Source organism: Corynebacterium sp. AOP12-C2-36, assembly GCF_052379185.1.
Classification (GTDB): domain Bacteria; phylum Actinomycetota; class Actinomycetes; order Mycobacteriales; family Mycobacteriaceae; genus Corynebacterium.
This window is the reverse complement of the sequence record NZ_JBQSYJ010000001.1, coordinates 229,323-286,017: the sequence shown is the minus strand read 5'-3', so window position 1 is coordinate 286,017 and position 56,695 is coordinate 229,323. Positions and strand designations below refer to the sequence as shown.

General features: G+C 68.6%; 52 protein-coding genes (2 of these 52 only partly in view). 22 read left to right on the top strand and 30 right to left on the bottom strand.

Annotation, left to right across the window (positions count from 1 at the left end; genetic code table 11):
• Together ACT3UN_RS01250 and galE are read left to right on the top strand one after the other, a co-directional pair.
• Positions 1-540, top strand: partial view of a metal-dependent transcriptional regulator gene (locus ACT3UN_RS01250; protein ID WP_301442375.1) — the 3' portion only. It extends 150 nt beyond the left edge of the window; the window shows 540 of its 690 coding nt (coding positions 151-690); its start codon lies beyond the left edge, outside the window; it ends in the stop codon at positions 538-540.
• 6 nt (positions 541-546) lie between these two features.
• Positions 547-1,545 (top strand): UDP-glucose 4-epimerase GalE, encoded by a 999-nt coding sequence (gene galE, locus ACT3UN_RS01245; RefSeq protein ID WP_301442374.1) that lies wholly within the window; start codon positions 547-549, stop codon positions 1,543-1,545.
• On the opposite strand, the gene ACT3UN_RS01240 is transcribed toward galE, so the two are convergent.
• Positions 1,502-2,827 (bottom strand): DUF4192 domain-containing protein, encoded by a 1,326-nt coding sequence (locus tag ACT3UN_RS01240; protein ID WP_444655828.1) that lies wholly within the window; start codon positions 2,825-2,827, stop codon positions 1,502-1,504. The genes galE and ACT3UN_RS01240 overlap by 44 nt on opposite strands.
• 162 nt (positions 2,828-2,989) lie before the next feature.
• On the opposite strand from ACT3UN_RS01240, the gene ACT3UN_RS01235 reads away from it, so the two are divergent.
• Both ACT3UN_RS01235 and ACT3UN_RS01230 read left to right on the top strand, forming a co-directional pair.
• Complete coding sequence (locus ACT3UN_RS01235) at positions 2,990-4,036, top strand: PAC2 family protein (RefSeq protein WP_444655826.1); 1,047 nt, start codon at positions 2,990-2,992, stop codon at positions 4,034-4,036.
• An 8-nt stretch (positions 4,037-4,044) separates the two neighbouring features.
• Complete coding sequence (locus tag ACT3UN_RS01230; RefSeq protein ID WP_444655825.1) at positions 4,045-6,600, top strand: DEAD/DEAH box helicase; 2,556 nt, start codon at positions 4,045-4,047, stop codon at positions 6,598-6,600.
• Here ACT3UN_RS01230 and ACT3UN_RS01225 read toward each other — a convergent pair.
• A complete protein-coding gene (locus tag ACT3UN_RS01225) occupies positions 6,597-7,571 on the bottom strand; it encodes a hydrogen peroxide-inducible genes activator (protein WP_301442370.1) in 975 nt (324 codons plus the stop codon). The genes ACT3UN_RS01230 and ACT3UN_RS01225 overlap by 4 nt on opposite strands.
• A 183-nt stretch (positions 7,572-7,754) precedes the next feature.
• Here ACT3UN_RS01225 and ACT3UN_RS01220 point away from each other — a divergent pair, with 183 nt between their 5' ends.
• From ACT3UN_RS01220 to hrpA, 3 genes are all read left to right on the top strand, one after another.
• Complete coding sequence (locus ACT3UN_RS01220; RefSeq protein ID WP_301442369.1) at positions 7,755-8,351, top strand: peroxiredoxin; 597 nt, start codon at positions 7,755-7,757, stop codon at positions 8,349-8,351.
• Between the two features lies 1 nt (position 8,352).
• The gene (locus ACT3UN_RS01215; protein WP_301442368.1) at positions 8,353-8,877 is read left to right on the top strand and encodes a carboxymuconolactone decarboxylase family protein; all 525 of its coding nucleotides are present in this window, start codon (positions 8,353-8,355) and stop codon (positions 8,875-8,877) included.
• A 98-nt stretch (positions 8,878-8,975) separates the two neighbouring features.
• Positions 8,976-13,091: an ATP-dependent RNA helicase HrpA gene (hrpA, locus tag ACT3UN_RS01210; RefSeq protein WP_301442367.1), complete on the top strand. Its 4,116-nt coding sequence runs from the start codon at positions 8,976-8,978 to the stop codon at positions 13,089-13,091.
• Between the two features lie 13 nt (positions 13,092-13,104).
• Here hrpA and nrdR read toward each other — a convergent pair whose 3' ends face one another.
• Both nrdR and ACT3UN_RS01200 read right to left on the bottom strand, forming a co-directional pair.
• Entirely contained in the window at positions 13,105-13,566 is a 462-nt protein-coding gene (gene nrdR / locus ACT3UN_RS01205) for a transcriptional regulator NrdR (RefSeq protein ID WP_301442366.1), read from the bottom strand.
• Between the two features lie 93 nt (positions 13,567-13,659).
• Entirely contained in the window at positions 13,660-13,941 is a 282-nt protein-coding gene (locus ACT3UN_RS01200) for a hypothetical protein (protein WP_301442365.1), read from the bottom strand.
• A 512-nt stretch (positions 13,942-14,453) separates the two neighbouring features.
• Here ACT3UN_RS01200 and lexA point away from each other — a divergent pair.
• Positions 14,454-15,203 carry a transcriptional repressor LexA gene (lexA, locus tag ACT3UN_RS01195; RefSeq protein ID WP_301442364.1) on the top strand — a complete coding sequence of 250 codons (750 nt, stop codon included), beginning with the start codon at positions 14,454-14,456 and terminating at the stop codon, positions 15,201-15,203.
• An 88-nt stretch (positions 15,204-15,291) separates the two neighbouring features.
• On the opposite strand, the gene ptsP is transcribed toward lexA, so the two are convergent.
• Positions 15,292-17,010, bottom strand: coding sequence for a phosphoenolpyruvate--protein phosphotransferase (gene ptsP / locus ACT3UN_RS01190; protein ID WP_301442363.1), 1,719 nt, complete (start codon positions 17,008-17,010; stop codon positions 15,292-15,294).
• A gap of 240 nt (positions 17,011-17,250) precedes the next feature.
• Here ptsP and ACT3UN_RS01185 point away from each other — a divergent pair, with 240 nt between their 5' ends.
• Both ACT3UN_RS01185 and ACT3UN_RS01180 read left to right on the top strand, forming a co-directional pair.
• Positions 17,251-18,039, top strand: coding sequence for a DeoR/GlpR family DNA-binding transcription regulator (locus ACT3UN_RS01185; RefSeq protein WP_441579561.1), 789 nt, complete (start codon positions 17,251-17,253; stop codon positions 18,037-18,039).
• Positions 18,040-18,173: 134 nt separating this feature from the next.
• Positions 18,174-18,443 carry an HPr family phosphocarrier protein gene (locus ACT3UN_RS01180; RefSeq protein WP_441579562.1) on the top strand — a complete coding sequence of 90 codons (270 nt, stop codon included), beginning with the start codon at positions 18,174-18,176 and terminating at the stop codon, positions 18,441-18,443.
• A 94-nt stretch (positions 18,444-18,537) separates the two neighbouring features.
• Here ACT3UN_RS01180 and ACT3UN_RS01175 read toward each other — a convergent pair whose 3' ends face one another.
• Positions 18,538-19,881 carry a uracil-xanthine permease family protein gene (locus tag ACT3UN_RS01175; protein ID WP_301443578.1) on the bottom strand — a complete coding sequence of 448 codons (1,344 nt, stop codon included), beginning with the start codon at positions 19,879-19,881 and terminating at the stop codon, positions 18,538-18,540.
• 19 nt (positions 19,882-19,900) lie between these two features.
• A complete protein-coding gene (gene hflX / locus ACT3UN_RS01170; RefSeq protein ID WP_444655823.1) occupies positions 19,901-21,355 on the bottom strand; it encodes a GTPase HflX in 1,455 nt (484 codons plus the stop codon).
• Between the two features lie 48 nt (positions 21,356-21,403).
• Between hflX and ACT3UN_RS01165 the strand changes: the two genes are divergently transcribed.
• Positions 21,404-22,180 carry a hypothetical protein gene (locus ACT3UN_RS01165; protein WP_301443574.1) on the top strand — a complete coding sequence of 259 codons (777 nt, stop codon included), beginning with the start codon at positions 21,404-21,406 and terminating at the stop codon, positions 22,178-22,180.
• Positions 22,173-22,676, top strand: a complete 504-nt coding sequence (locus tag ACT3UN_RS01160; RefSeq protein WP_301443575.1) for a hypothetical protein — start codon at positions 22,173-22,175, stop codon at positions 22,674-22,676. The genes ACT3UN_RS01165 and ACT3UN_RS01160 overlap by 8 nt, the downstream gene beginning before the upstream one ends.
• 20 nt (positions 22,677-22,696) lie before the next feature.
• Here the strand turns inward: ACT3UN_RS01160 and dapF are convergent, their stop codons facing one another.
• Together dapF and miaA are read right to left on the bottom strand one after the other, a co-directional pair.
• Positions 22,697-23,617, bottom strand: a complete 921-nt coding sequence (dapF, locus tag ACT3UN_RS01155) for a diaminopimelate epimerase (RefSeq protein ID WP_444655849.1) — start codon at positions 23,615-23,617, stop codon at positions 22,697-22,699.
• 67 nt (positions 23,618-23,684) lie between these two features.
• Positions 23,685-24,608 (bottom strand): tRNA (adenosine(37)-N6)-dimethylallyltransferase MiaA, encoded by a 924-nt coding sequence (gene miaA, locus ACT3UN_RS01150; protein ID WP_444655821.1) that lies wholly within the window; start codon positions 24,606-24,608, stop codon positions 23,685-23,687.
• 68 nt (positions 24,609-24,676) lie between these two features.
• Between miaA and ACT3UN_RS01145 the strand changes: the two genes are divergently transcribed.
• Complete coding sequence (locus tag ACT3UN_RS01145) at positions 24,677-25,984, top strand: DUF349 domain-containing protein (protein ID WP_441582080.1); 1,308 nt, start codon at positions 24,677-24,679, stop codon at positions 25,982-25,984.
• Positions 25,985-26,085: 101 nt separating this feature from the next.
• Here the strand turns inward: ACT3UN_RS01145 and ACT3UN_RS01140 are convergent, their stop codons facing one another.
• Together ACT3UN_RS01140 and miaB are read right to left on the bottom strand one after the other, a co-directional pair.
• Complete coding sequence (locus ACT3UN_RS01140) at positions 26,086-26,850, bottom strand: Rv2732c family membrane protein (RefSeq protein ID WP_441582081.1); 765 nt, start codon at positions 26,848-26,850, stop codon at positions 26,086-26,088.
• Positions 26,843-28,390, bottom strand: a complete 1,548-nt coding sequence (gene miaB / locus ACT3UN_RS01135) for a tRNA (N6-isopentenyl adenosine(37)-C2)-methylthiotransferase MiaB (protein ID WP_301443263.1) — start codon at positions 28,388-28,390, stop codon at positions 26,843-26,845. Before miaB ends, ACT3UN_RS01140 begins: the two co-directional genes overlap by 8 nt.
• Before the next feature lie 209 nt (positions 28,391-28,599).
• Between miaB and gluA the strand changes: the two genes are divergently transcribed.
• From gluA to ACT3UN_RS01115, 4 genes are read left to right on the top strand one after another with little or no spacing between them, the layout of a single operon-like run.
• Positions 28,600-29,328, top strand: a complete 729-nt coding sequence (gluA, locus tag ACT3UN_RS01130) for a glutamate ABC transporter ATP-binding protein GluA (protein WP_301443268.1) — start codon at positions 28,600-28,602, stop codon at positions 29,326-29,328.
• A gap of 13 nt (positions 29,329-29,341) precedes the next feature.
• On the top strand, positions 29,342-30,268 hold the full coding sequence (locus ACT3UN_RS01125) for a glutamate ABC transporter substrate-binding protein (protein WP_441588167.1): 927 nt from the start codon (positions 29,342-29,344) through the stop codon (positions 30,266-30,268).
• A gap of 31 nt (positions 30,269-30,299) precedes the next feature.
• Positions 30,300-30,989, top strand: a complete 690-nt coding sequence (locus tag ACT3UN_RS01120; protein ID WP_301443265.1) for an amino acid ABC transporter permease — start codon at positions 30,300-30,302, stop codon at positions 30,987-30,989.
• On the top strand, positions 30,989-31,927 hold the full coding sequence (locus ACT3UN_RS01115) for an amino acid ABC transporter permease (protein WP_301443266.1): 939 nt from the start codon (positions 30,989-30,991) through the stop codon (positions 31,925-31,927). The genes ACT3UN_RS01120 and ACT3UN_RS01115 overlap by 1 nt, the downstream gene beginning before the upstream one ends.
• On the opposite strand, the gene ACT3UN_RS01110 is transcribed toward ACT3UN_RS01115, so the two are convergent.
• The 3 genes from ACT3UN_RS01110 to ACT3UN_RS01100 form a co-directional block, all read right to left on the bottom strand.
• Complete coding sequence (locus tag ACT3UN_RS01110; RefSeq protein ID WP_444655819.1) at positions 31,924-32,556, bottom strand: regulatory protein RecX; 633 nt, start codon at positions 32,554-32,556, stop codon at positions 31,924-31,926. The two genes, ACT3UN_RS01115 and ACT3UN_RS01110, sit on opposite strands and share 4 nt — an antisense overlap.
• Positions 32,557-32,570: 14 nt before the next feature.
• Positions 32,571-33,728: a recombinase RecA gene (recA, locus tag ACT3UN_RS01105; RefSeq protein ID WP_441578751.1), complete on the bottom strand. Its 1,158-nt coding sequence runs from the start codon at positions 33,726-33,728 to the stop codon at positions 32,571-32,573.
• 265 nt (positions 33,729-33,993) lie between these two features.
• Entirely contained in the window at positions 33,994-34,200 is a 207-nt protein-coding gene (locus ACT3UN_RS01100; RefSeq protein WP_444617203.1) for a DUF3046 domain-containing protein, read from the bottom strand.
• Positions 34,201-34,381: 181 nt separating this feature from the next.
• Between ACT3UN_RS01100 and ACT3UN_RS01095 the strand changes: the two genes are divergently transcribed.
• The 3 genes from ACT3UN_RS01095 to ACT3UN_RS01085 are packed head-to-tail and all read left to right on the top strand — an operon-like array spanning position 34,382 to position 36,251.
• A complete protein-coding gene (locus tag ACT3UN_RS01095) occupies positions 34,382-34,936 on the top strand; it encodes a biotin transporter BioY (RefSeq protein ID WP_301443441.1) in 555 nt (184 codons plus the stop codon).
• A complete protein-coding gene (locus tag ACT3UN_RS01090; RefSeq protein WP_301443435.1) occupies positions 34,933-35,625 on the top strand; it encodes an energy-coupling factor ABC transporter ATP-binding protein in 693 nt (230 codons plus the stop codon). The genes ACT3UN_RS01095 and ACT3UN_RS01090 overlap by 4 nt, the downstream gene beginning before the upstream one ends.
• Positions 35,622-36,251: an energy-coupling factor transporter transmembrane component T family protein gene (locus ACT3UN_RS01085; RefSeq protein WP_441578750.1), complete on the top strand. Its 630-nt coding sequence runs from the start codon at positions 35,622-35,624 to the stop codon at positions 36,249-36,251. Before ACT3UN_RS01090 ends, ACT3UN_RS01085 begins: the two co-directional genes overlap by 4 nt.
• Before the next feature lie 12 nt (positions 36,252-36,263).
• Here the strand turns inward: ACT3UN_RS01085 and ACT3UN_RS01080 are convergent, their stop codons facing one another.
• The 16 genes from ACT3UN_RS01080 to ACT3UN_RS01005 form a co-directional block, all read right to left on the bottom strand.
• Positions 36,264-36,998 carry a DUF1707 SHOCT-like domain-containing protein gene (locus ACT3UN_RS01080; RefSeq protein ID WP_444655817.1) on the bottom strand — a complete coding sequence of 245 codons (735 nt, stop codon included), beginning with the start codon at positions 36,996-36,998 and terminating at the stop codon, positions 36,264-36,266.
• 10 nt (positions 36,999-37,008) lie between these two features.
• Positions 37,009-37,854 carry a PspA/IM30 family protein gene (locus ACT3UN_RS01075; protein ID WP_441578748.1) on the bottom strand — a complete coding sequence of 282 codons (846 nt, stop codon included), beginning with the start codon at positions 37,852-37,854 and terminating at the stop codon, positions 37,009-37,011.
• Between the two features lie 81 nt (positions 37,855-37,935).
• Positions 37,936-38,313, bottom strand: a complete 378-nt coding sequence (locus tag ACT3UN_RS01070) for a helix-turn-helix domain-containing protein (RefSeq protein ID WP_301443439.1) — start codon at positions 38,311-38,313, stop codon at positions 37,936-37,938.
• A 103-nt stretch (positions 38,314-38,416) separates the two neighbouring features.
• Positions 38,417-38,992 carry a CinA family protein gene (locus ACT3UN_RS01065; RefSeq protein WP_441578747.1) on the bottom strand — a complete coding sequence of 192 codons (576 nt, stop codon included), beginning with the start codon at positions 38,990-38,992 and terminating at the stop codon, positions 38,417-38,419.
• On the bottom strand, positions 38,985-39,611 hold the full coding sequence (gene pgsA / locus ACT3UN_RS01060) for a CDP-diacylglycerol--glycerol-3-phosphate 3-phosphatidyltransferase (RefSeq protein WP_301443442.1): 627 nt from the start codon (positions 39,609-39,611) through the stop codon (positions 38,985-38,987). Before pgsA ends, ACT3UN_RS01065 begins: the two co-directional genes overlap by 8 nt.
• 111 nt (positions 39,612-39,722) lie before the next feature.
• On the bottom strand, positions 39,723-40,799 hold the full coding sequence (locus ACT3UN_RS01055) for a TerC family protein (RefSeq protein ID WP_441582084.1): 1,077 nt from the start codon (positions 40,797-40,799) through the stop codon (positions 39,723-39,725).
• Positions 40,800-41,009: 210 nt separating this feature from the next.
• A complete protein-coding gene (locus ACT3UN_RS01050) occupies positions 41,010-44,507 on the bottom strand; it encodes a DNA translocase FtsK 4TM domain-containing protein (RefSeq protein WP_444655815.1) in 3,498 nt (1,165 codons plus the stop codon).
• Between the two features lie 90 nt (positions 44,508-44,597).
• Positions 44,598-45,212: a TIGR03085 family metal-binding protein gene (locus ACT3UN_RS01045; protein ID WP_441578744.1), complete on the bottom strand. Its 615-nt coding sequence runs from the start codon at positions 45,210-45,212 to the stop codon at positions 44,598-44,600.
• A 77-nt stretch (positions 45,213-45,289) separates the two neighbouring features.
• Entirely contained in the window at positions 45,290-47,536 is a 2,247-nt protein-coding gene (locus tag ACT3UN_RS01040) for a ribonuclease J (protein WP_444655813.1), read from the bottom strand.
• A gap of 7 nt (positions 47,537-47,543) precedes the next feature.
• Entirely contained in the window at positions 47,544-48,446 is a 903-nt protein-coding gene (gene dapA / locus ACT3UN_RS01035; RefSeq protein ID WP_301444238.1) for a 4-hydroxy-tetrahydrodipicolinate synthase, read from the bottom strand.
• Positions 48,447-48,512: 66 nt separating this feature from the next.
• Positions 48,513-49,271 carry an FAD-dependent thymidylate synthase gene (gene thyX / locus ACT3UN_RS01030; protein ID WP_301444239.1) on the bottom strand — a complete coding sequence of 253 codons (759 nt, stop codon included), beginning with the start codon at positions 49,269-49,271 and terminating at the stop codon, positions 48,513-48,515.
• Positions 49,272-49,292: 21 nt separating this feature from the next.
• Positions 49,293-50,060, bottom strand: coding sequence for a 4-hydroxy-tetrahydrodipicolinate reductase (gene dapB, locus ACT3UN_RS01025; protein ID WP_444655811.1), 768 nt, complete (start codon positions 50,058-50,060; stop codon positions 49,293-49,295).
• A gap of 65 nt (positions 50,061-50,125) precedes the next feature.
• Positions 50,126-52,360 (bottom strand): polyribonucleotide nucleotidyltransferase, encoded by a 2,235-nt coding sequence (locus tag ACT3UN_RS01020; RefSeq protein WP_444655847.1) that lies wholly within the window; start codon positions 52,358-52,360, stop codon positions 50,126-50,128.
• 319 nt (positions 52,361-52,679) lie between these two features.
• A complete protein-coding gene (locus tag ACT3UN_RS01015; protein ID WP_444655809.1) occupies positions 52,680-53,426 on the bottom strand; it encodes a type IV toxin-antitoxin system AbiEi family antitoxin domain-containing protein in 747 nt (248 codons plus the stop codon).
• 232 nt (positions 53,427-53,658) lie between these two features.
• Positions 53,659-53,928, bottom strand: coding sequence for a 30S ribosomal protein S15 (gene rpsO, locus ACT3UN_RS01010; RefSeq protein ID WP_441578739.1), 270 nt, complete (start codon positions 53,926-53,928; stop codon positions 53,659-53,661).
• A 99-nt stretch (positions 53,929-54,027) separates the two neighbouring features.
• Positions 54,028-55,059: a bifunctional riboflavin kinase/FAD synthetase gene (locus ACT3UN_RS01005; RefSeq protein ID WP_441578738.1), complete on the bottom strand. Its 1,032-nt coding sequence runs from the start codon at positions 55,057-55,059 to the stop codon at positions 54,028-54,030.
• A 46-nt stretch (positions 55,060-55,105) separates the two neighbouring features.
• Here ACT3UN_RS01005 and truB point away from each other — a divergent pair, with 46 nt between their 5' ends.
• Together truB and ACT3UN_RS00995 are read left to right on the top strand one after the other, a co-directional pair.
• Positions 55,106-56,056: a tRNA pseudouridine(55) synthase TruB gene (truB, locus tag ACT3UN_RS01000; RefSeq protein WP_441578737.1), complete on the top strand. Its 951-nt coding sequence runs from the start codon at positions 55,106-55,108 to the stop codon at positions 56,054-56,056.
• A gap of 145 nt (positions 56,057-56,201) precedes the next feature.
• Positions 56,202-56,695: the 5' portion of an L-threonylcarbamoyladenylate synthase gene (locus ACT3UN_RS00995; protein WP_301444024.1), read on the top strand. Its footprint extends 298 nt past the window's final position; only the first 494 of its 792 coding nucleotides appear in the window; it begins with the start codon at positions 56,202-56,204; its stop codon lies beyond the right edge, outside the window.

Below are 56,695 nucleotides of genomic sequence, written 5' to 3'. Positions count from 1 at the left end.
GACAACCTCCTGTGGATCGCGGACGACCGCTCCCTGAAGCTCACCGAGGAAGGCCGCGACCACGCGACCGCCGTGATGCGCAAGCACCGTCTCGCCGAGCGACTGCTGGTCGACGTCATCGGACTGCCCTGGGAGTCCGTCCACGACGAGGCCTGCCGCTGGGAGCACGTGATGGGTGACGAGGTCGAGAAGCGGCTGCTGGCCGTCCTCGACGACCACAGCACCTCCCCGTTCGGCAACCCGGTCCCCGGCCTGGAGAAGCTGGGCGAGGCGTCCATCGCCGACCCCGCCGACTCCCATCGCGCCTCGGACATCGACCTGAGCTCGCCGCGCAAGGCGACGATCGTCAGCTTCAACGAGATCGTCCAGGTCGAGCACAAGGTGATCGGCAAGCTGGGCCAGTACGACATCCGCCCGGGGACCTCGGTCACCATCCAGGACACCCCGGACGGTCTCACCCTGGAGAACCCGGAAGGTGCCAGCGTGGTCGTCCCCGAGGAGCTCGGGCACGCCATCCGTATCGTCCTCGAAGGGAACTAGTCGCTGATGGGACTCATTGACGGCGGGCACGTGCTCGTCACCGGCGGCGCCGGCTACGTCGGAAGCGTCTGCGCCACCGTGCTGGTCGAGCAGGGCTACCGGGTGACCGTCATCGACGATCTGTCAACCGGCAACCGTGAGGCCGTCCCCGCCGGGGCGACCTTCCTGGAGGGCGACGTCCTGGACCGCGCCCCGGAGGTCCTGGCCGACGACTGCGCGGCGGTCTTCCACTTCGCGGCGAAGTCCCTGGTGGGCGAGTCCGTGCAGGCCCCCGATATCTACTGGCACGGCAACGTGGTCACCTCGTTGAAGCTGCTGGACCTGATGCGGGACAACGGTGTCGACAACCTGGTCTTCTCCTCCACCGCCGCCTGCTACGGCGAACCCGCCTCGGTGCCGATCACCGAGGACATGCCCACCGCACCGACGAACCCCTACGGGGCGTCGAAGCTGTCGATCGACCAGATCATCACCTCCTACGCCGACGCCTACGGGCTGGGCGCGACGAGCCTGCGCTACTTCAACGTCGCCGGCGCGTACGGCTCCACCGGTGAGAACCGTGCCGTGGAGACCCACCTGATCCCCCTGGTCCTGCAGGTCGCCCTGGAGGCCCGGGAGCAGATCATGATCTTCGGCGACGACTGGCCCACCCCGGACGGCACCTGTGTCCGCGACTACATCCACATCAGGGACCTCGCGGACGCCCACCTGTTGGCCGCCCGGTCGAACACCTCCGGTGAGCACCGCATCTTCAACCTGGGTTCCGGCGACGGCTACAGCGTGCAGCAGGTCATCGACACCTGCCGCGAGGTCACCGGCCACCCGATCCCCGCGGTGACCGCACCTCGTCGTGCCGGTGATCCCGCGACCCTGATCGCCTCGTCCGCCCGCGCGGTGGACGCGTTGGGGTGGACCCCGACGCGCAGCGACCTGGGCACGATCGTCCGGGACGCCTGGGACTTCACCTCCCAGCTCGGCGATCGAGCGCACTTCGCACGGCGCTGACCGCCCTGCGGTCCACCAGCGACGCCAGCGTGCCCGCCCGGTCGGTGTCCTTCCCACCGGAGCGGGCGATCTGCGCGTCGATGTGTTCCATTCCCTGACCGACCACGCCGCCCACGAGTCTGGCGGCGGTCCCGTCTGCCACGCCCTCCCACAGCACCCCTGCCAGTGAGAGGGTCAGCAGGTCGTTGCGCAGCGCGCCCGCGTCGGTCGTCGGCTCCGGCGCCGGAGACGCCCCACCGTCGCTCCACATCTCCTCCGTGCAGCGCCGCGCCGCCCGGTGCCCCAGGGCGCCGTGGTTGCCGCACCACCCCAGGAAGGCGATGAGCAGCAACGCCCGGCCCCGGAGCGAACCCCGACCCAGGGTCGCGGCCTCCAACAGGATTCCGAGCACCACCCCCGACTGCCCTGCGGCGCCGAGGGCGACCAGCGTCGGGAACAACGACGCACTGGTGCAGAACTCGAACAACCGCTCAGCCGTTCCAGGGCGCTCCGCCAGCATCCGGCGCACCTCCCGGCGGGTGAGGGTGACCCGCTGGCGGCCCACCGGCATCCACCGGTCCACCGTCACGGCGATCTGCGCGACCGTCTCGCACACGTCCGCGGAGTTCCAGGGTCCCCCGTCCGACTTCGCGGCCGCTCCCGTCGTCCAGCTCGCCGGCAGGAGTGCCGCGAGGTCCTCGTCGTCCTCGGGATCGAGCTCCCGGTCCATCGACTCCGAGGTGCGCTGGGGGTCTCGCACCGTGGAGCACCCCGACGCCACGACGGGGCCCTCGGCGGGATCGTCCACGGTGCCCTCATGGACCACCGTCCACCCGCAGGCGGCGCCGGACGGTTCGACCTGACGCCACCGGGCGCCGGCGGTGATGCCGTCGGTGACGAACATGGCGTTGATCTTCACCGCGGCGTCGCCGAGGGTCAGCGCGGCACCGGCCAGCACATCCACCACGGCGCTGCGCAGTGGCCACGACCGTCGAGTGGTCACCACGACCATGGCGGAGGCCCCGGGAATGTCGTAGAGCGAGCGCGCCAGCGCCTCGGCGCCGGTCCGGGCCGCCCCCTCGACGAGGTCGGTGCGCACGACCGGGCCGAGGGACTCGAGCTGCTCACCGTGACTGCTCAGACCGACGAGCACGATGCTTTCGGTAGGCGTGAAGCCCAGCAGGGCGGGGACGGCGCCGATGAGTCCGCCGGGACCGCCGTCGATCACGACGGGGCCGTCCGTGGCGCCCGGGCGTGCGGGAATGTCGCGGGTTCTCGGGGTGTTGTGGTGTGTGGAAGTCATGGAGACATCCTCCACCGGAGGGCCGGTCACGACCCCTCCGTGCGACTGGTCCGACCAGGAGCGTGTGGATAAACCGGACCCTGTGGATATCCGCCGGGTCGACAGGCGCGACTGGTAGAGTAGATCCACTGCGTCGCACGTCAGTGAAGGGAGTACGCGCACATGTCCGACAGCAACCGTATGTACGAACTCGAGTACCCGGGCCCCTCGGCCCACTCCGTCGACGGTGAGGACGGACTCTCGATGGTCGTCGCGCTCCAGGGCTACGCCGATGCCGGTCGGGGCGTGCAACAGGCCAGCCAGCACCTGCTGCAGGCACTCGACCACGCCACCGTGGCAACCTTCAACGTCGACGAACTCATCGACTACCGCTCCCGGCGTCCCGGCGTCACCCTCGACAACGGGCGCGTCGTGGGCCGCGAGAGCCTGGCACTGACCCTGCACCGCATGGAGGACTCCGACGGTCGGCCGTTCATGCTCCTCTCCGGCCCCGAGCCGGACCTCCGCTGGGAGGCCTTCAGCCGGGCGGTGGCAGAACTCGCCGCACGTTCCGGTGTGGACCGGGTGGTGTCGATGTACGCCGCGCCGATGACGGTGCCGCACACCCGGCCGCTGATCGTCTCGGCGCACTCCTCCGACCCCTCGCTGACCGAAGGGCTGCACACCTGGGACTCGCGGATGATGGTCCCCGGGGCGGCGATGCTCGACGTGGAGCTGCTGCTGTCGCGCAAGGGACTGACCACCGTGGGGCTCACCGCGCACGTGCCCCACTACATCGCGGCCTCCGACTACCCGGAGGCGGCGTACGGTCTGCTGCACGCGCTGGAGTCCGTCAGCGACCTCAACCTCCCGCTGCGTGCCCTGGAAGCCGACATGGACACGGTCCGCCAGCAGCTCGCCGACCAGGTCGACGACTCCACGGAGATCGCGTCCGTGGTCGGGGCCCTGGAGCGCCAGTACGACGAGGAGCAGTCGCGCCTGCGTCAACGCGACGACCGCCGCCGTGGCCTCGACAACGCCGGTGACGACGGCGACGCAGGTCAGAACGCCCTGCTGGCACCCGGTCAGGAGGTGCCGTCCGGCGAAGAGATCAGCGCCGAGGTCGAGCGCTTCCTCGCCGGCACCACCGACGATTTCGACGGCGACGACACCGGCGACGGCGAAGACCCCGACGACTCCGACGACCCCGACTCCGACTCCGACAGGTAACTACCCAGGTGACGACCCCCGTATCCGACCCCACGCTCTCCGGACTCCTCCCCGATCTCGCCGAGGTTCCGGAGAGTCTCGTCGACGACGCCGTCCTCGAGTCCTTCCTCGCCTGGGCTCGCGACCGGGGGTTGAGCCCCTACCCCGCCCAGGAGGAGGCGGCGATGGCGCTGGCCTCCGGCGACAACGTCATCCTGGCGACACCGACCGGCTCGGGCAAGTCCCTCGTGGCGACCGCGGCACACTTCATCGCCCTGGCCCACGGGAAGCGCACCTTCTACACCGCGCCGATCAAGGCCCTGGTCAGTGAGAAGTTCTTCTCCCTGTGCGAGATCTTCGGCCCCGCCAACGTCGGCATGATGACCGGTGACGCCACCGTCAACGGCAAGGCACCGGTCATCTGCGCCACCGCCGAGGTCGTGGCGAACATCGCCCTGCGTGACGGTGCTGCGGCCGAGATCGACCAGGTGGTGATGGACGAGTTCCACTACTACTCCGAACCGGACCGCGGCTGGGCCTGGCAGGTCCCGCTGCTGAGCCTGCCCAAGGCACAGTTCCTGCTGATGAGCGCCACCCTGGGCGACACCGCCTGGCTGGAGAAGGACCTCACCCGCCGTACCGGACGGCCCACCACCCCGGTGACCGGCACCGTGCGCCCGGTGCCGCTGGACTTCGACTTCGTCTACACACCCGTCCACGAGACCCTCGAGGAGCTCGTCGACAAGGGCCGGGCGCCCGTCTACATCGTGCACTTCTCACAGCGTGAGGCCGTGGAACGCGCCCAGGCGCTGACGAGCATGAACTTCGTCGACAAGGAGCGCAAGGCCGCGATCGCCGAGGCGATCGGCGGCTTCCGGTTCACCTCCGCCTTCGGCAAGACGCTGTCCGGTCTGCTGCGCAAGGGCATCGGCATCCACCACGCCGGCATGCTGCCGAAGTACCGACGGCTCGTCGAGAAACTCGCCCAGCAGGGGCTGCTCACCGTGATCTCCGGGACCGACACACTGGGTGTGGGCATCAACGTGCCGATCCGCACGGTCCTGATGACCGGGCTGGCGAAGTACGACGGGATCAAGCACCGCATCCTGAAGTCCCGGGAGTTCCACCAGATCGCCGGACGAGCCGGACGCGCCGGCTACGACACCGAGGGCACGGTCATCGTCGAGGCCCCGGAACACGAGATCGAGAACTTCCGCCTCCGCGAGCGCGCCGGCTCGGACCCGAAGAAGCTGAAGAAGCTCCGCAAGAAGTCCGCCCCCGAGGGTCGGGCCACGTGGTCGAAGTCGACGTTCGAGCGTCTGACCACCGCCGAGCCGGAAGAACTCGTCAGCCAGTTCCAGATGTCGCACTCCATGCTGATCAACGTGATCGCCCGCGACCAGTGGACGTATGACGCGCTGAAGGGCCTGCTGCGCGACAACCACGACACGCGAGCGAAGCAGAACCGCGACATCCTGACCACCATCGACCTCTACCGGGGCCTGCTGCGCACCGACATCGTCGAGGAGTACGACGCCGACACCCCGTCCGGCAAGGACGCCAGGCTCACCCGCGAGTTGCAGCGTGACTTCGCGCTGAACCAGCCGCTGTCCCCTTTCGCCCTGGCGGCGTTCGACCTGCTGGACCCGGAGTCGGACAGCTACACCCTCGACGTGATCAGCACGGTCGAGGCGATCCTGGACAACCCGAACCAGATCCTGTCCGCCCAGCAGCGCGAAGCCCGCGGCCAGGAGATCGCGGCGCTGAAGGCCGAGGGCGTCGACTACACCGAACGCATGGCCCTCGTCGAGGACATCACCTGGCCGAAGCCGCTGGAGGAGGAACTCGAGCAGGCCTACGACATCTTCTGCGAGTCCAACCCGTGGGCGTCCGAGTTCGACCTCTCCCCGAAGTCGGTGGTCCGCGAGATGATCGAGAAGGCGATGACCTTCTCCGACCTCGTGGCGACCTACAACCTGGCGCGGTCGGAGGGAGTCGTGCTGCGGTACCTCACGGACGCCTGGCACACGCTGTCGCACACCGTACCCCCGGAGCACCGCAGCGAGGAGCTCGAGGACATCGTGGTGTGGTTGGGCGAGCTCATCCGCCAGGTGGACTCCTCCCTGGTCGACGAGTGGTCGGCGATGGCCGACCCGGACGCCCCGGCGACCGAGGAACAGGTCGCCGAGCACGCCTTCGGCGTCGACGACCCCTCCCTGCTCAGCTCCAACCCCCGCGCGCTGCGGCGCATGGTGCGCAACCACTTCTTCCGCCACGTGGAGCTCTTCGCCTTCGAGAAGGAGGGCCAGCTGGCGGAGATGGACGACTACCTCACCGCCGCCCCCGACTGGCCGGCGGAGCTGGACGCGTACTTCGACGAGTACTCCGACATCGGCGTCGACGCCGCCGCCCGCTCACCCGAACTCATCCTGGTCAAGGAAGAGGGACGGCACTGGACGGTGCGGCAGATCCTGGACGATCCGGAGGGCGACCACGGGTGGGCCTTCGAGGGTGTGGTGGACCTCGACGCCTCCGACGAGGCCGGTGACGTGCGGCTCAGCGAGTTGCGCGTGGTCCGCGGCTAGCTTCTGGGTCCCAGGTTCGACTCCAGCACCTCACGGTTGCGGGCCAGCGCCGACTCGTAGGCCGACGCAACGACCGCCCCGATGGCGTGGAAGGCATCGGCACGGTTGGAGCTGGTGCGGTGGCTCAACGTCACCGTGCGTCCGGCGGTGGCCGCGCCTCCCTCGAAGGTGGCCAAGGTTAATCCGGGCCGGTCGCACTCTGCGGACACCGCGCTCAACGGAACCAGGGTCGATCCCAGGCCACCGATCACGCACTGCACCACCGTGGACAGGCTTGCCGCCCTGGTCACCGAGTGCGCCGGGTCGACCGTCAACGACACCGAGCGGCACAGGTCCAGGACCTGGTCGCGCAGGCAGTGGCCGTCGTCCAGCAGCAGGAAGTCCAGGTCCTGGAGGTCGTCGAGCGAGAGGTCGCGCCGCCCGGCGAGCGGGTGTCCCTCGGGCAGGACAACCACGAACTCCTCGCGGTACAGCTCGATCTGTTCGACTCCCGCACCGGAGACCGGCGACGCCACGACGACGGCGTCCAGTCCCCCGTTCTTCAGCGAGTCGATCAGGTTGGTCGTCTTGTCCTCGACGATCTTCGGTTCCAGATCCGGTGCCGTCGTCGGCAAGGACCGGAGGAACGCCGGCAGGACGAACGGGGCGATCGTGGGGATCATGCCCAGCGACATCGAGCCCGACAGCCCGCCCTGGGCCCCGCGCGCGTGGCCGGTGAAGCTGTCCATGCTGTCCAGCGTGGCTTGGGCGAACGGCAGCAGCTCGCGTCCGATCTCCGTGACGATGACCCGCCGGGTCGAGCGCTCGATGAGCTGGACACCCAGGCCGCTCTCGAGTGCCGCGAGCCCCTGCGACAGCGACGGCTGGGAGATCCCCAACTGTTGGGCGGCGACGCCGAAGTGTCCGTGCTCGGCAACGGTGGCGAAGGTCCTGAGTTGAGCGATCGTCGGCCGGTAATCCTTATTGACCATGCCTATGACTCTACATCACGATCCTTGCAGGACCCTATCTACGAGCGACCATAAGGCCTCCCTATCAAGCTCTCCCAATAAATCAGTTATACCTTTGCATCAGTTCTGATTTCATGGCATAATCGTTGTTGCTCAAGACGAAGCACGAGCGTCATATTTTCACGAAACCAGGAGGCATTCACCGTGTCCATTCTCACCGTCGGCGACCAGTTCCCCGAGTTCAACCTCACCGCCCTCAAGGGCGGGGACCTGCACGAGGCCAACGCCCAGCAGCCGGACGACTACTTCGAGGACGTGAACCTCGGCAAGTACCAGGGCAAGTGGAAGGTCGTCTTCTTCTACCCGAAGGACTTCACCTTCGTCTGCCCCACCGAGATCGCTGCATTCGGCAAGCTCGATGAGGAGTTCCAGGACCGCGACACCCAGATCCTCGGTGGCTCCACGGACAACGAGTTCGCGCACTTCAACTGGCGCGCGACCCACCCGGAGCTCAAGGGTGTCCCCTTCCCGATGTTCGCTGACGTCCGCCACGACCTGATCCGCGCCCTGGGCGTGGAGAACGCCGGCGGCGTGGCCGACCGCGCGACCTACATCGTCGACCCGGACAACGTGATCCAGTTCGTCTCCGTCACCCCGGACGCCGTCGGCCGCAACGTCGACGAGGTCCTGCGTGTGCTCGACGCCCTGCAGTCCGAGGAGGTCTGCGCCTGCAACTGGCAGGCCAACGACCCGACCAAGAACATCAACAAGATGGACGTCGTCCAGGAGGCGCTGAACTAATATGTCGATCGACAACCTGAAGTCGGGTCTCCCCGACTACGCCAAGGACCTGAAGCTCAACCTCAGCTCCCTCGCCCGCTCGACCGAGCTCACCGAGCAGCAGCTCTGGGGCACCTTCGTTGCCGCGGCCGCCGCGTCGCGCAACGACCAGGTTCTCTCCGAGATCTCCGACGAGGCCAAGGCGCACCTCTCCGACGAGGCGTACGACGCCGCGCTGGCCGCCGCCTCGATCATGGCGATGAACAACGTCGCCTACCGCGCCCGTGGCTGGCTCGGTGACGACTACGCCCAGGTCCGGATGGGCCTGCGGATGAACGTCATCAGCAAGCCGGGCATCGAGAAGGTCGACTTCGAGCTCTTCTCCCTCGCCGTGTCCACCATCAACGGATGTGACCACTGCACCATCGCTCACGAGAAGACCGTGCGCGACGAGGGACTGACCAAGGAGCAGGTCTTCGAGGCGGTCAAGGTCGCCGCCGTCGTCCAGGGCGTCGCCCAGGCGATCGAGATCGAGGACGCACGCTAGGACGCATCAGTCCGCCTGCGGATCCTCCGCTCTGCCGCGGCCCCGCCCCCTGGTGACAGGGGGCGGGGCCGCAGTCATGTCAGTGGTAGGATCACCGGGTGGTTTCCGAGGACAAGAACGCAAGTGGCACCCCACGTTCGGGCAGGAAGCGCGGACGCGGTAAGGGACGGGGACGAGGGTCGGGACGAGGTTCCGGCCGTCCCCCGCGCCAGACCCCACGGGCGAACCTGACGCAGAACCTCAACTTCCCGGAGTCCCTGCCCGTCTCCACGCGCCGCGACGAGATCATGGAGGCCGTGCGCGACAACCAGGTCGTGATCGTCGCCGGTGAGACCGGTTCCGGCAAGACGACCCAGCTGCCGAAGATGTGCCTGGAGCTCGGCCGGGGCGAGACCCGTCGAATCGGTCACACCCAGCCGCGACGTATCGCCGCGCGCAGTGTCGCCGACCGTATCGCCGACGAGTTGGGTGAGAAGGTCGGCGAACCCGGTAGCCGTGTGGGCTACAAGATCCGGTTCGACGACCACGTCAACGACTCCACCGCGGTGAAGTTGATGACCGACGGTATCCTGCTCGCCGAGATCCAACGCGACCGGATGCTGCGCGCCTACGACACGATCATCGTGGACGAGGCGCACGAGCGCAGCCTCAACATCGACTTCCTGCTCGGTTACCTGCGCGAGATCCTCCCGAAGCGACCCGACCTCAAGGTCATCATCACCTCGGCGACGATCGACCCGGAGTCCTTCGCCCGCCACTTCGCCGACGCCGACGGCAACCCTGCCCCGGTCATCGAGGTGTCCGGACGCACCTTCCCCGTCGAAGTGCGCTACCGCCCGCTCACCCGTACCGAGGACCGCACCGAGTCCGGCGGTGGGGTGCGTGAGATCGAGACGGACCCGTTGGACGGTCTTCTCGACGCCGCCCGCGAACTCATCGCCGAGGGGCCCGGCGACATCCTCTGCTTCTTCTCCGGGGAGCGGGAGATCCGCGACGCCGCGGACGCGCTGTCGGACCAGCAGTGGCGCGGGGTCGACGTCCTGCCCCTGTACGGACGTCTCTCCTCTGCAGAACAGCACCGGGTCTTCAGTACCGGGTCACGGCGTCGGATCGTCCTCGCCACGAACATCGCCGAGACGTCGCTGACGGTGCCGGGGATCAAGTACGTGATCGACACCGGCTACGCCCGGATCTCGCGTTACTCGCACCGCACGAAGGTGCAGCGCCTGCCCGTCGAGGAGATCAGCCAGGCGTCGGCGAAACAGCGATCGGGCCGTTGCGGACGTACCTCCGACGGCATCGCCGTGCGCCTGTACTCCGAGGAGAACTTCGAGGCACGGCCCGAGTTCACCGACCCGGAGATCCTGCGTACCCACCTCGCCAGCGTGATCCTGTCGATGACCGCCCTGGACCTCGGCGACATCCGGGAGTTCCCCTTCCTCCAGCCTCCGGACTCCAAGTCGGTGCGCGACGGCGTCCAGCTGTTGCGCGAACTCGGCGCACTGGCCAACGAGCCCAAGGAGAAGGACAAAGAGAAGGAGAAGGGCAAGGACGGCGGCCCGACTCTCACCGACATCGGGCGCGACATGGCGCGCATCCCCACCGATCCCCGTCTGGCGCGCATGTTGTCGGCCGCCCACGCCAACGGCGTTCTGGAACAGGTCGCCGTCATCGTGGCGGCACTGAGCATCCAGGACGTCCGCGAACGTCCTGCCGAGCACCAGGCCCGCGCCGACCAGCTCCACGCCCGGTTCGCCGCGAACTCCGACTTCATCTCGGTGCTGAAGCTCTGGAACTACCTCCAGGCCCAGCGCCGGGAGCTCTCCGGCAACAAGTTCCGCCGGCTCTGCCGCGACGAGTTCATCCACTACGTCCGCGTCCTGGAGTGGATGGATCTGGTCCGTCAGCTGCTCACGGTCATCCAGGAGCTGCGGTGGAAGATCCCCAACGTGCGCCACTTCCGTGAGCTGACCTTCGACCTCGGCGACCAGGACGCCGAGACGGCCACGAGTGGTCTCGGGAAGCGCGAGGCGACGTCCGTCGACGAGACCGAGGTCCACAAGTCGCTGCTGACGGGTCTGCTGACCAACGTCGGTATGCGCCAGGGCAACTCCCGCCAGTTCACCGGCACCCGCAACACCACATTCGTGATCCACCCGTCCTCGCATCTGTCGAAGAAACCGCCGCAGTGGGTCATGGCCGCTGAACTGGTGGAGACCTCCCAGGTGTTCGCCCGCACGGTCGCCCCGGTCGTCCCCGAGTGGCTCGAGGAGGTCGCCCCACACCTGATGCGCTACTCCTACGCGGAGCCGTTCTGGTCCAGCAAGCAGGGTGCGGCTCTGGCCATCGAGAAGGCGTCGATGCTCGGCCTGCCGGTCATCGCCGACCGCCGGGTCAACCTGTCGAAGACCGATCCGGAGGCAGCGCGCGACATGTTCATCCGCCACGCGCTCGTGGAGGGAGACTGGCGCAGCAACCACCGCTTCTTCCGCCACAACAGTGAGCTGCTGGACGAGGTCGGGCAGCTCGAGGACAAGGCACGACGCCGGGACATCGTCGTCGACGACGACACCCTCTACAGCTTCTACGATGCCCGCCTCCCGTCCTCGGTGGTGTCGGCCGCCCACTTCGACTCCTGGTGGAAGAAGGCCCGGCAAAACGACCCACACCTGCTCGACATGACCCCGGAGGCGCTCATCGGCTCCGACGGTGCCGCGGCAGAGGCCCGGGAGTTCCCGGACACGTGGCGCCAGGGGGCGATGCAGTTCGACCTCACGTACGTCTTCAGTCCCGGCGATCCAGCCGACGGCATCACGATGCGCATCCCGTTACCGTTGCTCGCCGGTGTCACCGACACCGACACCCGGTGGCTGGTGTCAGGCATGCGCGAGGAACTGTGCATCGCACTGATCCGCACGCTCCCCAAGCCGTTACGCACCTCGGTCGTGCCGGCCGGGCAGTTCGCCCGGGCCGCGCTGGAGCGCATGACCCCCTATGACGGCCCCGTCGACCAGGCGTTGGCTGATGCGTTGCGCTCGCTCGGCGGCACGGGGATCAGCCCCTCCGACTTCGACTGGGACCGGGTCCCGGGCCACCTGCGGATGACCTATGCCGCGGTGGACCGTCGGGGCAAGGTCATCGCGACCTCGAAGGACCTCGGTGAACTGCAGGACGACCTGGCCGGCGAGATCACCCAGTCCATCGCCTCCGCCACGGCACGCTCCTCCCGCGGGTCGAACGGCGCGTCCGGGGGCGCCGCCCCCACCCCGCAGGACTCCGCCTCCCATGGCCCGACGAAGAAGAAGGGCCGGGGACGACGCGGCGGAAACGGTGCAGGGGGTACCGGTGGTGTGCTCGCCCGTTCCGCGAGCTGGAGCAGCGACGGCATCGGGGTCATCCCCGAGTCCGTCGAGACCGTGGTGGACGGCCAGACCACGTCGGCCTACCCCGCGCTGGTCTCGGCGGGCAAGGACGGCGTCGTGCTGAAGGCCTTCCCCACCCCGCAGGCGGCGGCGGGCCAGCAGTTCTCCACGGTCCTGGAGATGATGGTGGCGGCCTGCCAGGTCTCCACGAAGCAGATGGTCAAGGGACTGCAGTTGCGCCAGCGTGTGGCGGTGGATACCTATCCGCACGGCGGCGCGGACGCTCTGGTGGACGACTGCCGGGTACTGGCCTGTCGAAACCTGCTCGAACAGTACGGTCCGGTGATCCGCGATCCGGAACGGTGCGCCGAGGCGGTCAGCGCCGCGAGGGACCGCGGCCCGGGACTGGTCCGCCAGATCTTCGTGGCGATCACCCCGGCGGTCCTTGCCGTGGCGGACATGTCGCAGGAGCTCTCGGCGTGGGACGGGGCTGCCATCGAGGACATGAAGGCGCAGCTGGAGTTCTTCCTCGGACCCCACCAGGTGGCCAAGAACGGCGTGGAACATCTTCGTCACGTACCCCGGTACGTTGCAGCGATGCAGTCGCGCCTGGAGATGATGGAGTCTGACCCGGACCGGGAGGAGGACCTCGACGACCAGGTCAGGGAGTGCCTCGAGGCGGTCGAGGAGGCCCGGCGCCGCCTGCCGGCGATTCGGGCGGCCTCGTCGCAGTTCAAGGATGTCCTCTGGCTGGTCGAGGAGTTCCGGGTGTCGCTGTACGCCCAGAACCTGGGTACGTCGCGTCCGGCGAGTGTCGCCCGGGTGCGTAAGGCACTGGCGAAGATCAGGTAGCCCCGGGGGAGGGCTACCCGGTCGCGTCGCTTCGCCGCTCCTGGAGCGCCCGGATCTCCTTCTCGAAATCCTCGGTCGACCGGAAGGACTTGTAGACCGAGGCGAACCGGAGGTAGGCGACCTCGTTGAGGTTGCGAAGGGGCTCCAGGATCGCCAGGCCGATGTCGTCGGCGGCGACCTGCGAGCCGTGGGAGGCACGCAGTGACTGCTCGACGTCGTGGGCCAGGATCTTCAGGTCGTCCCCGGAGACCTCGAGGCCCTGGCAGGCGCGACCGACTCCCCTGATCACCTTGTCGCGGCGGAACTCCTCGGTGACGCCACTTCGTTTGGTGACCAGCAGCACGGAACGTTCCAGGGTGGTGAACCGGGTCTTGCAGGAGAGGCATTCGCGGCGGCGGCGGATAGCGGAGCCTGATTCCACCGTGCGGGAGTCCACGACCCGGGAGTCCTCGGAACGGCAGGCTGGACAGAGCACGGTGTTCTCCCTTGCGGAGGTCGTCAGGACGGTAGGTGTTCCCACATGCTACCCCCGCCCCCGGGCGGAACCACCGTCGGCCGACGGGGCCGGTCAGTAGACCGGGATGACCACGTCCCGGTTGCTCACCCGGGAGTCCCCGTGGTCGCCGTCGCCACCCAGCTCGCTGACGTCGTTGAGCGAGGCGATCCTCGCCACCGCATCGCCGACGCTGGCCCCGTGCACGTGCTGCTCGGCGATCTCCGCCAGACTCTGGCCCTCGCTCACCGTGACGGTGGTCGTCCCAGTCGGGGTCACGGTGTCCTCCTGCGGGCCGGTGACCGCCGGCGAGACGGCGAGGAAAGCCACCAGTGTGGCCAGCGACAACACGGTCATGCCCGGGGAACCCACGACCATCGACGCACGACGCCGCATTCTTGCGTACCGGGAGGTCGGCTCGAACGGACGTTCAGCAATTCTGCCCTGACGGAGGTACCGCTGCCGTTGCACGACCGAGGGGGTCCGGACCGATCCTTCCCCCCAGGTGTTCGAGAAACCATCCATCTCCGACCCGGACCACTCCGGACGCCGATAGACGGGACGGCGGAGACCGGACCGACGACTTTCAACCGACATCGTGCTCATGACAACCCTCTTTCCGTGGAAGCAGACCGGATTCCCGGCTTCAGACAAGGACCATGACAGCACCGCGGACGGACATCGACTGATTCCGACGGCACATTCTTCGTCCGTGTGTTCGAAGTTCTGTATCTGCACCCGAAGGTAGCACGGGTGTTCGATGATGTCCACAGCCTTCCCGAATTTTTCGAACACCCTGACCAACGATGTCCGTTCGGTCATGTAAGGTCGGGGACACGACCGGTACAACGAGTCCAGGAGTGGGTCAGATGTCAGAGAAGCAGAAGTCCTCCGTGGGAACCACGGCAGGCAAGCGAAAGCGGGCGAAGGTCACCGAGGCAGGTGCCGCGCTCGACGCAAAGGGGAGGGAGAAGCTTTCCGACCGTCAACGGCGCATCATGGACGTGATCAAGGACGCGACCCGGTTCCGCGGATACCCGCCGAGCATCCGCGAGATCTGCGACGCGGTCGGGTTGAACTCGACCTCGTCGGTGTCCTACCACCTGCGCGAGCTCGAGCGTAAGGGGTACCTGCGCCGCGAGGACAACAAGCCGCGCGCGGTCGACATCAGGGACTTCGAGGACGAGGTCGACAACCGTCCGGGGCCGAAGCCCGCCAACGCCGGCGGTCCTGCGGGGATGCCGGAACCGTCCTTCGTCCCCGTCGTCGGCCAGATCGCCGCCGGTTCGCCCATCCTGGCCGAGGAGCACGTCGAGGCCCACTTCCCTCTCCCCCAGGAACTCGTCGGCGGCGGGGAGCTGTTCCTGCTCCAGGTTGTCGGTGAGTCCATGCGCGACGCGGGCATCTTCAACGGCGACTGGGTCGCCGTGCGCTCCCAGAAGGTCGCCGAACTCGGTGACTTCGTCGCCGCGATGATCGACGGGGAGGCGACGGTCAAGGAGTTCCAGAAGGACGACGCCGGCGTCTGGCTGCTCCCCCACAACGACCTGTTCGAACCCATCCCGGGTGACAACGCCGACATCCTCGGTCGTGTGGTCGCGGTGCTGCGAAAGATCTAGGCACCCCGCAAACCCCACGTAGATAGGCGAAACCCCCGGACAGTCTCCGTCAGAGGCCTCCGGGGGTTTCGCGTGGGTACAGGGTGCGCTAGAGCCCCAGCACGGCTGCGGCGGCGGCCTTGGCCTCCTCGGCACCGTCGGCGTCCAGCGCGGCGGCGGCCATCTCGCGGCACACCGCGAAGTCCACCTCGCCCAGCTGTGCACCCACCGCGGCGAGTGCGGGCGGTGCCGCGGACAGCGAGGTCACACCGAGACCGGCGAGCACGCAGCCCAGCACCGGGTCCGCGGCAGCCTCACCACAGACCCCCACGGCCGTCTTGGTCACCGCACCAGCGCGGCAGGTGGTGTGGACCAGGCGCAGCACCGCGGGCTGCCACGGGTCGGTCAGGTGTGCCAGCGACGCCGACATGCGGTCCGCCGCCATCGTGTACTGGGTCAGGTCGTTGGTGCCGATGGACACGAAGTCCAGGTAGGGCATCATCTTGTCCGCCATCAGCGCAGCCGCCGGAACCTCGATCATCGCGCCTGCCACGAGGCCACGCTCGTGGCACAGCTCGGCGAACCACTTCGCCTCGTAGACGGTGGCGACCATCGGCGCCATCACCCAGGTCTGGGCCGCGGAGTCCTCACGGCCGGACAGCTTCAGCGCCAACGCGATGCCGTCGAGCTGACGCTCGAGGAGCTTCTGGTTCGTCCGCGCGATCCGCAGACCGCGCACGCCGAGGGCGGGGTTCTCCTCGGTCTCCGCCATCACGTAGGGCACCGGCTTGTCCGAGCCGGCGTCGAGCGTCCGGATCACGACCTTGCCCTCCGGGAACGCGGAGAGGACCTCGGCGTAGCGCCGCGCCTGCTCCTCCACGGACGGCTCGGTGGTCTCGCTGAGGAAGCCGAGCTCGGTACGGAACAACCCGATCCCCTCGGCCACGGACTCCGCGGCCTGGCGGGCGGCCGCGCCGTCCTGAACGTTGGCCAGCAGCTGCACCCGGTGGCCGTCGGCGGTCTGTGCCGGGCCGTGCCAGCCACGGACCTTCGAGGCCAGCTCGGCGGCGGCGGTGACCCGTTTCTCCACCTCCGCCGGGTCCACGCCGGTCTCCACGGTCCCCGCCGCACCGTCCACCAGTACCTCGGTGCCGGCACTCACGCCGCGCAGGTTACTCCCCACCGCGACGATGCACGGCAGGTCGAGCTGGCGGGCGATGATCGCGGTGTGGCTCGTCGCACCACCCTTCTCGGTGACCACGGCGATGATCAGCTCAGGGTCCAGCGTGGCGGTGTCGGCCGGGGCGAGGTCGTCGGCGAACAGGATGTGGGGGGTGTCGACGTCCGGAATGCCGGGTTCGGGCTCCCCCCGCAGCTCGGCGATGACACGGTCGCGCACGTCCATCAGGTCGGTCACACGCTCGGCCATCACACCGCCGGCCTTCAGGAACATCTCCACGAAGTCGTCGGTGGCCTGACGGACCGCGTACAGGTTCGTCTGACCTCCGTTGACGGACTTCTTGACCTTCTTCGCCCAGGCACGGTCCTTGGCGATCGCCACCGTCGCCTCGAGCACCTGGCGGGCATTGCCCTCCACGGTCTGCGCGCGGGAGGTCAGGCGCTCCGAGACGGTGTCCACCGCGTCGACGAAGGCCTGGTACTCCGCCTCACGGTCGGCGTCCCCGACCGTCTTGTCCGGGCCGGGCAGCTCCGGACGGTCGGTGACCCACGTGACCGGTGCGAAGACGGTTCCGGGAACTACGGACTTGCCCTTCAGGACGACGGGCTCGCCGTCCGAGGGGGCTGCCGGGGGATTCGTGTCTGCCATAGTGTCTGGTCTCCCACAAATTTTCAGATCGCACGACCTGGTGGACGTCGATGCAACTACCAAGGTCATCTACCGAGGTCTTTTACCGAGGGTCCGACCCCGCGGGGTCGAGGTACGAACGTGATGGACAGGTTCGCCGACCACGATACCCTCTTTCACCCACCCCCCGGGGTCACCCGCCGGGCCATACCCACCCCCGAATCGGCGTTCATCCCTGCGCCACCCCATACAATGCACATCATGAACTCTGAGGAACGTCGCCGCCAGATCGCGTCACTGACCGCGGTCAACGGGCGTGTCACCGTCGTGGAGCTCGCAGAGCGGTTCGCGGTCACCCCTGAAACCATCCGCCGTGACCTCACGGTACTCGACAACGACGGTGCACTGCACCGCGTCCACGGCGGCGCCGTTCCCACCAACACCTTCCAGACCCGTGAGACCCCCATCGAGCTGCGCAGCACCACCTCGACCGAGGCCAAGATCAGGATCGGACGCGCCGCGGCCGACCTCCTGCCGCGCACCGGCACGGTGTTCCTCGACGCCGGCACCACCACCGCGATGCTGGCGCACGCCATCGCCGAGGCAGGACGCCCCGACGACAACCCCTACCGGGGGTTGACGGTGCTCACCAACTTCCTCCCCCTCGCCGTCCGCCTGTCGGCGGCGGGCCTGTCGGACGTCCAGCTCATCGGTGGTCACATCCGCCCCATCACCCAGGCTGTGGTCGGTGACATCGCGTTGCGCACCATCGGTGTCCACCACGCCGACCTCGCCTTCATCGGCACCAACGCCCTGTCCATGGACCACGGCCTGTCGACCGCGGACGCCGAGGAGGCCGCCGTGAAGCGCGCGATGATCGCCAACTCCGACCGGGTCGTCGCGATGTGCGACTCCACGAAGTTCGGCCGCGACTACCTCGTCAGTTTCGCCAACGTGCCGGAGATCGACGTGCTGGTGACCGACGACGCCGCGCCGCGCCAGTATCTAGAGGCCTTCTCCTCCGAGGACGTCAACGTCGTCACGGCATAAGAGGCGGGACGGTCGTGACGGCGCGATCCGGCACAGTTCGGCTACGCTGTCAGGGAGGGCACCACACGCCGGGCACTGCCGGCGGTCAGCGCCCGACCATCATGATCGACGACCTGATAAGGACATTCACAACCATGGCCTCCACTACCGTCACCGTCGGCTCCACCGTGGGCCTGCACGCACGTCCCGCCACCATCATCGCGGAGGCGGCTGCCAACTACGACGACGAGATCCTGCTCTCCCTGCCCGGGGAGGACGACGAGGAACCGTCGGACGCATCCTCCTCGCTGATGATCATGGCCCTGGGTGCCGAGCACGGTGACGAGGTGACCGTCTCGTCCGACAACGCCGAGGCCGTGGAGGCGATCGCCGCGCTGATCACCAAGAACCTCGACGAAGAGTAGGAACAGCGTCGACGGGGGCACCCGTCACCGCAGTCGAGTCCGGCCCCGACACCTGCACGGCAGGTGTCGGGGCCGGTTCTGTCTGGCGCGGCCTCTAGTTGTGGGAGAGGTAGTCCCGCACGGCGGGTTCGCGTCCCTCCCCGACGTTCTCGAACAGCCACCGCAGCAGCGGGTAGCCCACGATGATGCCCACCGAGCCCCAGGCGATGCCCTCGAGCTCGAGCGAGCCGATCTGCAGGGTGAGGTTGCCGATGCCGGCGATCAGGGCCACGGCCGCGGCGGACAGGTTCACCGGGTTGGTCAGGTTGACGTTGTTGTCCTGCCAGATGCGGATACCCAGCAGGCCGATCATGCCGTAGAGCACCATCGTGGCCCCGCCGAGCACGCCGGAGGGGATGGTGTTGATCACGGCACCGAACTTCGGGACGAAGGCCAGCACCATCGCGGTGACCGCGGCCACCCAGTAGGCGGCGGTGGAGTACACCTTCGTCGCTGCCATCACCCCGATGTTCTCGGCGTAGGTCGTGGTGCCGGACCCGCCGAAGCCGCCGGCCAGGGTGGTCGCCAGACCGTCACCGATCAGTGCGGGCCCGGCCTGGTCGTCCAGGTTGCGCTTGGTCATCCCTGCCACGGCCTTGACGTGTCCGACGTTCTCGGCGATGAGCACCACCACGACGGGCAGGGTCAGCAGGACCGCACTGACGTGGAACTCGGGGGTGTGGAAGTCCGGCAGACCGAACCACGCGGCGTCGGAGATGACCTCGCCGGCGTCGTCGGAGATGTTGCCGGTGACCACGGCGAACACCCAGCCGACGACGACACCGATGAGGATCGCCAGCCGGCCGACCATACCGCGTCCGGCGACGGTGATCACCAGGACGGCGAACAGGGTCACCGCGGCGACAAGGGGCTGCTCCTGGAAGTTCGCCGTCGCCGCCGGGGCCAGGTTCAGGCCGATCAGCGCGACGATCGCACCGGTGACCGCTGGGGGCATGACCGCGTCCAGCACGCGCCGTCCGGCGGCCTTGACCAGGACACCGACCAGGATCAGCACGATTCCGGCGACCATCACCCCGCCGAGCTGGGCGGCGAAGCCCTCCGCCTGGGTGGCGGTCAGCGGGGCGATGAAGGCGAAGGAGCTGCCCAGGTAGGACGGCACCCGGTTGCGGGTGATCAGCAGGAACAGGATCGTGCCGATACCGGAGAACAGCAGGGTGGTGTTCACCGGGAAGCCGGTGAGTGCGGGCACCAGCAGCGTGGCGCCGAACATGGCGATCACGTGCTGCATACCGATGCCCACGGTCCGTGGCCACGTCAGCCGCTCCTCGGGGGCGACGACCGCCCCGGGGCGGATCGTGCGGCCGTCCCCGTGGAGCGTCCACCCGAACAGCTTCCCCCGTTCAGGTTCCCCGCCGGGCGCTGACTTCTTCTCCTGCATCTCGTCCATTCGGACGAGCTTATTCTGTCGCCCTGTCGTCCGCGATACGCAGGTCCGCCAGTTCCGCGGCGATCACCCCGGGAAGGCGGACCTCCACGCGGGTGCCGAGCTCGGTGTACTCCTGGTTGAGCACCGTGCCGTACTCGTGCAGGCGGGAGACGACCTCCCCCCGGTCGAAGGGGACCTGCAGGACCACGTGCTCGTCCCGGGAATTCAGGAACAGTTCCAGCCGGCTCTCCAGGGCGGCGATCCCCTTCCCGGTGTGCGCGGAGACGAAGAGCACGTCGTCCAACCGGCTGCGCAGCTCTGCGAGCACCAGCGGGTCGGCCTGGTCGACCTTGTTGATCACCAGGATCTCCGGGGGCGCGGACTCGCCGGTGTCCTCGGCGATCTCGCCGATGACCTTGTTCACCGCGGCGATCTGCTCCATCGGGAAGGGGTCGGAGCCGTCGACGACGTGCAGCACGACGTCGGCGGCCATGACCTCCTCCAGGGTCGAGCGGAACGCCTCGACGAGCTGGGTGGGCAGGAAGCGGATGAACCCGACGGTGTCGGAGAACATCACCGCACGCCCGTCGGCCAGCTCGGCCCGCCGGGTCGTGGGGTCCAGGGTGGCGAACAGGGCGTCCTCCACGAGCACCCCCGCTCCGGTCAGCGCGTTGAGCAGCGAGGACTTGCCGGCGTTGGTGTACCCGGCGATAGCGACCTGGGCCATCGCCGAGGCGTCGCGGCGGCCACGCTGCACGTCGCGGGACTTCTTCATGCCCTGGATCTCGCGGCGCAGGCGCGCCATCTCGCTGCGCAGACGACGACGGTCCGCCTCGATCTTCGTCTCACCGGGGCCACGCAGACCCACACCGCCGTTGGAGCCCGCCCGGCCACCGGCCTGGCGCGACAGTGCGCCACCCCAGCCACGGACGCGGGTGATCAGGTACTCCAGCTGCGCCAGGGCGACCTGGGCCTTGCCCTCCTTGGACTTGGCGTGCTGGGCGAAGATGTCGAGGATGAGCATCGTCCGGTCGATGACCTTGACGTCGAGCGCCTTCTCCAGGGCGATCATCTGCCCGGGGCTGAGCTCGCCGTCGGCGACGACGGTGTCGGCGTTGGTCTCCACCACGATCTGGCGCAGCTCCTCGACCTTGCCGGAGCCGACGTAGGTGCCGGCGTCCGGCTTGTCGCGGCGCTGGTAGAGCATGTCGGTGATTTCCGAGCCCGCGGTCTCCGCCAGGGCGGCGAGCTCGGCGAGACGGGCCTCGATCTGGGCGGTGTTGCCCTCGGTCCACACCCCGACGAGCACCACGCGCTCCAGGCGCAGCTTGCGGTACTCGACGTCGTAGCCGTCGTCCTGCTCGGTGGAGTGGACGTTGGTGCCGCGGGTCAGGCGCCGCAGGCTGGAGCGTTGCTCGAGATCGAGCTCGCCGACGGACGTCTCAGCCGGTTCCGGCGTCTCAGGATTCTGTTGGTTGCTTGTCATTGCCCACCATCTTTCCACGATTCGGGGCCACGGAGTAGAGTCGCACCCATGATTCCGGAACTGAGAAGCGTGGGGTTGGAGTTCAGCCGCTGGCAGGACGCCCTGGAGGCGGCGTACGGGACGGGGGCTCTCCGGGTCACCGGGGAGGTCCGCGACGGCCAGGTCCTGCAGTACGACGACCCCAGCGGTGCCCGCCTGGTGATCCTCGCCGTGCCGCCCTACGGTTCCTTCGCCAGCTTCAGCGGGGGTGCGGAGACCTCCGCGCACCTCAGCATGGTCGACGACATCGTCGGTGTGCTCGACATCGTCGCCGACTCCCCCATGCTGCAGGTCCGCGCCGAGGGCGCCCCGGTGACGGCCTCGCTCACCGCGACCGTCGCCCAGGGCCCGCTGCTGTCCGAGGAGGGGACGCTGACCTATCAGCCGGTGCAGATCACCGCGCTCGCCGCGGACCTCGCGGTCTACCGCACGCGGGACGAGGCCGCACGCGCGGGCGTCCTGCGCGTCGGTTCGGTGGAGTCCACGGGCCTGTCGGACCTGAACTCCGGTGCGGTCGCCCCGCACGCCGGCGCGTCCATCGCCGTGGAGGTCGCCGCCGCGGAGCGTCGTACCGCCGCGCTGACCGGCCAGTCCTTCTGGGTGTGCACGGTGAACGCCCCCTTCGCGTTCACGGTCGTGGTGCCCGCGGGGGAGGAGGACGATCTGCCGGTCGGCACGATCCTCTCCGGCAACGTCCAGTTCACGACCACCGCCGTGGACCCGGCGTCCTGCTCCTCTGGCGGATGCGGCTGCGGGTCAGGAGGCTGCGGAGGATCCTGTGGCTAGAAGCATCTCCAAGGCGCTCGCCGGGGTGGTGGTCGTGGGAGCCCTGTCGTGGCTGCTGATCAGCACACTCGGCCGCTTGGGCGTGCTCATCACCGTGATCCTGGTGGTGGTCGCCGCCGTCGCCGTGGTCCGTCAGGACTCCGAGCGCGAGATCGCCGCGCTGAAACGCTCGATCGACCTCTCCGCCACCGACATCGCCACGATCCTGGACGACTGGGACGAGTTCCGGTTCTCCAACGACCCCGCACGGGTCCGCGACCGGCAGCTGCACCGCCCCGAACTGTGCGCGGCACGGTCCGAGGTCTCCAGCGTGGCACGGTTCCACGCCGCGGCCGCGTCGTGCGAACGTTTCCTGCGCCACCTGCCGGAGCAGACGACGTCACTGTCCACCGTGGCAACCCTGACCGAGCTGCTGCACGAGACCGACCAGCGCGCGCTCAGCCTGCAACGGCTGTGGGAGCGCGCCCGTCAGGACTCGGTGCATTCCCGGTACTGACGGGGTTACCCCGGATAACCCTAGCCGCGCTCCACGGTGACCGAGGTGGTGAACACCAGCCGCGAGGGCCCGCGCAGCACCGCGGGCACCTGGTTGCCCTCTGCGTCCTGCCCCACCGTCACCGCGACCTCCCCGCCGGGGATGACCACGCGCACCGTCCGTGACCACGCACCGTCCTCACCCGACCGATCTGCAGCGTCCACAGCAGCCACGGCGGCCACAGCGGCGGCCACCGTCCCGGTGCCGCAGGACAGCGTCTCCCCCACACCCCGTTCGTGCACGCGCATGTGCACCGTGTCGTCCTGCAACGCGGTGACCAGCTCCAGGTTCACCCCGTCGGGGAAGACACCCTCGTCGTAGCCGGGTGCCTGGTCGACCGGCAGCGCGGCCAGCGCGGCCGGCGTCAGCCCGGGCACCACGCACGCCAGGTGCGGGTTGCCCATGTCCACGCCGACACCCTCGTAGGACGCCCCGGCGAGCGTGGCGCTGGAACGCCCGGTCACCCGCGGCACCCCCATGTCCACGCTGACCTCGGCGTCGGTGTCGTCCACCGAATGGATTCGCACGTCGCGGCGTCCGGCCCGCGTGCCGACCGGCACGGTGCCGTCGGCCGAGCGGTCGTCCTCGCCGACCAGCGACAACGCGCTCAGGGCGTGGGCGAACACCCGCACACCGTTGCCGCACATCTCCGCCACCGAACCGTCGGCGTTGCGGTAGTCCATGAACCAGTCGCCGTCGCGCACCCCCTCGGGACGCTGCTCCAACACCCCGGCGGCCAGCAGCGCACCGGTGGTGGCGATGCGGATCACCCCGTCCGCCCCGATGCCGCGGTGACGGTCGGCGAGCGACTGCACGAGCTCCTCGCTGAGGTCCACCGTCGCCTCCGGGTCCGGGACCAGGATGAAGTCATTGCCGGTGCCGTGACCCTTGATTAACTCGATCTGCCTGCGCTCAACCATGCCGCAGAGTCTAGTCGCCGTAGCACTCGGCCACGATCTACCGCATGAACTACCGCACGATCTCGTGCACGACCTGGCGGGTGACGTCCGGGTCGGCAGCGTCGAACCAGCGGATACGCGGGTCCCGCTTGAACCAGGCCCGCTGCCGCCGGGCGTAACGGCGCGTCCCGCTCACCGTGCGCTCCACGGCCTCGTCCAACGTGAGTTCGCCGGCGAGGTGGTCGAGCACCTGCGCGTAGCCGATCGCCTTACCCGCGGTGGAGTCACGCACCAGGCCCTGCGCCACCAGGCCACGGACCTCGTCGACGAGCCCGAGGTCGAACATCTGGTGGACGCGCGTCTCCAGACGGGGGTTCAGCCAGTCCGCCTGCGCGGCCAGACCGATGATCACCGTGTCCCAGCGCGTCGGCCGGTCACTCGGCGGCAGGGACGCGGCGAAGGGGCGCCCGGTGAGTTCGATGACCTCCAGGGCCCGCACGGTACGCCGGGAGTCCCGTGCCTCGATCGTGTCCGCGGCCTGCGGGTCCTTCTCCGCGAGCTGACCGTGCAACGACTCAACCCCCACCCGGTCGAGTTCACGCTCCCACCGGGCACGCACCGCCGCATCGGTGGGCGGGAGCTCCCACTCGTCCAGGAGTGCCTGCAGGTACATCATCGACCCACCGACGATCACCGGGACCCGTCCCCGGGCGGCCACGTCCTCGACGTCGGCGATGGCGGCGTCGCGGTAGCGCGCGACCGAGGCGGTCTCGGTGACGTCCAGGACGTCGAACTGGTGGTGCGGGATCCCCCGTCGTTGCTCCGACGGCAGCTTCGCCGTGCCGATGTCCATGCCGCGGTAGAGCTGCATGGAGTCGATGTTGACGACCTCCCCGTCGACGGCCTCCGCCAGCGCCAACGCCGTCTCCGACTTCCCCGACCCGGTGGGCCCCACGATCGCCACCGGGCGGGGGCGTGGTTGTGCTGCACTCATGTCGGAGCAGTCTACGGCGGGTCTGCCATAATGTCAGGTAGCCCACTCCACCGACCGAAGGACCCCCGATGAACGTCCCCAAGCCCGGACCCAAGCCAGGTGCCCGGCCCGGTGCCACGCCCGGACCCAAGCCAGGTGCCCGGCCCGGCGCCGCCTCTGCCGGCACCACCGTCGCCCCGTCCACGAAGGACGCCGCGGCGCACGGACGCATCGACGACGACGGGGTCGTGTGGCTGACGGTGGACGGCGCGGAGCGCCGTATCGGCGAGTGGAAGGCCGGCAGCGTCGAGGAGGGACTTGCCCACTACGCCCGCCGCTTCGCCGACCTCGCCACCGAGGTGGAGGTCCTCGCCGCGCGTCTGGGCACCCACCCGGAGGAGTTCGCCCGCGTGCGTACCGACGCGACCCGCCTGCAGGACGGCCTGGCCGACGCCGGTGTCCTGGGGGACCTCGCGCGGCTGGACCGTCGACTCACCGAGATCGTCACCACCGCCGGCCAGGTGGAGGAACGCCTGGCCGAGCGTCGCGGGGAACTCGTCGCCGAGGCCGAGCGCATCGCCGCCGACGGCGAGGACTGGAAGGCCGACGGCGACCGGCTGCGCGCCATCGGCGACCAGTGGAACGCCGCCGGCGGTGACAGGGCCGCCGACAAGGCCCTGGCCAGCCGGCTGCGCGCGGCCCGCGGGACGTTCAAGGAACGCCGCGACGGCCACTTCGCCGACCTCGACCGCCAGCGCGACAGCGTCCGGCGTCGCAAGGAGGACCTGGTCAAACGCGCCGAGGCACTGCAGAACTCCACGGACTGGAACGAGACCGCCCGGGCCTACCGCGACCTGATGGCCGAATGGAAGGCCGCCGGACGTGCCCGCCGCGCCGACGACGACCGGCTGTGGGCCCGGTTCCGCGGCGCGCAGGACGTCTTCTTCGGCGCCCGCGACGAGGACAACCGCCGCAAGGACGAGCAGTTCGCCGGCAACGCCGAAACCAAGCAGGCCCTCCTCGACGAGTACGACGGCCGCATCGACCCGCAGGTTGACCTCGACCGGGCCCGCGAAGTGCTGCGCGAGCTGCAGGAGAAGTGGGACGAGGTCGGCTACGTGCCGCGCGACCGGGTCAAGGAGTTCGACGAGAAGCTCGGTGCCCTGGAGTCCCGCGTCAGTGACTTCGCCGAGCGTCAGTGGCGCCAGACCGACCCCGAGGCCGAGGCACGCGTGGCCCAGTTCCAGGCCCGGGTCGACCAGCTCACCGCGGACGCCGAGGCCGCCGAGAAGGCCGGACGCCACAAGAAGGCCGAGGACCTGCGCGGCCAGGCCGAGCAGTGGCGCTCGTGGGCGGCGACCGCGGCAGAGGCCGCCGCCGACTCCGGACAGGACTAGGCACAGCTCCTGCCCGGTTCCCGTGGGACGGGTCTCCCCCACGCACGCAGCAACCCCGGAGGTCGGTCACACCGACCTCCGGGGTTGCTCGCTGGTTGGGGCTAGTCTTCGGTGTCCCCGGTGTCCTTGGCCACGTCGTGGCGTTGACGCCTGGCGCGGACCTTGTCGCGTCGGTCGTCGACGACCTCGGCCTCCTGCTGGGGCTCCAGGCCGGTGCGCAGCACGAGCTGGGCCGCCCGCGACTCCTCGTCACGCCCGGCCTCCTCACGGCGGCGGGCGGCGATGGCCTTCTGCACCGCACCACGGCGCAGCAACCGGCTCGACAGGGTGATGAAGATGAGCACCATCGCGATGAACCCGAGGATCAGACCGATCCCGGGGCCGTCGCCCGGCTCTGTCGGCGGACGGGACTGCCGCATCCCGATCGCCAGGACACCGTAGACCCAGCCGATACCGGTCAGCGTCCAGTTCACCCAGGTGACCAGCGCGGAGCGGGAGATCACCGTACCCAGGGTCAGCAGCACACCACCGACGAGCGCGAGCCAGGCGTAGACCCGCTCCGGCAGCGTGGTGACGAACGTCTGCGCCAGGTCGGAGAACAGCAGCACGTCGTAACCGTGGACCTCCCCGGAGTGCGGGAGGAAGAGCGAGACGAGGACGACCACCGCCCCGAACACCAGCACCGGCAGCGACGACCCCAGCACGATGGTTCCGGACGCGCGACGCTCCGCCACGGCGAGATCTCCGCCGGCGCTGCGCTCCAGCTCCTCGACGTGCTTGTTGAGGGCCTCCACGCGGCGCTTGTTCAGCGCCTCGCGGCTCTCCGGCTCCTGGGCCCTCTTCACTCCGTCAGTCTTCCTACTCACAACCGCAGCCTCCGTCCTGAACTCCCGATGTCGCCGGAGCGGCGGGTGCCGACGGCCTTCCGATCCCCGGCAGGCCGAGGCCGACGCCGGCTCCCGCCTGCCCGACCGGGCCCGTGGTGGGCACGGAACCGGCCTCCGCCATGTCCCCCGCCTTCGTCCGACGGTGCGAGTGCACACCGGAGTCGGCGATGAGGAAGTGCGGTGCCGAGGAGGTCACGGTGACCTCCACGACGTCCCCGGGACGCACGGCCTCGTCGCCCGGGGCGAAGTGGACGAGCCGCCCGTCGCGGGAGCGTCCGGACATGCGCTGCGTGCGGGCGTTCTTGCGTCCCCCACCGTCCTGCACGAGCAATTCGACGCGCCGGCCGACCTGGGCGGCGTTGTCCTCGCCGCTGATGCGCTCCTGGAGCCGTTCGAGACGCTCGTAGCGGTCCTGCACCACCGACTTGGGGATCTGGTCGGACAGGGACGCCGCCGGCGTCCCCGGGCGCGGGGAGTACTGGAAGGTGTAGGCGCTGGTGAAGCGGGACTCCTCGACGACCCGCAGGGTCTCCTGGAAGTCCTCCTCGGTCTCACCGGGGAAACCGACGATGAGGTCGGTGGTGATCGCCGCGTCCGGCATGCGCTCACGGACCTTGTCGAGGATGCCGAGGAACTTCTTCGAGCGGTAGGACCGGCGCATGGCCTTGAGGATCCGGTCGGAGCCCGACTGCAGCGGCATGTGCAGCTGCGGGCAGACCACCGGGGTCTCGACCATCGCGTCGATGACGTCGTCGGTGAACTCCGCCGGGTGGGGGCTGGTGAAGCGCAGACGCTCGAGGCCCTCGATCTCACCGCAGGCGCGCAGCAGCTTCGAGAAGGCGCTGCGGTCACGTTCGACGGAGGGGTCGGAGAAGTTCACCCCGTAGGCGTTGACGTTCTGCCCGAGCAGCGTGACCTCGGTGACACCCTGGGCGACCAGGGCCTCGACCTCCGCCAGGACGTCGCCCGGGCGACGGTCCTGCTCCGCACCGCGCAGCGAGGGCACGATGCAGAACGTGCAGGTGTTGTTGCAGCCCACCGACACACTCACCCAGCCGGCGTAGGTCGACTCACGCTTGGCCGGCAGCACGGAGGGGAACTGTTCCAGCGAGTCGACGATCTCCACCTCGGCGCGCCGGTTGTGCTCGCTGCGCGACAGCAGGGTGGGCAGCGACCCCATGTTGTGCGTACCGAAGACCACGTCCACCCACGGGGCCTTGTCGACGACGGTCTGCTTGTCCTTCTGCGCCATGCAGCCGCCGACCGCGATCTGCATGCCCGGATGGCCGTCCTTGACCTCCTTGAGCTGGCCGAGCGTGCCGTAGAGCCGGTTGTCGGCGTTCTCCCGGACCGCGCAGGTGTTGAACACCACGACGTCCGGCGTCGAGCCACCACGCACCGGCACGTAGCCGGAGTCCTCGAGCAGTCCGGAGAGTCGCTCCGAGTCGTGGACGTTCATCTGGCAACCGAAGGTGCGGACCTCGTACGTTCGGTTGTTCCGGTTGTCAGGCCGGGTCATTTCTGCAGTACTACGGGATTCAACCACGGTCCCCGAGTGTAGTGCAGCACCCCCGCCAGGCCCTAAGAACACCCGCGTCAACGGCCCGGGAACTGCACATTCGCCGGTATTAACGGAATCGTAACGTGATACAAGCCTCAGCGGGTTCCCCGTCATGGCGCAACTAACACTAGACTTCTCGCATGACAGTTCAAGAGAATGCATCGAGCATGATCACCCTCACCGGGGTGAACAAGTATTTCGGAGACTTCCAGGCCCTGAAGGACATCAACCTGGACATCCCCTCAGGCCAGGTCGTGGTGGTGCTGGGGCCGTCCGGTTCCGGCAAGTCGACCCTGTGCCGGACGATCAACCGGTTGGAGACCATCGACACCGGGGAGATCCGGATCGACGGCGAACTCCTCCCCGAGGAGGGTAAGGACCTGGCCCGGCTGCGTTCCGAGGTCGGCATGGTCTTCCAGTCCTTCAACCTGTTCAGCCACATGACGATCCGCGACAACGTCACCCTGGCACCGGTGAAGGTGCGAAAGACCTCCAAGTCAGACGCATCGAAGGCCGCCGACCGCCTCCTGGACCGCGTCGGCATCGCCGTGCAGGCCGACAAGTACCCCGCCCAGCTCTCCGGCGGGCAGCAGCAGCGCGTGGCCATCGCCCGCGCCCTGGCGATGGAGCCGAAGGTCATGCTCTTCGATGAGCCGACCTCCGCCCTGGACCCCGAGATGATCAACGAGGTCCTCGACGTGATGGCCGGCCTCGCCGCCGAGGGCATGACCATGGTCGTGGTCACCCACGAGATGGGCTTCGCCCGCCGCGCCGCCGACCGGATCCTGTTCATGGCCGACGGCGCCATCGTCGAGGACACCGACCCGGAGACCTTCTTCACCAATCCCGAGTCCGACCGGGCCAAGGACTTCCTGGCGAAGATCGTCGGGCACTAGGGAGGGGAGGAAGATGAAAACCGAGAACAGAAAACCCCGGTCGGTCGCCCCGCGGCGGGCCGGCCTGCTGCGACGGGTCACCGCCGCGGTCCTCGTCGTCGCCGGTGCCGCCACCATGACCTCCTGCGGGAGCTCCGAGCCGCGTTCCCTGCTTGACGACATCGAGAACGGCAGCGTGACCCTGGGCACCAAGTTCGACCAGCCCGGACTCGGCGAGCGCACGCCGGACAAGGAGTTCGTCGGCATGGACGTCGACGTCTCCCGCTACGTCGTCGAGTTCATCGCCGACAAGAACGGGTGGGACGTCCCCGAGATGGAGTGGCGCGAGACGCCGTCCTCCCAGCGCGAGACCCTGATCAACAACGGCGAGGTCAACATGATCGCCGCCACCTACTCCATCAACGCCGGACGCCTCGCCGCCGTCGACTTCGCCGGCCCCTACATGGTCACCCACCAGGGCCTGCTGATCGAGGCCGAGACCGGCATCACCGGACTGGAGGACGTCAAGGACGGCATGCGGCTGTGCTCGGTCTCCGGCTCCACCCCCGCGCAGAAGGTCAAGGAGGCCCTGCCCGGTGTGCAGCTCCAGGAGTTCGACACCTACGCCGCCTGCGCCGAGGGTGTGAAGCAGGGCGTGGTGGACGCCCTGACGACCGACGCGACGATCCTCGCCGGCTTCGCCCAGCGCTACAAGGAGCGCTACGACGACGACTTCCGCGTGATCCAGCTGCAGAACCCGGACGGCTCCTTCTGGACCGACGAGCACTACGGCATCGGCCTGCCCAAGGGCGACGGCGCCGACCGCGAGGCGGTCAACGAGGCCCTGGAGGAGATGTACGACTCCGGCGCCTTCGACCAGATCGTCAAGGACAACCTGGGCGAGGACTTCGAGATCGGGTCGAAGCCCGACATCGGCGACCTCTCGTTCACCGAAGACTAGAACCACACCTGAAAGGAAGGGAGGTACCGACATGAATCCCGATCTCTGGGCCGAGATGGGCCCACAACTGTTGTCCGTCTTCTGGATGACGATCAAACTCGCGTTCTGGTCTGCCATCGGTGCGTTGATCCTGGGAACGATCCTCACCGCGATGAGGGTCTGCCCGGTCGGCATCCTGCGTACGGTCGCCACGGTCTACATCAACACCGTGCGAAACACCCCGCTCACACTGATCGCACTGATCATGTCGCTGGGGCTCTACTACCAGCTGAACCTGCTGCTGGCCTCGAACTCCAGCCCCAACTTCATCGAACAACAGAACTTCCGCCTGGCGGTCCTGGCGTTCATCCTCTACACCTCGACCTTCGTGGCCGAGTCGCTGCGTTCCGGCATCAACACCGTGCCCTTCGGCCAGGCCGAGGCGGCGCGCTCCCTGGGGCTGAGCTTCACCCAGAACTTCCGGCACGTCGTGCTGCCCCAGGCCTTCCGCGGGGCCATCGTCCCGCTGGGCAACACGTTGATCGCCCTGATCAAGAACACGACCATCGCGTCGGTCATCGGCGTGGGTGAAGCCTCACTGCTGATGAAGACCATGACGGAGAACTACGCCAGTGACCTGTTCATCATCGCCGGCATCATTGCCGCCGGCTTCATCGTCCTCACCCTCCCGACCGGCCTGTTCTTCGGCTGGGCCGGCAAGCGTTGGGCGGTGAAGCGCTGATGTCCACACGTGCAACAGTCCTCTACGACGCCCCCGGCCCCAAGGCGGTCCGGTTCAACCGGGTGCTCACGGTCGTCACCGTGGTCCTCCTGCTGCTGATCCTGGCCTTCGTGCTGGTGAAGCTCAATGACGGCGGACAGCTCGACAAGGCCAAGTGGGAGATCTTCTTCTACGGCAACACCTGGACGACCTACATCCTGCCGGGTCTGTTCTGGACCTTCGCCTCGGCGATCCTCTCGATCGTCCTGTCCCTGGTCTTCGGCGCGGTGTTCGGTATCGCCCGACTGTCCACGATCGCCCCGGTGCGCTGGTTCGCCGGTGTGGTGGTCGAGTTCTTCCGCTCGATCCCGGTGCTCGTGCTGATGATCTTCACCTACGCCTTCTTCGGCCACTACGCCGTCTTCCCGTCGACCTACCTGGGCTTCGCGGCCGTCGTGACTTCGCTGACCCTGTACAACGGGTCGGTGATCGCCGAGATCCTGCGTTCCGGCATCGAGTCGCTGCCCAAGGGCCAGTCCGAGGCGGCCTCCGCGCTGGGCCTGTCTTGGGGTCAGATGATGCGCAAGATCCTGCTCCCCCAGGCGGTGGCGGCCATGCTGCCGGCGATCGTCTCGCAGATGGTCATCGCACTGAAGGACTCCGCGCTTGGTTACGGCGTGAACTTCGTCGAGGTCGTGCGTTCCGGCCGTCAGCTCGGTGAGTTCTACGGCGCGATGCTCCCGGCACTGCTCGTGGTGGCGGCGATCATGATCATCATCAACTTCGGGCTCTCGAAGTTGGCCGAGCGCATGGAGCAGCAGCTGCGTGCCGGTCGCGCCCGCCGCAACATCGCGGCCAAGGTCCCCCACCAGAAGGACCAGGGGCTCGAGACCAAGGACTCGGTGAATGTCGACTGGCATGCCGAAGGTCACAAGGACCTGAGGTCGACCACCGACTAGCGGTCCTCTCCCCCGAGTTCCTCGATCCTCAGGTCGAGGGCACGGCGGGCCCGGGTGAGGCTCCTGCCCTCCGGGAATCCCCGCCTGGCGGCCACCCCGACGATTCGTCGCAGGTGTCGCTCGTAGTCCCGACGGTCGGCGGGCACCGTGGTCACGGTGCCCGCCTTCTTCGTCACCAGGTTGTCGAGGATGGCCTCCTGGTCGGCTTCGTCGACCTGTGACAGCGCTTCCTCGATGAGGTGGCCTGCCACGCCTTTCGTCACGAGTTCGCGGCGCAGCACGCTGACGGACTTGCGCTGGTTGTGCTGACGCTGGCGTACCCACTCGTTGGCGAAGCGGGCGTCGTCGACCATGCCGTTGGCGATGCACCGCTCGACGACGAGCTCCACCAGGTCGGGGTCGACGGTCTCCCCGTCCGCGCCCGAGGTCTCGGCGAGGCGTCCCCTGAGTTCGGAGACCGAGCGGTCACGGTGGCTGATCAGCCGGGTGGCCTTCGACTTCAGCGGTGCGAGACGCTCCTCGAGACTCTCGTCGATGATCTCCTCACCGGTCTCGCCACGCTGCACCGCGGCGATGGCAGCCTGCAGCTGCTCGATCCGGTCGGACGCGCTGGAGTCGGACGCAGACACCGGAGTACTCCCGTCTAGTCGTCTTCCTCGTCATCGAACGTGGGGACCACGCTGATCGGCACGTTGTCCGGGTCCTCGATGCCCGGGACGTCCATGGCGGCGGACTCCGTCTCCGCCTCGGGGGCCTCGGTACCCTTGGCTGCGGCGTAGGGGCCGACCTGGAGGGTACGCATGATGCCGTCCTCGATCTCGGAGGACAGGTCCGGGTTGGCCTTGAGGAACTCGCGGGCCTTCTCCTTGCCCTGGCCCAGCTGGTCGCCCTTGTAGGTGTACCAGGAGCCCGACTTCTTCACGAGCCCGTTGTCCACGCCCAGGTCGATGATCGAGCCCTCTCGCGAGACACCCTCACCGTAGAGGATGTCGAACTCGGCGATCTTGAACGGCGGGGAGACCTTGTTCTTCACGATCTTCATCTTGGTGCGGTTACCCACCGCGTCCTGCCCGTCCTTCAACGTCTGGATACGGCGCACGTCACAGCGCACCGAGGCGTAGAACTTCAGGGCCTTACCACCGGTGGTGGTCTCCGGGGAGCCGAACATCACGCCGATCTTCTCGCGCAGCTGGTTGATGAAGATGGCGGTCGTGCTCGTCTGGTGCAGTGCACCGGTCATCTTGCGCAGCGCCTGGCTCATCAGCCGGGCCTGCAGACCGACGTGGCTGTCACCCATGTCGCCGTCGATCTCGGCCTTCGGGGTCAGCGCGGCCACGGAGTCGACGACGATGATGTCGATGGCGCCGGAACGCACGAGCATGTCGGCGATCTCGAGGGCCTGCTCACCGGTGTCCGGCTGCGAGACCAGGAGGTTGTCCGTGTCCACGCCCAGCTTCTTCGCGTAGTCCGGGTCCAGGGCGTGCTCGGCGTCGACGAAGGCGGCGATGCCGCCGGCCTTCTGCGCCTCGGCGATGGCGTGCAGCGCCACGGTCGTCTTACCCGAGGACTCCGGGCCGTAGATCTCGACGACACGTCCACGCGGGAAACCGCCGAGGCCCAGAGCCACGTTGATCGCGATGTTTCCCGAGGAGATCACCTGGATCGGGGGACGGTTGTCGTCGCCGAGACGCATCACCGCGCCCTTGCCGAAGTCCTTCTCGATCTGCGACATCGCCAGGTCGAGTGCCTTCTGGCGGTCAGCACCTGCGTTGCCGTTCCCGCTCTTCTTCTTGGTGGCCATGTGCCCTCATTTCCGTTCTCGTTCTCGGCGCTGCCGGTGTGCAGCGCCCCGTGGACCTCACCCTGAGACCTCTACCGGTACAGAAGTCCCCGTACAGGAGAGACTCGCCAGGCACCTCCCGGGGTTCCCTGGGGAGGCCGTCGGCGTCACTGACTATTTCTACCGCACCGAGTGGACACTACAGACAATACACGAACCTGTGTTCGAGAGAAGTCGACACGCCCCGACATTGCGGTGGCCCACCCCTCCCCGCACACAGGTGCCGTCACAGGTCCTCACCGAGCCGACGCTCGGAGGGGACCTCGAAGTCGTCGCACAGCGACAGCCAGACCTCCCTGAGATCGTGCCCCTGTTCGATCAGTTCGGCGGGCGTCTCCCCGAGCCCCGCGAGGACGTGGCTCCCGGCGATCCAGCTACCGAACGAGTCGCCGAACTCTCCGTGGACCAACCGGTCGAACTCCGTACGTCGCATGGCCCATACGCTAACAGACGCACCCGTCCCACCCCGGTCTTGAACGGCGTACAAGCCACGGGCTAGAGTTCTTCACATGGCGAACTCATCAACCCGCCCGGCCGACACCGCCGACTCGGCCGATTCAGCCGCCCCGAACAATCGGGGCGGTCGACGGTCCACGGCCACCGACATCGCCCTGATGGCGACCTTCGCCGCCCTGATCATCGTGCTCGGCGCGGTGACGATCCCGGTCGGCTCCCTCGGTGTCCCGATCGTGCTGCAGAACATGGGCGTCGCCCTGACGGCGATGATCCTCGGCTGGAAGCGCGGCGGCCTCGCCGTGCTGCTCTTCATCTCCGTCGGCTTCCTCGGCGTGCCGAACATGGCCGGCTGGAAGCCCGCGTTGGCCGCCGTCGCCGGCCCCACGGTGGGCTACATCGTCGGTTACGTCGTCTCCGCCGTCGTCATCGGCGCCATCGCCCAGCTCGCACCGCGTCGCCATGCCGCACGCGTCGGTGTCTTCATCGTCGCCGGACTCGTCGGTGTCTGCGTGCAGTACCTGTGCGGCAGCATCGGCCTGATGCTGCGCGCGGGGATGGACTTCACCGGCGCACTGGTCTCCAACGCACCGTTCATCCCGGGTGACATCGTCAAGATGGTGGTCGCGGCCCTCATCGCCGCCGCCGTCCTGCGGGCCGTCCCCGACCTCGCACCGTCCGCACGCCGACGGGACAGGTCCGGGGCCGCCGCATGACCGTCACCTACGACAGGGCCGGCGTCGTCGTCGACGGATCCACGCTCCTGCACCCGGTGACCCTGGATCTCACCGAGCAACGTGTCAGCGTCATCGGCGCCAACGGCTCCGGCAAGTCGACCCTGATCAGGATGATCAACGGCCTGACCCCCGCCACCTCCGGGACGGTGGAGGTCGACGGCGTCCCCGTCGGACGCCGCGGGCGCAAGGTACGCGGTGCCGTGGGTTTCCTCTTCTCCGACCCCGACAACCAGATCATCATGCCCAGCGTGGCCGAGGACGTCGCCTTCTCACTGCGCGGTTCCGGGTTGTCCCGTACGCAGATCGCCGAACGGGTCGCCGAGTCCCTGCGTGCGGTGGGGCTGGAGGGCAAGGACGAGCAGTCCCCGCACCTGCTGTCCGGCGGCGAGAAGCAGATGCTCGCGCTCGCCTCGATCACCGCACTGTCGCCACAGGTCGTCGTCGCCGACGAGCCGTCCTGCCTGCTCGACCTGGTCAACCGCAACCGGTTGCGCCGCACCCTGGACTCCCTGGAGCAGCAGGTCATCACCGTCACCCATGACCTGGAGCTCGCCGCCGACGCCGAGCGGACGATCTGCGTCGACGACGGCAGGATCGTCGACGACGGTGCCCCGGACGACGTGATCGCCGCCTACGTCCGCCGGATGTCGGAGGTGGGCTGCCGGTGATCAGCCCCTCCCGTGTGCCCCTCGGCGTCTACTCGCCGGGGACGTCCCCGGTCCACCGCGCAGCGCCCGGGGTGAAGCTGGCCGTGCTCAGCGTCTTCCTCGTGGCCTCCGCCGTGCTGGTCGACTCCTGGGTAGGGGGAACTGTCTGCATCGCCCTGGTCCTCCTCGTGGCACTCATCGCCCGCATCCCCCCACGGCTGCTGGTACGTCAGCTCAGCGGCGCACTGCCGTTACTGGTGTTCCTCGGGTTGATGCTGTGGTGGCGCACCGACGTCCAGCAGGCGGCGACCATGGTCACCGTCCTGTTCTCCGCCGTCGGCGGGGCGGTGGTGCTCACCCTCACCACCCGGGTGTCGGAGATGATGGCCACCTTCGAGCGGATGCTCGCCCCCTTCGCCCGGTTCGGCGTCCCGGTCGACCAGGTGAGCCTGGCGCTCACCCTCACGCTGCGACTGATCCCTCTGCAGGTCCAGGCGGTCAACGACGTGCTGGACGCCCGGCGTGCCCGAGGGTCACGCTCCGCAGCGGTGTCGCTGACCGCCTTCGGCGTGCCCGTCGTGGTCAGGACGATCCTGCGTGCCCGTTCCATTGCCGACGCACTGCGTGCGCGCGGCGCGGCGGACTGACGGCCCCCACCACTACGGCGCCGAGGTCTCCCCGGCGGCCCGCCGCGGCACCGTCTTGACCTCGACACCACCCATCACGGCGATGCCGCGCACCCGCACCACGGGTGCGTCGGGCGGCAGATCACGTTCGCGTAGTCGGACCGACCTGGACCGAGCGCTGCCGAAGCCACCCATCAACCCGAACCCGTGCTCGACCACCCGGACGTCCTCCGGGACCAGGATCTGCACGCCGCCCATCACCGCGGTGACGGTGACGACGGTCTCCGGGGACTCGAAGACGGCATTCCTCAGGTCAAGCAGCGCGCCTCCCATCACGACGACCACCCGGTGGGCCCGAGCACAGGCCCACTCCCCCTTCTTGTCCACCCCGGACATCACCGCGACCGACCACGCCGAGCCCGGTACCCCGGTGACCCTAGCGTCGCCGGACGTGGCGAGTGCCGACCCCGGCGGACGGACGGGCGAGGCGCCCGCGTTGCGGCGGGACGTGCCCGCGACGACGGCCATCGGATCGACGACGAGGTCGTCGAGCAGTGCGGCGAGGTCCGCGCGCGAACCAACGCTCCACGCGGCCGCGCAACGTTCGTCAAACTCCCCCAGGTCGATCTGCCCGCGGGCGGTTGCCTCGGACAATTCAGCGAGGACGCGCTCCCTGTCCACGGTCGAGGCCCGCAGCGCATGTCCCCCGTCGCCACGGGCCTCCCCGCGTGCCTCCCTACGGGAGCTGTCGTCGGGCGGGGTCACCATGTGACGAAGCCTACTCCCCCCGGAGCTCGCGCATCTTCTGTGCGACGGCGTCGTTATTCACCGACTGTGCCTGGGTTTGCCCCTGGTTGATCGCCTGCTGCGAGCCCGAGCCGGACACGGCGTTCTGTCCGGAGTTTCCGCCACCCATCTCCGCACGCAGCTGCTCCAGGCGGGAGTGACCGGCCATGTGCACGCCGGCCTGCTCGACCTCTGCCATCCGGCCCTGCACGGAGTTCTCCGCCAGCTCGGCCTGGCCGAGGGCGTTGGAGTAACGGCGTTCGATCTTCTCGCGGACCTGGTCCAGGTTCGGCGAGTCCGCACTGGCGGCCCGGTCCATGGACTGCAGCGAGTCCGCAACCTTCTCCTGCATCTTCGCCTGCTCGAGCTGGCTGAGCAGCTTGGTGCGCTCGGACACCTTCTGCTGCAGCTGCATCGAATTGCGCTCCACGGCCTTCTTGGCCTGGTCCGCCTGCTGCAGCGACTGGTCGTGCAGCTGCTTCATGTCCTCGACCGACTGCTCGGCGGTGACGAGCTGGGCGGCGAAGGCCTCGGCGGCGTTCTCGTACTCCACGGCCTTCTGGTTGTCGCCCTCGGACCGGGCCTTGTCCGACAACGTCAACGCCTGCTTGGTGTTGGACTGGAGCTTCTCGATCTCCGCGAGCTGACGGTTCAGCTTCATCTCCAGCTGACGCTGGTTGCCGATGACGGCCGCCGCCTGCTGCGACAACTGACGGTGCTGGTTCTGCGCCTCACGGATGGCCTGCTCGATCTGCACCTTCGGGTCGGCGTTCTCCTCGATCTTCGAGTCGAACAGCGCCATGAGGTACTTCCAGGCCTTAGAGAACGGGTTTGCCATGAGTCTGAACGTCTCCTTCGGACGGGGCGATGAGGTCGCAGGGTCGGTGCGTGACAGCTAGATGTCAACCACGAAAGTATATCAGCGCGCGGCGGCGGACACCGGCTCGACCGGGGTGGCGGCGGTCAGTTCCGCCGCAGCCGCGTCGAACGCCATCATCGCAGCGGCCTCGATGATCACCTGGGACACCCGGATCCCCAGGGCCACGCACACACTCGCCAACAGCTCCGAGGAGACCTCCTTGCGGCCCCGCTCCAGCTCGGAGAGGTAGCCGGGGCTCACGTTGGCGGCCACGGCCAGTTCCCGCAGCGTGCGGTGGGAGTCCTCACGGAAGCCGCGCAACGTCGCGCCGAGGGCCTCACGCAGGAGGGGTTCGGCGAGCGTCGTGGACACTGCGTCCACGCCCGCCAGGTCGACGTCGGGTCTTTCTTTCTCGAGTACCGAAGTGTGCTTTGCCATTACCGTCTCCAACGGTTGGGGGTCCGTTTTTGTTCCCGCCAAGTCTAGACTACGACGACCGCGGCGTCCTGCCTTCGCGACGAGCCGGACGGGCCGGAGCGTCTCAGAGATCGTCGGCGACCGCGCTGAGCGCGTCCAGTGCGTCCACCGCGTCAATCGCGAGGGAGAGCGCGCGGGACGCGGCGGCGGCGCGCACGTCGCGCCGCGAGGGCCCCGTGGGTCCCGGGGAGCCGAGGTCGGCCTCCGTCAGTGACACGACGTGGTCGATGGCCTCCTCCCCGGCACGAGGGGCGAACCACACTGCCACGTAGACCTCACCGACCGGGTGTCCGTCCTGACTGTCCGGCCCTGCCACGCCCGTCACACCGAGGCCGATGTCGGCACCACAACGGGTGGCCGCGCCGCGGGCGAGCTGCCGGGCGACGTCCGGGTCCACCGGTCCCCTGGCGTCGAGCAATTCCTCATCCACGCCGGCCAGGCTGGCCTTGAGGTCGGTGGCGTAGACCACGAGACCTCCACGCAGCACCGCCGAGGCGCCGGGGATGTCCGCCACCGTCGAGGCGATCGCCCCTGCCGTCAGGGACTCCGCGGTGGCCACCGTGAACCCGGCGGACGTCGCGGCGGTCACCAGTCGACGCGCCAGGATCCCCGGCAGCGCCGAGCCCCCTGCCTCAGGCATGTGCGGCACCTGGGGCACCGTCGGCACCGGCACGGTTACGCGAATCCAGCAGGTACTGCACCCCGGTGACCACAGTCACCAGCACGGCCAGGCCCACGAGCGGGTACGTCAGCCAGTTCGTCCACTCCGGCAGCGGGGCGATCACCATGGCGACCGCGAGCGTCTGCAGGACCGTCTTCAACTTGCCGCCCTTGGAGGCCGGCACGACCTTGCCCCGACGGGCCAGGACCATGCGCCACACCGTGATACCCAGCTCGCGGACCACGATCACCACCGTGACCCACCACCACAGGTCGCCGAGGATGTTCAGCGAGACCATCGCCGAGATCATCAACGCCTTGTCGGCGATGGGGTCGGCGAGCTTGCCGTAGTCGGTGATCACCTCGTAGCGCCGAGCGAGGAACCCGTCCAGCTGGTCGGTCGCCATCAGCACGCAGAAGGCAACCAGGGCCCACCACCGCAGGGCGTGGTCGAGGTCCCGCTCGCCCTGCAACGGCCCTGCCGCGATGAGCAGCCACACGAACACCGGGATCAGGATGATCCGCACGGTGGTCAGGACGTTGGGGAGGTTGAACCGGTGGACGGCGCGACCGAACTGCGACCGCCGCGCACCGGTCATGGTGCCGTGGGGGCCGCGATCGTCACTGTTCTGCATCTCGTGCTGAGTCTCTTGCACCCTTCACATCCTACCCAGTACGGCCGTCGGGGGTAACACCGACGGGGCCCGACATCAGCGGTTGCCAGCGGACTCTACGGAGGTCCCGGAGTCTTCCTCGGTCGCGTCCGCCTCGCCGTCCGCCTCGCCGTCGTCCTTGCCCGCGTCGTGGCGCGACTTCAGCAGGCTGGCGATCACCGTCACGGCCAGGACGCCGACGATAACGATCAGCGACGTCACCGTCTCCACCTCGGGGGCACCCAGCACCGGCTCGCCACCGTTGATGAACGGCAGGCCGTTCTCGTGCAGGGCGTGCAGGATCAGCTTTGCACCGATGAAGGCCAGGATCACGCCCAGGCCGTAGGGCAGGTACACCAGGCGGTCGAGCAGTCCGTCCAGCAGGAAGTACATCTGGCGCAGACCCAGCAACGCGAAGGCGTTGGTGGTGAACACGATGTAGGGCTCCTGGGTGATGCCGTAGATCGCCGGGATGGAGTCCAGTGCGAACATCAGGTCCGTCATGCCGATCGCCACCAGGCAGACCAGCAGGGGCGTCACGGCGAACTTGCCGAGCCGACGCACAAACAGCTTGTCACCGTGGTACTCGTCGGCCACGGGAACGGCCTTGTTCAGCGTCTTTATCAGCTTCATGTCGCTGGGGTCCTTCTCCGGCTTGTCGGAGACCTCGTCGCGGACCACGCTGAACGCCGTCCACAGCAGCCAGATGCCGAAGATGTAGAACACGTCCGACCAGGCGTCGATGGCGGCGGCACCGAAGGCGATGAAGATACCGCGGAAGACCAGCGCCAGGGCGATGCCGATCAGCAGCACCTTCTGCTGGTACTCCCGCGGCACCTTGAACGTGCCCATGATCAGGGCGAAGATGAAGAGGTTGTCCACACTCAACGCCTTCTCCGTGACGTAGCCGGTGAAGAACTCCACCCCGTGGACGTGGGGGTCGCCGGGCTCACCCCAGGTGAACCAGAGGAACACCCCGAAGCAGCAGGCCAGGGCGACGTAGAACAGGCTCCACCAGGCAGATTCCTTGATGGTGGGGGCGTGGGGGGTACGCACGTGGGCGTAGAAGTCGAAGACGAAGAATCCTGCGATCACCACGATGGTGATGATCCAGGTGAGGGCGTTAACTTCCATGACGGGTCGAAACCTCCGGTCGGCTAGGTGGACCGGAGGTCTCCCCCACCACCAGCAGTGTCACTCCTGGTGGCCGGCACGACCGGGGACCGATGACGGTCGCCGTGTTGACGATCAGTGCCGTGGGCGGGGTACTCCCCTCCTGACGTCTCAGGACTATACCAGAAGCCCGCCCCGGGGGTCCCTCCCGACGACGCGGGACGAGGAGCCCTAGAACACGCCGGCGGTACCGGACGGGTCGGCGCGCACCACGCGCGGCTCGTCCTGCGCCTGGACCACGGGGATCTCCCCGGTGGGGTCGCTGTCCTGGTCCGGGTAGCCGCCCGGGGTGTCACCGGCCGGCGCACTGCCGGCACTGCCGGCGGCGGCGGTATCGGCGGTGGGGACGGCGGCGTAGTCATCCTGCGCGTAGTCGTCCTCGCCGTACTCGTCGCCCCAGGCATCGGCCTCGCCCTGGGCGTCCTTCGGAGCCTCGGCCGGGTCTGCACCCTTGAGCATCCAGACGATGGTGTCCAGCTCCTCGGGCTTGACCAGCACGTCGCGGGCCTTGGACCCCTCGGACGGGCCGACGACCCCGTGGGTCTCCATGAGGTCCATCAGGCGTCCTGCCTTGGCGAAGCCGATGCGCAGCTTGCGCTGCAGCATCGAGGTCGAGCCGAACTGACTGGTGACCACGAGCTCCACGGCCTGCAGCAGGTCCTCCAGGTCGTTGCCGATGTCCGGATCGATGTCCTTCTTCGCCTCAGCGGCCTTGTCCTCGGTGACGCCGTCGGTGTAGTCGGGCTCGGCCTGGTCCTTGGCCGCGTCGACCACGGCCTGGACCTCCTCATCGGTGACGAACGCGCCCTGCATGCGCAGCGGCTTGCCCGCACCCTGCGGGATGAACAGCCCGTCGCCCATGCCGATGAGCTTCTCCGCACCACCCTGGTCCAGGATCACGCGGGAGTCGGTGAGCGACGACGTCGCGAAGGCCAGGCGGGAGGGCACGTTGGTCTTGATCAGGCCGGTGACCACGTCCACGGAGGGACGCTGCGTGGCGAGCACCAGGTGGATGCCCGCGGCACGGGCCTTCTGGGTGATGCGCACGATCGCGTCCTCGATCTCCTTGGGCGCGGTCATCATCAGGTCGGCGAGCTCGTCGACGACGCAGACGATGTACGGGTACGGGTGGTACTCGCGCTCGGAGCCGGCGGGCGTGGTGATCTCACCGGACTTCACCTTGCGGTTGAAGTCCTTGATGTGGCGCACGCGCGTGGACTTCATGTCCATGTAGCGCTGCTCCATCTCCTCGACCAGCCAGGTCAGGGCGGCGGCGGCCTTCTTCGGCTGCGTGATGATCGGGGTCACCAGGTGCGGGATGCCCTCGTAGGGGGTCAGCTCCACCATCTTCGGGTCGATGAGGATCAGGCGCACGTCCTCCGGTGTCGCGCGCGTCAGTACGGACACCAGCAGGGAGTTGACGAAGGCGGACTTACCGGAACCGGTGGAACCGGCGACGAGCAGGTGCGGCATCTTCTGGATCGAGTGCGCCACGAAGGTGCCCTCGATGTCCTTGCCCAGCCCGATGAGCATCGGGTCGGGGTCGTCGTGGACGTTGGGGGCGTTGAGCACGTCGCCGAGGCGGACCATCTCGCGGTCGCTGTTGGGCACCTCGATACCCACGGCGGACTTGCCGGGGATCGGGGTGAGCAGCCGCACGTTGTCGGTGGCCGCGGCGTAGGCGAGGTTGGACTGCAGATTGGTGATCTTGGAGACCTTCACACCCGGGCCGAGCTCGATCTCGTAGCGGGTCACGGTGGGTCCGCGGGAGAAACCGGTGACCTGGGCGTCGATCTTGAACTCGGCGAAGACCTCGGTGATCGCCTCGATCATCCGGTCGTTGGCCTCGCTGTGGGTCTTGGCGGCCTCACCGGGAACCAGCAGTTCGGTGGACGGCAGGAGGTACTCGGCCGAGGTCACGTCGGCCACGGGCGGGGTCTCCTCGACCCCGGACGTTCCGGACGCACCGGACGCCGCCGACGCGCTCGCGGCGTCCGGGTCGGCGCCGGAGCGCGCGAGGATACGGCGGCGGGTCTCCTCGCGGTCGTCCGCGGCGGACTGCCCGGACGCCGCAGGCGCGGTGCGGGTCGCACCGGCTCCAGCCGCCGCAGCAGCGCCAGCTGCGCCAGCCGCCGCAGCCGCGGGTGCCGCCACCGGCGCCACCGCGGGCACCGAGCTCGCCGGCGCAGGGGTCTTGGGTGCGGGCGTCTTCGCGACGGGGGCAGCAGAAGCTGCGGAGGATGAGTCCTCGCCGAAGAGGTCGTCGTCGATACCCGAGGTCGCGGCCGGGCGCGAGCCACGGGTGGCCGGTGCCGCACCACCGACGGTGGGCGCCTGGAGGTCGTCGTCCTCGACCGGGGCACCCGGGTCCGCCAGCTCCTGCGGGCTCTTGCCCCGGAACACCAGGGTCGCCTGGTCGTCGGAACTGGAGCTGGAGTTGGAGTCCACCGGGTAATTGTCCATCGGCGACGGGCGGCGGGCCGCGCGGGACTCGGCGGACGCAGCGGGCCCAGCGGACGCAGGGGCGCGTCGCGTCCTGCTCATCGCGGAGGTGGAACGCGGGGCGCGGTCCTGGCGCACGGCGTCGTCGAGTTCGCGGTCGACGGAGGCGTACTCGTCGTAGTCCTCGTCGCCGTAGTCGTCATAGTCCCCCCGGGAACCGGCCCGGCTGCGGGCACGGTAGCCGAGCCAGCCGGCGAGCGAGGACACGAGCTGGCGCACGGTCATGCCGGTGAGCTGCAGGCCGCCGTAGACGATGACCATCAGCAGCAGCGGGACCGCGACGTACTCACTGAAACCCACGGCCATGGGTGTGCCGACGAACTGGCCCACGATGCCGCCGGCGGACGCCCGTCCCTCCACGGTGCCGGGCTGTCCGGCGAGGATGTGGATGATGCCGAGGACTGCCAGCACGATGATTCCGATGCCAGCGCCGAGGCGCAGCCGGGAGTGCTGGGTGGTGTCGACGCCGACCATGAGGATCCAGGCCGTGGCTGCCAGCAGCACCGGGACCAGCAGGGCGGCGGCACCGATGAGGTAGGTCAGCACGAAGTCGATGCCGCCGCCGACGGTGCCGCCGACGCCGAACCAGGACGTCCCGGCGACGATGAGCGCGAGGGCGAGGGCGCCGAGGGCCGGGCCGTCGGCGCCGCCTCCCACGCGTTCGCGCGGCGCGTCGCCGAGCTGGTCCCGGTCGTCGTCCTCGGTCACGTCGCTACCTGCGCCGGACGCCGTCCTGTCGTCCTCCACGTGCCTGTCCACTCCCTTCGGTGCGGTCTTCTTCTTGGTGCCAGCTTTCTTTGTGCCGGACTTCCTCCTGCCGCCGGAGGCCCTGTCGATCACGGTCGTGGGCAGTTCGGCGGCGTCGTGGCCGCCCTGGCCGCCGTCATCGCCGTAGGCGTCGTCCGGGGCGTCGGGCGTCTTCACCGACAACTTGCGTGCGAGCCCACCGATACCGCGGGACATGCCGCCGAACATCGACCCCACCGACGACCCCACGGCGCTGAACGCGCCGCCGGTTCGTTCGAAGTCGGTCGTGTCGTAGGACGGCATCCGTCTGGTCTGCGTCGCGGCGCGCTTGGGTGCGTTGCCGGACGGACGGGTGGAACGCCCAGTGGAGCGCCGGGAGGAGGTCCCGGGAGAGGTACGCGTGCGACTGGTCGTTGACATGCGCGCCAGTGTAGCCCGGCGACCCCACCATTAACAGTCGCAACACGCGTCACATCCGTGACATTTGCCGGGCGACCGACGAAACCCTACTTACAGGCTGACCCGGCGCACGTCCTCCTCATTGCCCTCCACGGTCACGTCACAGGCCTTAATCCTGCCGTAAATCCACAGGAGAAGCTCGCCGGCCTCACCGGTCACGGTCACCCCGGGGGACGTGTTTCCCACGGTCACCGACTCCCCGGCACCGTCGGTACGCACCAGCGTGACCGACACCCCGGAGCTGCGGATCAGCCCGCGTGCCATCTGCGACACCGCGCGCCACAGCGTGTCCCTCGTGCCCGCGGGCAGGTCACGCGGGGTCCACTCCCCTCCCCCACGGCGGGCGTCCTCGTGGTGGACGAAGTTCTCGCCCAGGTTGATGAACCGGTCGCCCAGCCGCATCGGGTTCCACACGGGCGGGCCGTCGCGGTAGAGCTCCACGAGCTCCTCGAAGGGACGCCCCTCGTAGCGGGAGGTCATCGAATCCAGGTGCCCGGACAGCGGCGGCAGGAACATCCCGGCCATCGCGTCCGGACGGTACTCGCGCAGCACCAGGTGCACGGCGAGGTCACGGGTCGCCCACCCCTCGCACAGCGTGGGCTCATCGGGGCCCAGGGACAGCAGAAGGTCCGCCAGGGCCAGGCGTTCATCGTGGGAGACTGTCATGTCTCACGATGCTACGCCGGGTCCGGGCGGACCGTGTGCGGAGTACCGGTTGTACCGGTCGAGCCGGCTCCACCGGACTACAGGGAGGGGACGTGGTCCTCCGGGTCGAGCTCTTCGACGATCTCGCTCGTCATCGGGACCACGGTGGGCACGATGAACGGCTCGCGCTTCCACTTGTCCTTGACGAACTTCGCGACCTTGCGGCGCAGCGTCTGCGCCATACGGTACGGGTCGGTCTCGCCGGAGCCGGACTGGTCGAGCATCACGTTGTCGACCAGCTCGGCGACCTGACGCATCATGTCCTTCGACGCGTCGGAGAAGCCGCGGGCCTGGACCTGCGGATCCTCCAGCGGACGGCCGGTGCGGTTGTCCACGACCACGGTCACGGAGATCAGGCCGCCCTCGGACATCGCGGTGCGGTCCTCGAGCTCCTCGGCTCCCACGTCACCCATGGTGACGCCGTCGACGTAGAGGTTGCCGACCTGGATCTGGCCGACCACGGAGGCCTGACCGTTGACCAGGTCGACGACCACGCCGTTCTGCGCGAGCACGGTGTGGTCGCGGGCGACACCCGTGGAGATGGCCAGCTCGCGGTTGGCGCGCAGGTGGCGCCACTCGCCGTGCACCGGCATCGCGTTGCGCGGACGGGCGGCGTTGTACAGGAACAGCAGCTCGCCGGAGTAGCCATGGCCGGAGGTGTGCACCATGGCGTCCTTGCCGGTGATGACCTCGGCGCCGATCTGCGAGAGCATGTTGATGACGCCGAAGACGGCCTCCTCATTGCCGGGGACCAGCGACGAGGACAGGACGATCAGGTCGCCCGGACGCACGGTAATCTGCCGGTGCTCGCGACGCGCCATGCGCGACAGCGCGGCCATCGGCTCACCCTGGGTACCGGTAGTGATCAGCACGACCTTGTGCGGTGCCATGCGGGCGGCCTCGTCCATCTGGACGATGGTGCCGCGCGGGGCGGTCAACAGGCCGAGACGCTCGGCGATCTCCATGTTGCGGATCATCGAACGGCCGCTGAAGGCGACCTTGCGGCCGGCGGCGACGGCGGCGTCGACCGCCATCTGCACGCGGGCGACGTTGGACGCGAAGGACGCGATGATCACGCGCTGCTTGGCCTCGGTGACGATACGGCGCAGGTTCGGGCCGATCGCCGCCTCCGACGGCGACACACCGGGGGTGGTCGCGTTGGTGGAGTCGCACAGGAACAGGTCGATGCCCTCGTCGCCGAAGCGCGACAGTGCCGGCAGGTCGGTGGGACGTCCGTCGGCCGGGGTCTGGTCCAGCTTCACGTCACCGGTGTGCACGATCATGCCGGCGCCGGTCTTCAGGGCGACACCGAGGCACTCCGGGATGGAGTGGCCGACGTTGAAGAAGCGGATGTCGAAGGGGCCACGGTTCTCGTGGGAGGTGTCGTCGACCTCGATCAGCTTCGGACGCAGACGGTGCTCCTGGCACTTCGCCGCGATGAGGGCGCAGGTGAACCGCGAGCCGAGGATCGGCAGGTCGGCCTTCTGCTTGAGCAGCCACGGGATCGCACCGATGTGGTCCTCGTGACCGTGGGTGACCACCAGGGCCTCGACGCGGTCCCACTTGTCGTCCAGGTAGGAGAAGTCCGGCAGGATCAGGTCCACGCCCGGCTCACCGGAGGACGGGAAGAGCACGCCGCAGTCGATGATGATGATGCGGTTGTGGTACTCGAAGACGGCCATGTTGCGGCCGATCTCGGAGATACCGCCGAGCGCGATGATGCGCATGCCGTCCTTCGGCGCTGCCGGCGGCTTGGGCAGACGCTGGGTGAGGTCGGCACCCTGCATCGTCTGCACGGTGCCACGGCGGCCGCCGCCCTGGTTTCCACCGTTGTTGCCGCCGTTGTTTCCACCACGGTTGCCACGGTTGCGGTTGTTGCCGCTGTTGTTGTTGCGGTTGCCTCCACCGTTGCCACGGTTGCGGTTGTTGCCGCCACCGTTTCCACCGTTGCCGCCGCCGTTGTTGTTGCCGCCACCGTTGCCGGAGTTGGCGTTGCCGGAGTTGCCACGGCCGCGGGAACGGCGCGAACGGGTGCGGTTGCCGCCACCGTTGTTGTTGCCACCCTGCTCGGCGGAGCCCGCCTGCTCGGTGTTGCCACCCTGCTCGGCGGAGCCCGCCTGCTCGGTGTTGCCACCCTGCTCGGCGGTGCTGGCCTGCTCGGCCGCTGCGGCCTTGGCCTGGCCACCGTCGTTGAAGGTGGTGCTCACGTCCGCTGCGCTGGTGTCAGCGCTCGGCGGAGCGGCCTTCCGGGTCACCTTGCGTGCCCGGGAACGATTCTCAGTCATGTTGTCCTTAAATTCCTGCGTCACGCAGGTCCTCTGCCAGCCGGTCGTACTCGTCCGGCGTGGGTTCGATGATCGGGAGGCGCGGTGCGCCCACCTCGATTCCTTGAAGTTTGAGTGCCGCCTTGGCGAAAGCCACCCCTCCGAGCCGGGCCTGGGCACGGGTCAGCGGGGTCAGGCGGTTGGCGATCGTCCGGGCGCCGGTGATGTCACCGGCGTCGACGGCGTCGCGGAGTGCGCGCAGCTGCGGGGCCGCGACGTGTCCGATGACGGAAATCACGCCGGTCGCCCCCACGGCGAGCCACGGCACGTTCAACGGGTCATCCCCTGAGTACCACGCCAGGTCCGTCTCCTCCAGCAGCTGCATCGCCGCGGGCAGGTCGCCCTTGGCGTCCTTCACCGCCTGGATGTTGGGGTGGTCGGCGAGTCGACGAATCGTGTCGGACTCGATCGGGACCACGGTGCGGGACGGGATGTCGTAGAGGCAGATAGGGGTGTCCACCGCATCAGCAACCGTGCTGAAGTGCTGGTAGAGCCCTTCCTGACTCGGACGGGAGTAGTACGGGGTGACCACGAGCAGACCGTCCGCGCCAGCGTCGGCGGACGCCTTCGACAGCTCCACGGACTCCGCGGTGCTGTAGGTTCCGCTGCCGGCGACGAGCTTCACGCTGTCGCCGAGTTCGGCACGGACTGCCTTGAGCAGGTCGATCTTCTCCGAGGGGCGGACCGTGGGTGACTCACCCGTGGTGCCGCTCAGAACAAGAGCGTCGCAACCCTGGTCCACCAGGTGTCCCGCCAGGGATACGCCGGCGTCCAGGTCGATGCTGCCGTCCTTCGTGAAGGGCGTCACCATCGCCACAGAGACCGTGCCGAAGATCTCGGCGCCTGTTGTCGCTGTCATACCTGTGCTCATGTCAGCATAGGTTACCGCCCACGGGCCCCGATGTGTACCAGGACCCCCTCCGGCGCGCCGTGGCGCTCAGATGTCGGCCACGTAAGGGCTGGTCGCCATGGTCGTGCCGTCGCGAAGTTCGGTCACCGTGAAATCGTCGAAGATCTCCGGGCTGACCGTCCTGAGCAGCCCCAGGCACTCCACCGCCACCCGGCGGATCTCCGGATCGGCGTGCTCGGCGGCGCGCATGCCGATGAAGTGGCGCCAGGAGCGCATGTTGCCCGTCATCACGAAACGCGTCTCGGTGGCGTTGGGCAGCACCGCACGCGCCGCCTGACGCGCCTGTTTGGCACGCAGCACCGAGTTGGTCTCTCCCGAGGCACGCTCCTCGAGGGCCTCGAGGAGCTCGTCGTAGGCGTCGCGCGCCACGTCGGTGGCGTGCAGCAGCAGCTCGGCGACCTCCGGGTCCTCGGCGATGACGTCGGGCACCACCACCGCGGACTGCTCCTGCGGCACGTAGCGCTGCGAGAGCTGGCTGAAGGAGAAGTGACGGTGGCGCATGATCTCGTGCGCACACGAGCGGGACACCCCACGCAGGTACACCCCCGCCGAGGCGTGCTCCAGCAGGCTCAGGTGCCCGACGTCCAGGATGTGCCGGACGTAGGCGTCGTTCGCCGCGGTGTGCGGGTTCGGACGGTCCCACGTCTCGTAGCAGGCGCGTCCGGCGAACTCCACGAGGTTCGAGGCGTCACCGCCGGTGGGCGACGGCTCCCAGGGCACGTCCTGCGGCGGGGTGAACGTGGTCTGGGAGATCAGGCGTGCGGAGAATTCCGCGCTGGTGGACATCGGTCCTCTGCTCCCCGCCCGCTACTCGGCCGGGACGCCGAGGGTGTCGAGGCCGAGGAACTTCTCCAGCCCGATGCTCAGCCCCGGGGTGGACGGCACCTTGTCCAGGCCCAGCAGCACGCCCGGGACGAAGGACTCACGGTCGTAGGAGTCCTGCTTGATGGTCAGGGTCTGACCGGCCGCACCCAGGATCACCTGTTCGTGGGCGACCATGCCCGTCATACGCACCGCGTGCACCGGCACGCCGTCGACGTCGGCGCCACGGGCACCGTCGAGCTCCTGGTCCGTGGCGTCCGGCTGCGCGCCGAGACCGGCGGCCTGCCGGGCGCGGGCGATGCCCTCGGCGGTGTGCACCGCCGTGCCGGACGGGGCGTCCTTCTTGTTCGGGTGGTGCAGTTCGATGACCTCGGCGGAGTCGAAGTACGGCGCGGCGATCTCCGCCAGCTTCATCGTCAGCACCGCCGAGATGGCGAAGTTCGGTGCCACGAGCACACCGGTGGACGGGTTGTCCGCCAGCCAGCCGCGCAGCGTGTCATAACGCTCCGGGGTCCAGCCGGTGGTGCCGACCACGGCGTGGATGCCGTGGCCCACACAGAACTCCAGGTTGCCCATGACGGCGTCGGGGACCGTGAAGTCGACGACGATCTCGGTGCCGCTGGTGACCAGGGCCTCGAGGTCGTCACCGTGGTCCAGGGCCGCGGAGAGCTCCAGCCCCTCGGTCTTCTCCACGGCGGCGACGACGGCGGTGCCGACCCGTCCGTGTGCTCCGAGAACTCCGACCTTCGTCATGTGCATATCCTCCTGGGTTGTTCGGTGTGTGGCTGGCAGTGGTGTGCCGGGGTGTGCCGGGGTGCCTATTCGGCGTCGACGAGGACCAGGGAGATCTTGCCCCGGTTGTCGATGTCGGCGATCTCGACCTCGAGGGACTGGCCCACGGAGAGCTCGTCCTCGACCTTCTCCACCCGGCGGTCGCCGCCGAGGTTGGAGATGTGGACGAGGCCGTCGCGGCCCGGCAGCAGGGAGACGAACGCGCCGAAGGCGGTGGTCTTCACCACGGTGCCCAGGTAGCGGTCGCCGACCTTCGGCAGCTGCGGGTTGGCGATGGAGTTGACCTTGTCCAGCGCTGCCTCGGCGGCCTTGCCGTCGGCGGCGGAGATGAACACGGTGCCGTCGTCCTCGATGGAGATGTTGGCGCCGGTCTCCTCGGTGATCTGGTTGATCGTCTTGCCCTTCGGCCCGATCAGCTCACCGATCTTGTTCTGCGGGATGCTCACGGTGGTGATGCGCGGGGCGAACTCGCTCATCTCCTCCGGGCCGGCGATGGCCTCGCCCATGGTGGACAGGATCTCCAGGCGCGCACCACGTGCCTGCGACAGCGCGGCGACGAGGACGTCGGTGGGGATGCCGTCGACCTTCGTGTCGAGCTGCAGGGCGGTGACGTAGTCGGCGGTGCCGGCGACCTTGAAGTCCATGTCGCCGAAGGCGTCCTCGGCTCCGAGGATGTCGGTCAGGGTCACGTGGGTGTCCTTGCCGTCGACCTCACCGGTGACCAGGCCCATGGCGATACCCGCCACCGGGGCCTTCAGCGGCACGCCGGCGTTGTACAGCGACAGCGTCGAGGCGCAGACCGAGCCCATCGAGGTCGAGCCGTTGGAGCTCAGCGCCTCGGAGACCTGGCGGATGGCGTAGGGGAACTCCTCGCGGGACGGGATCACCGGCAGCAGGGCACGCTCGGCGAGCGCGCCGTGGCCGATCTCGCGGCGCTTCGGCGAGCCGACGCGTCCGGTCTCACCGGTGGAGTACGGCGGGAAGTTGTAGTGGTGGATGTAGCGCTTGGAGTCCACCGGGCTGAGGCTGTCGATGGTCTGCTCCATCTTCAGCATGTCCAGGGTGGTGACACCCAGGATCTGGGTCTCGCCACGCTCGAACAGGGCGGAGCCGTGTGCGCGCGGGACGAGGTCGATCATCACGCCGAGGTCGCGGATGGCGGTCGCGTCGCGGCCGTCGATGCGGAAACCGTCGGTCAGGATGCGGCTGCGCACCAGCTGACGGGTGACCTCGTTGTGGGCGTTGCGGATCTCGGAGGAGCGTCCCTCGAACTGCGGCTCGAGGGCGTCGACGACCTCCGCCATGTCGGCGGAGAGCTGCTCGTCGCGCTCGGCCTTGTCGGCGATGGCCATGATGCCGGCCAGCTTGGTGGCGGACTCGGACTCCACGGCGGCGAAGACGTCCTCGCCGAAGGGCGGGAAGAGCTCGAAGTTGCGGGCCTGGGTGTCGACGGCGTCGGCCAGTGCGGCCTGTGCACCGCACAGCTCCGCGATGAACGGGCGCGCGGCGTCGATACCCTGGGCGACGATGGCCTCGGTCGGTGCCGGGGCACCCTCGGCGACGCGCTCGACGACGTTGTCGGTCGCGCCGGCCTCGACCATCATGATGGCGACGTTCTCGCCCGGGGCGGGCTTGCGGCGGCTGCGGCCCGTACGGACCGGCTCGACGACGCGTCCGGCGACGACGAGCTCGAAGACGGCCTTCTCCTGCTGCTGACGGTTCGGGAAGGCGACCCACTGGCCCTCGGCGTGGTCCTCGTCGACGACGAGAGCCATGCGCACGCCACCGACCGGGCCGGAGACCGGCAGGCCGGAGAGCTGCGTGGAGGCGGAGGCGGCGTTGATGGCGACGACGTCGTACATGTCGTCGGGGTCCAGCGACATGACGGTCACCACGACCTGGACCTCGTTGCGGATGCCCTTGGCGAAGGTCGGACGCAGCGGGCGGTCGATCAGGCGGCAGGCCAGCACGGCCTCGGAGCCGGGGCGACCCTCGCGGCGGAAGAAGCTGCCGGGGATGCGTCCGGCGGCGTACATGCGCTCCTCGACGTCCACCGTCAGCGGGAAGAAGTCGAGGTTCTCCTTCGGCTTCTTCGAGGCGGTGGTGGTCGACAGCATCATGGTGTCGTCGTCGAGGTATGCGGTGACCGCACCGTCGGCCTGACGGGCCAGCAGCCCGGTCTCGAAGGAGACCGTGCGGGTACCGAAGTCACCGTTGTCGATGGTGGCGGTGGACTCCCAGACGCCGGAGTCCGGGTCGATGAGCTCCGCGGTGTGCGTCGGGGCGGGCTTGGTGGCCTTCTTCTCCGGAGCCTTCTTTGCGGGGGCCTTCTTGGCCGGCGCCTTCGAGGTGGCGGTGGTGCCCGCGCTGGCCTTCGCGGGGGTCTTCTTGGCGGGGGCCTTCTTGGCCGGTGCCTTCTTCGCCGGGGCCTTCTTGGCCTGGGTGTCGTTCTCGTTCTGGGAAGTCACGTTGGTGTGTCTGCCTTCTACGTCTTTGATGTTCCCGGTGTCGATCATCGGTGCCGACGGTGGGAGCGGTCTTTCGTGATTCGGAAATCCTGGACAATTGCCGCAGATCACCTTACACCACGTCAGGCATGATTCGCTGCTCCGGCTCGTCCACCACATGCGCAAGCGCACCGCCGATACACCGGTCGGTGTAGCGCAACAGCGCCCACCCCCACCTCGTCGCCATGTTCCCCTTCCACCGGTCGACGACGAAGGTGCGTTCACCCGCCTTCGCCCCACCGGCACCGTGGAAGGCGAAGCTGTCGATCTCGACGAGCACCCTGGCCTCCCGGTTGCTGGCGGTGCCGGTGACGACCCCGTCGAGCAGCCCTGCCACCGCGCCCCGGCGGCTGCGCGACAGCGCAGCGATGTCGGACGCCAGGACGTCGTTTCCCTTCACCCCCGGGTACGCACGCGCGAGCATCTCACCGAGATGCTGCGCCGGGACGTCCTGCATCAGCTCGACCGCGGTCTGCACCGGCGTGATCACGTCGAGCCCCTCGACGCGCCGCGTCCGGGGACGCGCGCGGGTCCGGACGTCCAACAGCGCTCCTCCGCTGCGGGCCCCGCCGCGCGGAAGGTAGGCCTGCGCCGGCCAGCTCATCTTCTCGCACCCCCCCCCGTAGATCGCGCCGGCCGTGGTCCCGCGGAACACCAGGCCGTCGTGCCCGGCGGCGAGGGCCTGCAGCACCTGCATCTCGGAGACGTCCCCGGCCGCGTAGTACCCGCGGGCGAGCCGGATCAACTCCCCGTTCGCCACCTTCGTCGCAATCCCGTGGCGTGTGAGTCCCCGCGCCGACAGTTGCGCGGTGCTCCACACCGCATGATCCTTCCCCACCCCACCCATGGTCACCCTCCCCGGTACCGTGTCGTTCTGCACACGAACACTACGGCACTCCCCTGCCCCCGGGGGATGGTCCTGCGTAAAGTCTGCACATCTGCACCGACCGTGGCAGCGAGGGAACCGAAATGCAGGGATTGCGCCGGCCGCCCCCGTCACCACACGCGAAAACCCCGCGGAATGAATCCGCGGGGTCACTGGGAGAGGTCGACTAGCGACGTAGGCCCAGGCGCTCGATCAGGGAACGGTAACGCTCGACGTTGTTCTCCTGCAGGTACTTCAGCAGTCGCTTGCGACGACCGACCAGCAGCAGCAGGCCGCGGCGGGAGTGGTGGTCGTGCTTGTGGAACTTGAGGTGCTCAGTGAGCTGACGAATACGCACGGTCATCAGCGCGACCTGCGCCTCGGGGGAGCCGGTGTCGGTCTCGTGGAGACCGAACTCCTTGAGGGTGTCAGCCTTCTGGTCCTTGGTCAGAGCCATGGTGATTCTCCTGATTGTTGTTTCAGTCCGCGCAAAAAGTAGACGTTCGACACGCCGTTGTGACTACCGCGAACCACAGTCACAGACCGACCGACACTATCATCCGCGCTCGGCCGGGACCAATCGTCGGGTGGCGGCGACGTCGTTGCCGATGGCGGTGACCAGTTCGTCCAGCCCGTCGTAGGTCTCCTGGCCACGGATGTGCTCGATGAAGCTGACGGTGACCTTGCGTCCGTACAGGTCGGCGTCGCGGTCCAGGACGAAGGCCTCCACGCTGCGGGTCTCGTCGCCGAAGGTGGGGTTGGTGCCCACGGAGATCGCCGCGGGCAGGTGCACGTCGACCGGCATGTCGCCGACGAGCGCGCCGGCGGGATCCTTCTGCGTCGGCAGGATGCGCAGGTCGCCGGCGTAGACGCCGTCGGAGGGCAGCGCCTGGCTGTCCGGGAAGTAGAGGTTGGCGGTCGGGAACCCCAACGCGGCCCCGCCACGTCCTGCACCGCGGGTGACCACGCCACGCACGGTGAAGTTGCGGCCGATCGCGCCGGCGGCGGAGGCGACGTCGCCGGCGGCGAGGCGTTCGCGGATCCAGGACGAGCACACGGTGTGGCCGTCGTCTCCCCCGTCCTCGTCACCGTCCTCGTCACCGTCCTCGTCACCGTCGCGCAGCAGCCCGTGCACGACGACCTCCACGCCGTAGCGTTCCCCGAGCTCCTTCATCGTCTCGGCGGTGCCGGACGCCTGGCTGCCGAAGGTGAAGTTCTCCCCCACCACCACGGCGCGAGCCTTGAAGCGGTCCACGATGACGTTGCGGAAGTACTCCTCGGGGCTCCAGGAGATGATCTCGTCGTCGAAGGCGACCACGACCATGCCGTCGATGCCGTAGCGGGCGGCACTGACGGCGCGCTGTTCCACGGTCGCCAGCAGCGGCGGCACGTTCTTCGGCAGAAAGATCACCGTGGGGTGCGGGTCGAAGGTCATCATCAGCGCGGGGACGTCGAGCTCGCGAGCCTTGTCCACGGCGGTGCCGATGAGTTTCTGGTGCCCGCGGTGCACCCCGTCGAAGACACCGATCGTCACGACGCTTCCCTGGAGGTCCGAGGGAACCTCGTCCAGTCCATTCCAGATATCCACGGGCACAACACTACGACATCGTGGCCCACCACATAGACTGTGCTCCATGCCTGGAAGTGAATCGGCCGTGGGGCTCATCGCCCGCTCCGGCCTCGTCGTCGTGGACAAACCCGCCGGAATGACCAGCCATGACGTGGTCGCCCGCTGTCGCCGAGTATTCGGCACCCGGCGGGTGGGCCACTCCGGGACACTGGACCCGATGGCCACCGGCGTGCTGGTCATCGGGGTGGAACGCGGTACGAAGTTTCTCGCCCACGTGGTCACCCACGACAAGCGTTACGAGGCCACGGTGCGCCTCGGCGCCTCGACGGTCACCGACGACGTGGAGGGTGACGTGCTGACCACCGCCGCGCCGGACGCCCTGGCGTCGCTGACCGAGCAGCGTGTGCGCGAGGCCTTCGCCGCGCAGACCGGTGAGATCATGCAGCGCCCCAGCAGTGTCAGTTCGATCAAGGTCAACGGGCGTCGCGCCCACGAGCTGGTGCGCGAGGGGGTGGACGTGGTGCTGCCGGAGCGTCCGGTCACCGTGCACTCCCTCGACGTCACCGACGTGCGCCTCGGCGCACCCGACGGTGCTTGCGAGGTGGACGTCTCCGTGCACTGCTCCTCGGGCACCTACATCCGCTCCATCGCCCGCGACGTGGGCGAGGCGCTGGGCGTGGGCGGGCACCTCAGCGCGCTGCGTCGCACCAGCGTGGGCCCGTTCGACATCCGGGACGCCCGGACGCTGGACGCCCTGCTGCAGGTGCGCGACACCACCGACGCCGCCCCGGAGCTGTCCCTGGGGCTCGACGCGGCGATGTCGACCTGCTTCCCCGTGCGCGAGGTCAGCGCCGACGAGGGTGTGGCGTTGTCGCTGGGCAAGTGGCTGGAGCCGGAGGGCACCAAGGGGGTGTACGCCGCGGTCACGCCGGACGGCCGGGCGATCGCGCTGCTGGAGGAGAAGGGACGGCGCGCGGCCAGCGTGTTCGTGGCGCGTCCGGCGGGCATGGACTGAGCGCGACACCATTCGGCCCCCGATTCAGCGCGTCTCACGCCGGTACTCTACAATGCCAGAGTGTGAGACTGACTCTCCCGACCAGTGAGACGGGCGGGGGTGCGGTGAAGATACAGCCAAACAGTTGGACGTCAGAGAGGAAGCCATGGCAGAGAACGAGAACTCCCGCCAGATCCAGTGGAACGGCGGACTGCAGCAGGAGGCCGTCGACCTGCTCCGCACGCCGGGCCACATCGTGGTCACCCCGACCAAGGTCGGCTACATCATCGCCACCAGCGACCGCGAGGGCCTGGAGCGCAAGTTCGCTGTCAAGCACCGTAAGCGCAACAAGCCCGGCGTGGTGCTGTGCGGTTCGCTGGAGCAGCTCAAGGAGCTCGCCCAGCTGACCCCGGAGATCGAGAACTTCTACCGGACCTGCGCCGAGCGCGACATCCTCATGGGCTGCATCCTGCCGTGGAAGGACGGTGCGCAGGACAAGTACATGCCCGAGGGCGCCGGCGAGCTGGCCTCGGACACCCGCAACACCAGCTGCTTCGTCCTGAAGTTCGGCACCCCCGGCGAGAACATCGCCCGTGAGCTGTGGGAGAAGGACCGCCGCCTGGTCTTCGCCTCCTCCGCCAACCCGTCCGGCCAGGGCAA

What these genes read in the sequence shown, in the direction of transcription:
- galE (WP_301442374.1), top strand. Translation starts at nt 547, where the DNA reads ATGGGACTCATTGACGGCGGGCACGTGCTCGTCACCGGCGGCGCCGGC.
- ACT3UN_RS01240 (WP_444655828.1), bottom strand. Translation starts at nt 2,827, where the DNA reads ATGACTTCCACACACCACAACACCCCGAGAACCCGCGACATTCCCGCA.
- ACT3UN_RS01235 (WP_444655826.1), top strand. Translation starts at nt 2,990, where the DNA reads ATGTCCGACAGCAACCGTATGTACGAACTCGAGTACCCGGGCCCCTCG.
- ACT3UN_RS01225 (WP_301442370.1), bottom strand. Translation starts at nt 7,571, where the DNA reads ATGGTCAATAAGGATTACCGGCCGACGATCGCTCAACTCAGGACCTTC.
- ACT3UN_RS01215 (WP_301442368.1), top strand. Translation starts at nt 8,353, where the DNA reads ATGTCGATCGACAACCTGAAGTCGGGTCTCCCCGACTACGCCAAGGAC.
- ACT3UN_RS01200 (WP_301442365.1), bottom strand. Translation starts at nt 13,941, where the DNA reads ATGACCGTGTTGTCGCTGGCCACACTGGTGGCTTTCCTCGCCGTCTCG.
- lexA (WP_301442364.1), top strand. Translation starts at nt 14,454, where the DNA reads ATGTCAGAGAAGCAGAAGTCCTCCGTGGGAACCACGGCAGGCAAGCGA.
- ptsP (WP_301442363.1), bottom strand. Translation starts at nt 17,010, where the DNA reads ATGGCAGACACGAATCCCCCGGCAGCCCCCTCGGACGGCGAGCCCGTC.
- ACT3UN_RS01185 (WP_441579561.1), top strand. Translation starts at nt 17,251, where the DNA reads ATGAACTCTGAGGAACGTCGCCGCCAGATCGCGTCACTGACCGCGGTC.
- ACT3UN_RS01180 (WP_441579562.1), top strand. Translation starts at nt 18,174, where the DNA reads ATGGCCTCCACTACCGTCACCGTCGGCTCCACCGTGGGCCTGCACGCA.
- ACT3UN_RS01175 (WP_301443578.1), bottom strand. Translation starts at nt 19,881, where the DNA reads ATGCAGGAGAAGAAGTCAGCGCCCGGCGGGGAACCTGAACGGGGGAAG.
- hflX (WP_444655823.1), bottom strand. Translation starts at nt 21,355, where the DNA reads ATGACAAGCAACCAACAGAATCCTGAGACGCCGGAACCGGCTGAGACG.
- ACT3UN_RS01165 (WP_301443574.1), top strand. Translation starts at nt 21,404, where the DNA reads ATGATTCCGGAACTGAGAAGCGTGGGGTTGGAGTTCAGCCGCTGGCAG.
- miaA (WP_444655821.1), bottom strand. Translation starts at nt 24,608, where the DNA reads ATGAGTGCAGCACAACCACGCCCCCGCCCGGTGGCGATCGTGGGGCCC.
- ACT3UN_RS01145 (WP_441582080.1), top strand. Translation starts at nt 24,677, where the DNA reads ATGAACGTCCCCAAGCCCGGACCCAAGCCAGGTGCCCGGCCCGGTGCC.
- miaB (WP_301443263.1), bottom strand. Translation starts at nt 28,390, where the DNA reads ATGACCCGGCCTGACAACCGGAACAACCGAACGTACGAGGTCCGCACC.
- gluA (WP_301443268.1), top strand. Translation starts at nt 28,600, where the DNA reads ATGATCACCCTCACCGGGGTGAACAAGTATTTCGGAGACTTCCAGGCC.
- ACT3UN_RS01125 (WP_441588167.1), top strand. Translation starts at nt 29,342, where the DNA reads ATGAAAACCGAGAACAGAAAACCCCGGTCGGTCGCCCCGCGGCGGGCC.
- ACT3UN_RS01120 (WP_301443265.1), top strand. Translation starts at nt 30,300, where the DNA reads ATGAATCCCGATCTCTGGGCCGAGATGGGCCCACAACTGTTGTCCGTC.
- ACT3UN_RS01115 (WP_301443266.1), top strand. Translation starts at nt 30,989, where the DNA reads ATGTCCACACGTGCAACAGTCCTCTACGACGCCCCCGGCCCCAAGGCG.
- recA (WP_441578751.1), bottom strand. Translation starts at nt 33,728, where the DNA reads ATGGCCACCAAGAAGAAGAGCGGGAACGGCAACGCAGGTGCTGACCGC.
- ACT3UN_RS01100 (WP_444617203.1), bottom strand. Translation starts at nt 34,200, where the DNA reads ATGCGACGTACGGAGTTCGACCGGTTGGTCCACGGAGAGTTCGGCGAC.
- ACT3UN_RS01095 (WP_301443441.1), top strand. Translation starts at nt 34,382, where the DNA reads ATGGCGACCTTCGCCGCCCTGATCATCGTGCTCGGCGCGGTGACGATC.
- ACT3UN_RS01090 (WP_301443435.1), top strand. Translation starts at nt 34,933, where the DNA reads ATGACCGTCACCTACGACAGGGCCGGCGTCGTCGTCGACGGATCCACG.
- ACT3UN_RS01080 (WP_444655817.1), bottom strand. Translation starts at nt 36,998, where the DNA reads ATGGTGACCCCGCCCGACGACAGCTCCCGTAGGGAGGCACGCGGGGAG.
- ACT3UN_RS01075 (WP_441578748.1), bottom strand. Translation starts at nt 37,854, where the DNA reads ATGGCAAACCCGTTCTCTAAGGCCTGGAAGTACCTCATGGCGCTGTTC.
- ACT3UN_RS01070 (WP_301443439.1), bottom strand. Translation starts at nt 38,313, where the DNA reads ATGGCAAAGCACACTTCGGTACTCGAGAAAGAAAGACCCGACGTCGAC.
- ACT3UN_RS01065 (WP_441578747.1), bottom strand. Translation starts at nt 38,992, where the DNA reads ATGCCTGAGGCAGGGGGCTCGGCGCTGCCGGGGATCCTGGCGCGTCGA.
- pgsA (WP_301443442.1), bottom strand. Translation starts at nt 39,611, where the DNA reads ATGACCGGTGCGCGGCGGTCGCAGTTCGGTCGCGCCGTCCACCGGTTC.
- ACT3UN_RS01055 (WP_441582084.1), bottom strand. Translation starts at nt 40,799, where the DNA reads ATGGAAGTTAACGCCCTCACCTGGATCATCACCATCGTGGTGATCGCA.
- ACT3UN_RS01050 (WP_444655815.1), bottom strand. Translation starts at nt 44,507, where the DNA reads ATGTCAACGACCAGTCGCACGCGTACCTCTCCCGGGACCTCCTCCCGG.
- ACT3UN_RS01045 (WP_441578744.1), bottom strand. Translation starts at nt 45,212, where the DNA reads ATGACAGTCTCCCACGATGAACGCCTGGCCCTGGCGGACCTTCTGCTG.
- ACT3UN_RS01040 (WP_444655813.1), bottom strand. Translation starts at nt 47,536, where the DNA reads ATGACTGAGAATCGTTCCCGGGCACGCAAGGTGACCCGGAAGGCCGCT.
- dapA (WP_301444238.1), bottom strand. Translation starts at nt 48,446, where the DNA reads ATGAGCACAGGTATGACAGCGACAACAGGCGCCGAGATCTTCGGCACG.
- thyX (WP_301444239.1), bottom strand. Translation starts at nt 49,271, where the DNA reads ATGTCCACCAGCGCGGAATTCTCCGCACGCCTGATCTCCCAGACCACG.
- dapB (WP_444655811.1), bottom strand. Translation starts at nt 50,060, where the DNA reads ATGACGAAGGTCGGAGTTCTCGGAGCACACGGACGGGTCGGCACCGCC.
- rpsO (WP_441578739.1), bottom strand. Translation starts at nt 53,928, where the DNA reads ATGGCTCTGACCAAGGACCAGAAGGCTGACACCCTCAAGGAGTTCGGT.
- truB (WP_441578737.1), top strand. Translation starts at nt 55,106, where the DNA reads ATGCCTGGAAGTGAATCGGCCGTGGGGCTCATCGCCCGCTCCGGCCTC.